General features: G+C 39.4%; 48 protein-coding genes and 1 pseudogene (1 of these 49 only partly in view). 40 read left to right on the top strand and 9 right to left on the bottom strand.

All coding sequences use genetic code 11. The features are described from left to right. Positions 1 to 91 precede the first annotated feature (91 nt). From IGJ49_RS02255 to IGJ49_RS02270, 4 genes are all read right to left on the bottom strand, one after another. The gene (locus tag IGJ49_RS02255; RefSeq protein ID WP_438722254.1) at positions 92 to 562 is read right to left on the bottom strand and encodes a glutathione peroxidase; all 471 of its coding nucleotides are present in this window, start codon (positions 560 to 562) and stop codon (positions 92 to 94) included. A 297-nt stretch (positions 563 to 859) separates the two neighbouring features. Further along, positions 860 to 1,318, bottom strand: a complete 459-nt coding sequence (locus IGJ49_RS02260) for an S-ribosylhomocysteine lyase (protein ID WP_019724149.1) — start codon at positions 1,316 to 1,318, stop codon at positions 860 to 862. A 152-nt stretch (positions 1,319 to 1,470) separates the two neighbouring features. Next, a complete protein-coding gene (locus IGJ49_RS02265) occupies positions 1,471 to 2,619 on the bottom strand; it encodes a cystathionine gamma-synthase (RefSeq protein WP_019724150.1) in 1,149 nt (382 codons plus the stop codon). 48 nt (positions 2,620 to 2,667) lie between these two features. Continuing rightward, on the bottom strand, positions 2,668 to 3,585 hold the full coding sequence (locus IGJ49_RS02270; RefSeq protein ID WP_224434507.1) for a PLP-dependent cysteine synthase family protein: 918 nt from the start codon (positions 3,583 to 3,585) through the stop codon (positions 2,668 to 2,670). A 373-nt stretch (positions 3,586 to 3,958) separates the two neighbouring features. Between IGJ49_RS02270 and efp the strand changes: the two genes are divergently transcribed. Further along, positions 3,959 to 4,519, top strand: coding sequence for an elongation factor P (gene efp / locus IGJ49_RS02275; RefSeq protein ID WP_349521561.1), 561 nt, complete (start codon positions 3,959 to 3,961; stop codon positions 4,517 to 4,519). Positions 4,520 to 4,580: 61 nt separating this feature from the next. Here efp and IGJ49_RS02280 read toward each other — a convergent pair whose 3' ends face one another. Next, positions 4,581 to 6,077 carry a helix-turn-helix domain-containing protein gene (locus IGJ49_RS02280; RefSeq protein ID WP_224434508.1) on the bottom strand — a complete coding sequence of 499 codons (1,497 nt, stop codon included), beginning with the start codon at positions 6,075 to 6,077 and terminating at the stop codon, positions 4,581 to 4,583. A gap of 354 nt (positions 6,078 to 6,431) precedes the next feature. On the opposite strand from IGJ49_RS02280, the gene IGJ49_RS02285 reads away from it, so the two are divergent. The 5 genes from IGJ49_RS02285 to trhA all read left to right on the top strand — a co-directional run bounded on the left by IGJ49_RS02285 (position 6,432) and on the right by trhA (position 14,710). Next, positions 6,432 to 9,878: a SpaA isopeptide-forming pilin-related protein gene (locus IGJ49_RS02285; protein ID WP_438722255.1), complete on the top strand. Its 3,447-nt coding sequence runs from the start codon at positions 6,432 to 6,434 to the stop codon at positions 9,876 to 9,878. After that, positions 9,875 to 11,227, top strand: a complete 1,353-nt coding sequence (locus IGJ49_RS02290) for an isopeptide-forming domain-containing fimbrial protein (RefSeq protein ID WP_438722256.1) — start codon at positions 9,875 to 9,877, stop codon at positions 11,225 to 11,227. Before IGJ49_RS02285 ends, IGJ49_RS02290 begins: the two co-directional genes overlap by 4 nt. Next, a complete protein-coding gene (locus IGJ49_RS02295) occupies positions 11,224 to 13,092 on the top strand; it encodes a SpaH/EbpB family LPXTG-anchored major pilin (RefSeq protein WP_438722257.1) in 1,869 nt (622 codons plus the stop codon). The genes IGJ49_RS02290 and IGJ49_RS02295 overlap by 4 nt, the downstream gene beginning before the upstream one ends. 39 nt (positions 13,093 to 13,131) lie before the next feature. Beyond that, positions 13,132 to 13,977, top strand: coding sequence for a class C sortase (locus tag IGJ49_RS02300; protein ID WP_065096265.1), 846 nt, complete (start codon positions 13,132 to 13,134; stop codon positions 13,975 to 13,977). 91 nt (positions 13,978 to 14,068) lie between these two features. Continuing rightward, on the top strand, positions 14,069 to 14,710 hold the full coding sequence (gene trhA / locus IGJ49_RS02305) for a PAQR family membrane homeostasis protein TrhA (protein WP_010736330.1): 642 nt from the start codon (positions 14,069 to 14,071) through the stop codon (positions 14,708 to 14,710). Positions 14,711 to 14,756: 46 nt separating this feature from the next. Here trhA and IGJ49_RS02310 read toward each other — a convergent pair. After that, a pseudogene (locus tag IGJ49_RS02310) lies at positions 14,757 to 16,183 on the bottom strand (IS1182 family transposase). A 341-nt stretch (positions 16,184 to 16,524) separates the two neighbouring features. Here IGJ49_RS02310 and lysA point away from each other — a divergent pair. From lysA to IGJ49_RS02370, 12 genes are all read left to right on the top strand, one after another. Further along, a complete protein-coding gene (gene lysA, locus IGJ49_RS02315) occupies positions 16,525 to 17,781 on the top strand; it encodes a diaminopimelate decarboxylase (protein WP_019723557.1) in 1,257 nt (418 codons plus the stop codon). After that, positions 17,768 to 18,574 carry a diaminopimelate epimerase gene (gene dapF / locus IGJ49_RS02320; protein ID WP_438722258.1) on the top strand — a complete coding sequence of 269 codons (807 nt, stop codon included), beginning with the start codon at positions 17,768 to 17,770 and terminating at the stop codon, positions 18,572 to 18,574. The genes lysA and dapF overlap by 14 nt, the downstream gene beginning before the upstream one ends. Beyond that, positions 18,571 to 19,452, top strand: a complete 882-nt coding sequence (gene dapA / locus IGJ49_RS02325) for a 4-hydroxy-tetrahydrodipicolinate synthase (RefSeq protein ID WP_019723555.1) — start codon at positions 18,571 to 18,573, stop codon at positions 19,450 to 19,452. The genes dapF and dapA overlap by 4 nt, the downstream gene beginning before the upstream one ends. Beyond that, positions 19,449 to 20,168 carry a 4-hydroxy-tetrahydrodipicolinate reductase gene (gene dapB / locus IGJ49_RS02330; RefSeq protein ID WP_023519098.1) on the top strand — a complete coding sequence of 240 codons (720 nt, stop codon included), beginning with the start codon at positions 19,449 to 19,451 and terminating at the stop codon, positions 20,166 to 20,168. Before dapA ends, dapB begins: the two co-directional genes overlap by 4 nt. Before the next feature lies 1 nt (position 20,169). Beyond that, positions 20,170 to 20,865, top strand: coding sequence for a 2,3,4,5-tetrahydropyridine-2,6-dicarboxylate N-acetyltransferase (gene dapD / locus IGJ49_RS02335; protein ID WP_019723553.1), 696 nt, complete (start codon positions 20,170 to 20,172; stop codon positions 20,863 to 20,865). Between the two features lie 20 nt (positions 20,866 to 20,885). Then, positions 20,886 to 21,881: an aspartate-semialdehyde dehydrogenase gene (locus IGJ49_RS02340; RefSeq protein ID WP_023519099.1), complete on the top strand. Its 996-nt coding sequence runs from the start codon at positions 20,886 to 20,888 to the stop codon at positions 21,879 to 21,881. After that, on the top strand, positions 21,878 to 23,227 hold the full coding sequence (locus tag IGJ49_RS02345) for an aspartate kinase (protein WP_023519100.1): 1,350 nt from the start codon (positions 21,878 to 21,880) through the stop codon (positions 23,225 to 23,227). The genes IGJ49_RS02340 and IGJ49_RS02345 overlap by 4 nt, the downstream gene beginning before the upstream one ends. Continuing rightward, positions 23,187 to 24,281, top strand: a complete 1,095-nt coding sequence (locus IGJ49_RS02350) for an amidohydrolase (RefSeq protein WP_023519101.1) — start codon at positions 23,187 to 23,189, stop codon at positions 24,279 to 24,281. Before IGJ49_RS02345 ends, IGJ49_RS02350 begins: the two co-directional genes overlap by 41 nt. 35 nt (positions 24,282 to 24,316) lie before the next feature. Beyond that, positions 24,317 to 25,489, top strand: coding sequence for a pyridoxal phosphate-dependent aminotransferase (locus IGJ49_RS02355; RefSeq protein ID WP_023519102.1), 1,173 nt, complete (start codon positions 24,317 to 24,319; stop codon positions 25,487 to 25,489). A gap of 120 nt (positions 25,490 to 25,609) precedes the next feature. Beyond that, positions 25,610 to 26,989 (top strand): FAD-dependent oxidoreductase, encoded by a 1,380-nt coding sequence (locus IGJ49_RS02360; protein WP_010736320.1) that lies wholly within the window; start codon positions 25,610 to 25,612, stop codon positions 26,987 to 26,989. Between the two features lie 290 nt (positions 26,990 to 27,279). Beyond that, entirely contained in the window at positions 27,280 to 27,561 is a 282-nt protein-coding gene (locus IGJ49_RS02365; RefSeq protein WP_010736319.1) for a hypothetical protein, read from the top strand. 383 nt (positions 27,562 to 27,944) lie between these two features. Then, positions 27,945 to 28,211 (top strand): hypothetical protein, encoded by a 267-nt coding sequence (locus IGJ49_RS02370; RefSeq protein WP_438722263.1) that lies wholly within the window; start codon positions 27,945 to 27,947, stop codon positions 28,209 to 28,211. A gap of 129 nt (positions 28,212 to 28,340) precedes the next feature. Here the strand turns inward: IGJ49_RS02370 and IGJ49_RS02375 are convergent, their stop codons facing one another. Continuing rightward, positions 28,341 to 29,093, bottom strand: a complete 753-nt coding sequence (locus IGJ49_RS02375) for a MurR/RpiR family transcriptional regulator (protein ID WP_010736317.1) — start codon at positions 29,091 to 29,093, stop codon at positions 28,341 to 28,343. A 155-nt stretch (positions 29,094 to 29,248) separates the two neighbouring features. Here IGJ49_RS02375 and pfkB point away from each other — a divergent pair, with 155 nt between their 5' ends. The 15 genes from pfkB (at position 29,249) to IGJ49_RS02450 (ending at position 42,956) form a co-directional block, all read left to right on the top strand. Continuing rightward, positions 29,249 to 30,181 (top strand): 1-phosphofructokinase, encoded by a 933-nt coding sequence (pfkB, locus tag IGJ49_RS02380; protein ID WP_023519103.1) that lies wholly within the window; start codon positions 29,249 to 29,251, stop codon positions 30,179 to 30,181. After that, the gene (locus IGJ49_RS02385; RefSeq protein ID WP_077152070.1) at positions 30,181 to 31,572 is read left to right on the top strand and encodes a PTS fructose transporter subunit IIC; all 1,392 of its coding nucleotides are present in this window, start codon (positions 30,181 to 30,183) and stop codon (positions 31,570 to 31,572) included. Before pfkB ends, IGJ49_RS02385 begins: the two co-directional genes overlap by 1 nt. Before the next feature lie 19 nt (positions 31,573 to 31,591). Continuing rightward, positions 31,592 to 32,047, top strand: coding sequence for a fructose PTS transporter subunit IIA (locus IGJ49_RS02390; RefSeq protein ID WP_062805688.1), 456 nt, complete (start codon positions 31,592 to 31,594; stop codon positions 32,045 to 32,047). Next, on the top strand, positions 32,044 to 33,027 hold the full coding sequence (gene lacD / locus IGJ49_RS02395) for a tagatose-bisphosphate aldolase (RefSeq protein WP_438722267.1): 984 nt from the start codon (positions 32,044 to 32,046) through the stop codon (positions 33,025 to 33,027). The genes IGJ49_RS02390 and lacD (IGJ49_RS02395) overlap by 4 nt, the downstream gene beginning before the upstream one ends. 375 nt (positions 33,028 to 33,402) lie before the next feature. Next, complete coding sequence (locus tag IGJ49_RS02400) at positions 33,403 to 34,146, top strand: GntR family transcriptional regulator (RefSeq protein WP_023519107.1); 744 nt, start codon at positions 33,403 to 33,405, stop codon at positions 34,144 to 34,146. Position 34,147: 1 nt separating this feature from the next. Further along, on the top strand, positions 34,148 to 35,326 hold the full coding sequence (locus IGJ49_RS02405; protein WP_010736311.1) for an SIS domain-containing protein: 1,179 nt from the start codon (positions 34,148 to 34,150) through the stop codon (positions 35,324 to 35,326). Between the two features lie 20 nt (positions 35,327 to 35,346). Beyond that, the gene (lacD, locus tag IGJ49_RS02410; RefSeq protein ID WP_010736310.1) at positions 35,347 to 36,324 is read left to right on the top strand and encodes a tagatose-bisphosphate aldolase; all 978 of its coding nucleotides are present in this window, start codon (positions 35,347 to 35,349) and stop codon (positions 36,322 to 36,324) included. Positions 36,325 to 36,381: 57 nt separating this feature from the next. Continuing rightward, the gene (locus IGJ49_RS02415) at positions 36,382 to 36,861 is read left to right on the top strand and encodes a PTS system mannose/fructose/N-acetylgalactosamine-transporter subunit IIB (RefSeq protein WP_224434517.1); all 480 of its coding nucleotides are present in this window, start codon (positions 36,382 to 36,384) and stop codon (positions 36,859 to 36,861) included. A gap of 13 nt (positions 36,862 to 36,874) precedes the next feature. Further along, entirely contained in the window at positions 36,875 to 37,765 is an 891-nt protein-coding gene (locus tag IGJ49_RS02420; protein WP_438722270.1) for a PTS mannose/fructose/sorbose/N-acetylgalactosamine transporter subunit IIC, read from the top strand. After that, the gene (locus tag IGJ49_RS02425; protein WP_010736307.1) at positions 37,752 to 38,561 is read left to right on the top strand and encodes a PTS system mannose/fructose/sorbose family transporter subunit IID; all 810 of its coding nucleotides are present in this window, start codon (positions 37,752 to 37,754) and stop codon (positions 38,559 to 38,561) included. Before IGJ49_RS02420 ends, IGJ49_RS02425 begins: the two co-directional genes overlap by 14 nt. A 13-nt stretch (positions 38,562 to 38,574) precedes the next feature. Further along, positions 38,575 to 38,976, top strand: coding sequence for a PTS sugar transporter subunit IIA (locus tag IGJ49_RS02430; RefSeq protein WP_023519111.1), 402 nt, complete (start codon positions 38,575 to 38,577; stop codon positions 38,974 to 38,976). A 175-nt stretch (positions 38,977 to 39,151) separates the two neighbouring features. Continuing rightward, positions 39,152 to 40,582, top strand: coding sequence for a glycoside hydrolase family 1 protein (locus IGJ49_RS02435; RefSeq protein ID WP_023519112.1), 1,431 nt, complete (start codon positions 39,152 to 39,154; stop codon positions 40,580 to 40,582). Positions 40,583 to 40,863: 281 nt separating this feature from the next. Continuing rightward, a complete protein-coding gene (locus IGJ49_RS02440) occupies positions 40,864 to 41,148 on the top strand; it encodes a hypothetical protein (RefSeq protein ID WP_023519113.1) in 285 nt (94 codons plus the stop codon). Positions 41,149 to 41,180: 32 nt separating this feature from the next. Continuing rightward, positions 41,181 to 42,149 (top strand): dimethylarginine dimethylaminohydrolase family protein, encoded by a 969-nt coding sequence (locus IGJ49_RS02445; protein WP_349520864.1) that lies wholly within the window; start codon positions 41,181 to 41,183, stop codon positions 42,147 to 42,149. A gap of 45 nt (positions 42,150 to 42,194) precedes the next feature. Continuing rightward, entirely contained in the window at positions 42,195 to 42,956 is a 762-nt protein-coding gene (locus IGJ49_RS02450; RefSeq protein ID WP_071866699.1) for a tyrosine-protein phosphatase, read from the top strand. Between the two features lie 335 nt (positions 42,957 to 43,291). Here IGJ49_RS02450 and IGJ49_RS02455 read toward each other — a convergent pair whose 3' ends face one another. Next, positions 43,292 to 44,662 (bottom strand): aldehyde dehydrogenase family protein, encoded by a 1,371-nt coding sequence (locus IGJ49_RS02455; RefSeq protein ID WP_438722274.1) that lies wholly within the window; start codon positions 44,660 to 44,662, stop codon positions 43,292 to 43,294. A gap of 76 nt (positions 44,663 to 44,738) precedes the next feature. Beyond that, positions 44,739 to 45,035, bottom strand: coding sequence for an ArsR/SmtB family transcription factor (locus IGJ49_RS02460; RefSeq protein ID WP_349520860.1), 297 nt, complete (start codon positions 45,033 to 45,035; stop codon positions 44,739 to 44,741). A 202-nt stretch (positions 45,036 to 45,237) separates the two neighbouring features. On the opposite strand from IGJ49_RS02460, the gene IGJ49_RS02465 reads away from it, so the two are divergent. The 7 genes from IGJ49_RS02465 to IGJ49_RS02495 all read left to right on the top strand — a co-directional run. Next, a complete protein-coding gene (locus IGJ49_RS02465) occupies positions 45,238 to 46,722 on the top strand; it encodes a helix-turn-helix domain-containing protein (protein ID WP_349520858.1) in 1,485 nt (494 codons plus the stop codon). Between the two features lie 259 nt (positions 46,723 to 46,981). Next, a complete protein-coding gene (locus tag IGJ49_RS02470) occupies positions 46,982 to 47,344 on the top strand; it encodes an LPXTG cell wall anchor domain-containing protein (RefSeq protein WP_349520856.1) in 363 nt (120 codons plus the stop codon). Between the two features lie 4 nt (positions 47,345 to 47,348). Beyond that, complete coding sequence (locus IGJ49_RS02475) at positions 47,349 to 48,215, top strand: WxL domain-containing protein (RefSeq protein ID WP_349520855.1); 867 nt, start codon at positions 47,349 to 47,351, stop codon at positions 48,213 to 48,215. Between the two features lie 106 nt (positions 48,216 to 48,321). Next, on the top strand, positions 48,322 to 49,392 hold the full coding sequence (locus IGJ49_RS02480; protein WP_349520853.1) for a DUF916 and DUF3324 domain-containing protein: 1,071 nt from the start codon (positions 48,322 to 48,324) through the stop codon (positions 49,390 to 49,392). Next, positions 49,379 to 54,928, top strand: coding sequence for a WxL domain-containing protein (locus IGJ49_RS02485; RefSeq protein ID WP_438722278.1), 5,550 nt, complete (start codon positions 49,379 to 49,381; stop codon positions 54,926 to 54,928). The genes IGJ49_RS02480 and IGJ49_RS02485 overlap by 14 nt, the downstream gene beginning before the upstream one ends. A gap of 362 nt (positions 54,929 to 55,290) precedes the next feature. Beyond that, a complete protein-coding gene (gene cls, locus IGJ49_RS02490) occupies positions 55,291 to 56,820 on the top strand; it encodes a cardiolipin synthase (protein ID WP_010736291.1) in 1,530 nt (509 codons plus the stop codon). 260 nt (positions 56,821 to 57,080) lie between these two features. Continuing rightward, a protein-coding gene (locus IGJ49_RS02495) for a phytoene desaturase family protein (protein WP_438722281.1) crosses the window boundary here: on the top strand, positions 57,081 to 57,671 show its start. The gene runs 906 nt beyond the window's last position; the window shows 591 of its 1,497 coding nt (coding positions 1-591); it begins with the start codon at positions 57,081 to 57,083; the stop codon falls past the right edge of the window.

The following is a 57,671-nucleotide window of genomic DNA, read 5'->3' on the forward strand; positions in this document are numbered from 1 at the left end:
TTTAAGTCGATCTAAGCTTCTTCTCTAAATAGAAATGAGTTTCATTTGACCAATAATCTAAAATGTTGATTGTCCAATTATTGCATCTTGACTAAAGAATGGCTTCGATTGCTTCTTTCATTTTTAATGGTGAAGTTTTTGGCGCAAAACGTTCAATTACTTGACCGTCTTTATCAATAAGGAATTTTGTAAAATTCCATTTGATTGCAGGTGTAAAAGTACCTGGTACTTGTTCTTTTAAATAATCAAATAGGGGATCAGCATCCCCGCCATTGATTACCGTTAGTTGATGCATGGGAAATGTAACACCATACGTTGTTCGGCAGGCTTCCGCAGCCTCATTTGCAGAAGCTACTTCTTGCTTGAATTGATTCGATGGGAAACCTAACACTACTAACCCTTTTTCCTGATACATCTGGTAAAGCTCTTCCAACTGTTCAAATTGCGGCGCCAAACCACATTTTGTTGCAGTATTAACGATGATCATAGGGTGGCCCTTGTATTTGTCCAATGAGTAAGTTCTCCCATTTTCTAATGTGACGTTAAAATCATAGATATCCATTCGTTTTTTCCTCCTATTTGTTGATGTATAATAAAGGGTTTGCTGACGTAGTCCCCTAAACTGAAAACATAATGAGCGAAAGTCAATGCCTTCGATCATTAGCCAACATGGAAGACTAAGAGATATTATTTGAGTTTTCTCTTAAAGTTCACGCCAAATTGTCTTTCTCATAACTTACCAAAACAAGCCGTAAAAGACAAAGATTTGGCATGTTCTTTTGTCTTTTACGGCTTATGACTATGAGATAGAGGTCACTTTCCTCAATCTCTATTATGATTAAATAAATGTATGGTCTGTTTATACTCCGACGTCTGACCATTCATCTCGTTTTGCTAAAAATTCACGCGCTAAAGCTTGTGCGCCTTCTAACGTATGGTTTGCAGCCCAGCCACATTGGATTTCGTTACTTGCTGGAACTTCTGTTGCTTGTAGCACATCTTTCATCGTTTTTTCTAAAACATCTAAAATATCGTCATAATTTTCATGATTGATGACAGTAAGATAGAAGCCTGTTTGGCATCCCATTGGTGACCAGTCTACAATATAATCTGCATGATTACGGATGTTTTCGGCAGTTAAATGTTCTAAAGAATGCAAACCTGCCATATCCATGTGTTCTTTGTTTGGCTGTTTGAAACGGACATCATATTTGATGATCAAATCGCCATGCTCGCCTTTTTTACGATCAGCTACACGAACATAAGGGGCTTTTACTTTACGGTGGTCTAAATTAAAACTTTCGACATTCATTTTCATATTGAATTACTCCTAACTATCTGATGATTCTTTTTAGGGAAATGAAAATCCTCTAAAAAGATTGGGTCGATTTATCTAAATTCTAACACTTATTGCAGGTCAGGTGTAGAAAACTGATTGATTTTTTTTCAATTCTTTAAAGATAAAATGGATCAGTGATTTTTCAATTGGGTAAAGGCTTGGTTCAAATCATCTAAAAGATCTTGGGCGTACTCGATTCCTACGGATAAACGAATCAATCCGTCTTTGATTCCAGCTTTTTCGCGTTTTTCTTTAGGTACAGAGGCATGAGTCATCACAGAAGGAATTTCCACTAAACTTTCGACACCACCTAAGCTTTCAGCGAGGATAAATAGTTGCAAAGCTTCTACAAAAGGAATTGCATCTGCGTCGTTTTTCAAGGTAAAGGAAACCATTCCGCTATAGCCGGACATCTGTTGTTTCGCAATTTCATGATTATTATGGGTTGTTAGACCAGGGTAATAGACTGCTTCAACTTCAGGATGGTTCGCTAATAATTCTGCTACAGCATAGGCATTTTTTTGATGTTCTTCCATACGCACACTAAGAGTTTTGATCCCGCGTTGCATCAACCAACTATCTTGTGGACCTAATACGCTACCGATGGCATTTTGATAGTAACCAATTTGTTCCGCCAACTCTTGGTTGTTTGTCGTAACTAATCCAGCAACGACATCACTATGCCCGCCTAGATATTTTGTGCCACTGTGTAAAACAATATCAGCGCCTAATTCTAAAGGTTTTTGAAAGTATGGTGTAGCAAATGTGTTATCCACGATTGTTAACAGGTCACGATTTTTTGCAATGGCAGCCCCTGCTTTCAAATCGGTGATTTTAAGTAGAGGATTACTTGGTGTTTCTAGGTACAAAGCTTTTGTATTGTCTTGAATTGCTTCTTCAATCTGTGCAAGATTACTTGTATCGACGATCGTATACTCTAACCCATTTTTTGTAAGAACATTATCAAATAAACGGAAAGTTCCACCATAGACATCATCGCCTAAGAGAATGTGATCTCCAGATTGGAATAAGGAAAAGACTGCATGGATTCCTGCTAGACCTGAGGCAAAGGCAAAGCCACGAACGCCACCTTCTAAGTCTGCGATCAATTCTTCTAAAGCAAAACGTGTTGGATTACCTGAACGTGAATATTCGTATTCTTTCGGTTGTCCAACTGCATTTTGGCGGTAAGTCGATGTTTGATAGATCGGTACGCTAACTGCACCGGTTGTCGGATCTTCACTAATACCACCATGGATCAATTTTGTTTGAATATGCATAATTATTTCCTCCAATTTCTTCATTGAGTTTATTGTGTCGTTTGTTGCTTACAGATAAATATTTTTTGATAAGTAACGATCGGACGTGTCTGGAAATATGGTCAGGATAGACTGTCCGTTCGGTAGACGTTGTGCTTCTTTTAAGGCTGCGGCAAAAGCGGCTCCGCTCGAGCTGCCTACTAATAATCCGTGTTCTTTTGCTAGTTGACGTGTGTAAGCAAATCCTTCAGCATCAGAAATCGTTTCAAATTGATCAATTGTCAACTCACTAAGAAAAGGGGGGACAAATTCAACGCCGATGCCTTCAATTTCGTGCCCATGTGAAGGACCACCATTCAAAATCGATCCTTCTGGCTCAACACCAATCAGGCGAAGTTCAGGTAAACGATCTTTTAGAAATTTTGCGGTTCCAGCAAACGTACCACCACTTCCAATACCGGCAACAAAACTATTGATTGACCCTTCCAATTCTTGAAACAATTCAGGCCCCAATGTTTGGTAATAAGTGGCTGGATTGTCTGGGTTTTCAAACTGCAAGGGAACATAACTATTTGGGATCTCAGAAGCTAATTGTTTACTTTTTTCGATCGCACCAACGATTCCTTCTTCTGTAGGAGTGTGTACGATTTTTGCGCCTAGTGCCTGCATGATTTTTTGTTTTTCTATACTAAATTTTTCTGGTACGACAAAAATTGTTTTTAAATTGAATTTCAAAGCTGCCAGACCTAAACCAATCCCTGTGTTACCAGCAGTTGGCTCAATGATCGTTGTTTCTTGATCGATTTTTCCGCTCTCAAGACCGGAAGTCAATAAATACAAACCTAAACGGTCTTTGATACTACCTCCTGGATTCAAGTATTCCAGTTTTGCATAGATCACGGAATCTTTTGGCATAGGAAAATCTTGCGCAGTAAATTTATAGACGGGTGTATGCCCGATTGCTTCAGTAATTGATGAAATGATCACGAATCCAAACCTCCAAAAAAGTAAAATAAAAAGGAGCTGACTATTTAATCAGCTCCTCGTAAGATCATAAATTGAAAAGACCAAGAAAGAAAACACTTTCACTACAGAAAGAGATCTTTCATTCAACTATGAAGGGCAATTAATAGACATGGCAAACAGTATGCTGTTTTTATACACCATACAACAACACTTCAATTGTTTTAAGTAATTGATTGCCATGTTTATCCCTCCAATAATGATTTAATTAAAAATAGCATGAAAAAATAAGAAAGTCAAAGACTATCATTTGAAAAGCAATAATTTCCTAGTTTTATAGACGTTTGTCTGATACAATAAGGGTGATTATGATTAAGAAAAAAAGGAGCAAAAAATAATGATCTCAGCAAGCGATTTAAAATCCGGAATGACATTTGTCCAAGACGGAAAATTGATCAAAGTAATTGATGCAAGCCATCACAAACCTGGTAAAGGAAATACTGTGATGCGTATGAAGCTAAAAGATGTTCGTACTGGTGCTACTTATGATACGACACTAAGACCAGACGAAAAATTTGAAAAAGCACACATTGATACAAAACCAGTTCAATACTTATACACAATGGATGATACAGCATTCTTTATGGATCTAGAAACATACGAACAATATGAGATCCCTGTAGAAACTGTAGCTGAAGAAATGAAATTTATCTTAGAAAACATGGAAGTTAAAATCCAATTCTTCGGTAGCGAAGTGATTGGTGTCCAATTACCAACAACAGTTGTCTTACGTGTCGTTGAAACACAACCATCGATCAAAGGTGCGACAGTGACTGGTTCTGGTAAACCTGCAACGATGGAAACAGGCTTAGTAGTCAATGTTCCTGATTTCATTGAAGCGGATGAATTACTAGAAATCAATACAGCAGAAGGTTCATACGTAAAACGTGCAAAATAACCGAGTGTAGTAAAAAAGCTTTTAAGCAGGATGCTTAAAAGCTTTTTTTTATATTAATCAGTTAATCAGCAAACAATGTTTGTAGTTTTAAATGATGGACTTCTAACAGTCGTTGATACAGATTTGTCTCAAAGTCTCTATAATGACAAAAATCAAGGACTGTATACTTAGAAGAATCAAGACCATTAGGAATCAGCAGGGGGGAACCAAAGATGAAAAAGTCATATTCTTCAGTGATGGGAAGCGTGAGTCGCTCGATATCTACAAAGGGGATCTTCTTGCCTAAATTCAAGATTTCTGCGGAGATCAGATGCTCAGAGACGTTGACAAACCCAACTTTCAATTTATAGTTTTCATCGATTTCTGAATAATATGGATAAAGTAAACTGGCTTGTAGAAAGGCTAATTCACTTACGCAAGATTTCAACCAGGTATAGTTTTTTCGTTGTGCGATTTTTTTCCAAAACCCTTCGATTTTGATTGTCAAGATACGTAAAAGTGGGTATTTATCTTGAATATAAGAAGAGATAAATAATGTGGTCAAAGGAATTTTTTGCTTGAACATGCTAAAGTTACCGATGGATAGATAGAGATTCAAAAGCAAAGCGGGCTCTTTTTCAAAATGGAATGTACCAATAAATGTCTGACAGTGCTCTTGAAATTCCTCTAAAATAGCTTTGATCTCATTACTCGGTTGTTGATAGGAATGTTGCACGATCGGCACACGAATATCTTGATTAGAGGTAAGAAACGGCCAATAATAGAACAAATAAAACAAAGAGTTTACCTCTAAGATATCTAAACGAAGATTCGCAATTTTGAAGAAGTCGTAAAAAAAGTCAATGTTTGTTTCACTTGGAATAAAGGAATCTCTCGATAATCGATAGATATCCGTAAAATGATTATTTTCGATCCTCAGCAAACAAATCAGACAATGGAGACTAGCTTGTTTTTTTCCTAAATCAAACTTATTCTTGTGTTGCGATCCTTCGTGCTTATAAATCAATGCGCGAACTTCTTGGCTGTAAGGAATACTATCCAGACTTTCTCCTAATGAAACAAACCAAAAGAAGTTGAAAAAAATGATACGAATCAGCATTTCAGAACCAGATAAGGTAAGATTCGATAAATTCAAATTGATATTGTACTCCTTCAAATATTCAGCCAATTTTTTTGTTTGTCGAAAACATGTTGAGCGGCTGATAAAATGGCGATTGCAAAAAGCTGCAAGATCTTCATCTTGTTCAGTCAGAAGACTGATCAATAATTTATAAGGAACACTTTCTGTTGATAGGAAATGTTGGTATTGGGTATATTGAACAAGTTGTTCAGGAATGGATAACTTGTTTTTAGTATGTAACAGTTTAATATCAGTAAATTGTTCTAAATCATCTTCTATAGCACATAGGATTTTTTTGAAACGGGTCGGACTGAAATAGAAATCTAAGTTTTCTCGTACATGATCTAAACTATATTCCCCCGACCATAAGGTCATTATCTTTCCATACACATTTAATTTCATTCTTGCATGGTCATCTAATAAAATTTTTTCAATCAATTCTTCACCTTCTTTTTATATTTTTATTATTAATACCGTATTTATTTTTCCTTGTAAATACTTGTCTCAATTTTCTAAAAAAACTCTACCGGATTTAGAAATATTTTTTTAAAATTTGTCTCAAAATTATTGCTCAATGAGTATATTTTGTGAGAGAAAAGAATAATAAATCGGTTTTAAATAACTAATCATTCAATGTATTCGTTTTACTATATCAAATTTAAAGCTACTTAAAATAACTGTAATTTAATAGTTAGAGACAAAAGAGAAGAGAACTAGAAAGATTAGTGAATTTTTTCTTTTTTTTATATTATCTAATTGAATTTTAAAGTTTTTCTAAGGAGGTATCCATAAATGAAGAAGCGAAATTATTTCATCGTTTTCTGTCTATTTTCTCTATTTTTCGTCACCTATTTCTATTTCCAAAAAGGAAAGACTGTGGCAGCTAATGAAGAGGCAACCATTGAAGTCTTAAATAATGAATATGGCAAAGTAAGTATTAGGAAAATAGATCGTCAGCTAACGGTCGTGTATCGATTAAATGAGCAAACACAAGAAAACAGATTTTTATTCCAGTTACATCCAAAAGATGCACCTGAAACGAATCTGCTTTCCTCTTATGTTTCTCAGGAATATCAAGAATACACAGATGAGCAACAACGAAAATGGCTAGCAAGTGATTTTTCTCAAGCCATTGAAGAAAAAGAATTGACCATTGAATTGCCGAGTACGAGCAAAGAATTTCAACTCAATATTCAGATAGAAGAAAAAACGGGTCAGTTACTTTTATCTGAACCAGCTTCCTTTTCATTTTCTATAGATAACGAGAATCAGGAAACTGCACAAACGAGTGAACCAACGTCTGAAACCACGACTTCTTCTGAAAACAGTGAGGTGTCGGATGATTCATCGATAGCTAAAAACGAATATCGTCCGTTTGAACAACCACAATTATTCAATGAACAGTTGAAACCTAAAGGGTTAGCGACGATTGAACCGGAATATACCACAGATGAGCAAGGAACCTATCCGCAAGCGATGTGGCAACCGGAAAATGACGAGAATGTACGAAATCATCAAGGGAATCGTCATGGTCAATCACAATGGGATGGATTGACGAATTGGGATGGTGACCCAACCAATCAAAACAATTCTTATATTGAATATGGTGGGGAAAAAGAAGAAGCCGATTACGCAATCCGTAAATTTGCCAAAGAGACAGCGACTCCTGGATTGTTTGACTTGTATCTGAATGTTCGAGGAAATACCCAAAAAAATATCCCTCCTTTAGATGTCGTTCTGGTTGTTGACTGGTCTGGCAGTATGAATGAGGACAATCGTATTATTGAAGTGAAGAATGGGATTGATCGATTTGTCGATACCTTATCAGAAAGTGGTGTAACGGAAAAAATCAATTTAGGTTATGTTGGTTTTTCTAGTGAAGGCTACGACAATCGAACGATACCGATTGCAGGATTTGATTCTGTAAAGGAAGAAATCCAAGCAGCCACACCTGATTCAACAAGTGGTGGTACGTTTACTCAAAATGGTTTACGTCAGGCAGGCGAGATGTTGTCTGAACAAAATGGTCACAAAAAGGTGATCGTTCTTTTGACTGATGGTGTTCCGACATGCTCCTATCACGTATCAAGTGTGGTGACTGAAGAGGACGTTAGTTATTATGGCGCGACTTTTAGCAATCAAGTCGATCATCCCGAATATACTTCAAAAATTTCCCCGCCTTATCTTGTACCTGTTAGAGACCAATATTCACAATGGCGTTGGATCAATTCAACGTTTACAGCAACGATTGGTGAAGCAATGGCATTGAAACAACGAGGAATCGAGATCCATGGCTTGGGTATACAGTTGCAAGGAGATGAAACTGAAGGCATCACGAAAGAGGAAGTAGAACGTCGAATGCGTAAGATGGTTTCCACTGGTGAAGACGGCACGGCATATTATGAATCTGCCAATGAGTCTACAGATATTGCTGATTATCTAGCCAAAAAAGCTGTGCAGCTTTCTGGAACAGTCGTTGATGGAAAAATCACTGATCCAATCATTGATCCATTTGTTTATCAACCAGACAGCGCTTCTGTTACAAGTGTAGGGACAACCCCTCTATCGATTGAGCCACTTCTCTCTATTGATGGGCAAACGATCAACGTCGATAAAATCTATTTAGAAAAAGGGCAAGAAATCCAACTACATTATCAAGTGAGACTCCAAACAGAAAGCAAAATGTTCGAGACTGATACTTGGTATCAAATGAATGGGCAAACAATCTTCCAACCAACGAGCAACCCAGATGTTCTTGCTAAATTCGGTGTGCCGTCAGCCAAAGCACCAGGTGTATCTCTTGATTTTTTCAAAGAATGGGAAGAATTTGATCAAGATACGACGACTCGACCAGAGAAAGTGATTTACGAAATCAAGCGAACAGGAATCACCGAAACATCTAGTTGGGAAAGTGGCTATGTACAATTAAGTAAACCGGAAGAGGAGAACACCAATGTTTGGGAGCGAACCAATATCACCAAACTTCTAGCGTCCAGTGAAGCGTCTCGTGAAACCCTCAGCTTGCCAAAACACAACAATCAAGGGCAAGAATTTCACTATGAAGCGGTGAATGAGTTAGATGTACCAGGATATCAATCAGAAAAAGTCAACGCAACGACTTGGAAAAATAAAAAACAATTTGTTCCTTTAGATTTAAAAATAACCAAGAAAACTTCGTCAGCTGACCATCTCCTAAAAGGAGCAGTGTTTCAACTAACGATTGAAGGTCAGGAGATTCAGCTGATCGACCATGAGGATGGTACCTATTCATTGCCAGAAGGCACACGCCTTGAAAAAGTAAAATCTTATACATTGACAGAAATCAGTGCACCTGCTGGACATGAAAAATCGGAAAAGCAGGCGTGGGAAATTGCTATTTCTGACAATGGGGAAGTAACAGTGGACAAACAACAAGCTACAGTCACTGATCAAGTGATCCAATTGACGATTGAGAATCCATTTGCAGACCTTCCGATAGCCATAAGAAAATATACCGAAAAGGACAAACAAAAAATCAATCTGGCAGGAGCAACTTTTGCTTTACAAATAAAAGGAGAAACAGGAACCTATCATACACTGAAAGAGGAAGTTACCGCGTCATCAGGATTGGCAGAATTCGTGATACAAAAAGCGGGTGAATATCGCTTAGTAGAAACAGCAGGACCGCTTGGTTACGATACGATTCCAGGAAACTATGAATTTAAAGTTGACCCTTACGGTACGATTCTCTATGACGGAGAAAATGTAGAGGAAGATACCGTTTGGACATTGACGCATATGAATCAAATCAAACCTTTTGATTTAACAGTCCTAAAGCAAACGGATACAGGACAGGTGTTAAAAGGGGCAGTCTTCCGACTATCCGGTTCAGATGGACAGGTTGAATTACCAAACGACGATAAAGCAACTGATACATTTGTTTTTGAGAACCTAAAACCGGGTGAGTACACGTTGGAGGAAATCAAAACACCAGAAGGTTATCTGGGGTTAGAGCAACCCGTACAGATCGTTATCCAAACGGATGGAAAAGTAACTGTAGATGGTGAACCATCAGAAATCCAGTTACAAACTGATCATACGAACAACCAAATCCATTTGGTCATCACCAATCAGGCATTGATCCCACTGCCTGAAACCGGAGGATCTGGCCGACTTGGCTTCCTATTATTAGGTATCCTTGCGATTGTTTCATTTGTCGTTTATTTAAGGGGGATGAGACGAGGAGGCATTTCAAGTTGACCAAGTATTATTGGTTCTTGCTGTTGTTGCCTTTTCTGTTAGTTGGTGGTGCCAAAACGTGTATCGCCCAAACACAAGAGATGGTCCAGTTGATTGTCCATACTACGCAACCCTCATCAGATAAACAAACGGAATCTCATAAAGCGAGTTTTGCGGTTTACGATGTGACAAAATCATTTTATCAATTACGTAAAAAAGGATTTACTGTCGAAGAAACACAACAAATCATTGCGCGACAAGGTACTTCAGCAGGTTCTTTTCTAATGGAAAAACTGGTGAAGTCGAACAATGATGGAGAAGATGTAGCAATCTTTGATCTACGTGAGTCAACGAATCAAATAGGTAACGTTTATTTAGTGAACGAAACCACTCACATAGCAGATGCGTTTGTAGGATCACAAAATGTAGTCGTGGTTTTGCCTCTTTATGATTCATATGATCATCCACAAAAGGCAATCCATCTCTATCCTAAAATGAACCAAGAGCCATCTGCGATCGTCTTTGAAAAAAAGCTTGTAGAGGAAAAAAATACTTATTCGATTGGTGAAAAGATCTACTATCAATTGGATATCCAGTTTCCAAATGGAATAGCAACTGAAGAAACATGTGTAGTCACTGACAGTGCGACGAAAGGGTTGGAGTTGCTAACTGAATCGCTCAAAGTCCACAGTGAAGAAAAACGCTTGGAAAATCTGACGTTTCATAGCCATAGTCAAGGATTCAGTATTGCGTTTAACGGTCAAGACTTGCAAGATCTGGCAGGTAAAACAGTGAGGATCAACTATCAGATGCGTTTACGACAAGATGCAATCGCTGATCAATCGATCATCAATCAAGCGACATTAGATATCGGAACAGCATCATTGTCACGAAGTACACGTATTCGAACAGGAGGGAAGTGGTTTCAAAAAGTTACAAAAGATAAGGAACAACAGGTGCTAGAAGATGCAATGTTTATGATCAAAAACCAACAGGAAGAATACCTGCATTTGAAAGATGGAAAATATTGCTGGAAAAAACGAGCAAGAGATGCAATAACGCTGACTTCTGATCGAAATGGCTTATTTTCCATCAATGGCTTAGCAGACGGAGAATATTTACTTGAAGAAATCAAAGCACCAAAAGGGTATAAAAGAAATCCTTATGCTGTCTCGTTTGTCGTAAAAAGTATGTCATATGCCATCAATGGACAACCTAGTGAACCTTTGAAAATCACTAATCAGAAACAAGAAACGAGTTTTCTTTTTCCAAAAACAACTGACGAAAAAATAAGTGTTGGTATGATTGGTGGCATATCGATCATAGGTAGTTTCATTATTTATCAAAAGAACAGGAGTAAAGAAGAATGAAGAATAGAAAAAATTTCAAAAAAGTATTACTATGTCTTATTTCATCACTACTTACACTGGTGGCATTACTTCCTAATCCACAAGTGTTTGCTGAAGGAATGGATGCACAATTGGTGATCCACAAAAAGAAAATGTTAGATTTCCCACAACAAGAGATCCAAAATACAGGGAAAGAAATGACTGAATTCAACAACTATCAAGGGTTGGCAGATGTGACGTTCCATGTGTATGATGTCACCGAATCATTTGCTGAAGCAAGAAAAAATGGCGCGACGATTGAAGAAGCAAAAGCGATCGTCCAATCACAGACTTCTGGCACAGCTCTTCTTTCTGGTACCACAGACGCTCAGGGGGATCTTTCTTTAGCATTGCCAAAAAAACAAGCTGGAAAAGATGCAGTTTATGTGATTGAAGAAGAAGCAAAATCAGGAGTAACAGCTACTGCAAATATGGTTGTGGCATTTCCAGTATATGAACTGATCAAACAATCCGAAGGTTCATATCAATATGGGACAGAAGAATTAGACGTAGTTCATTTATATCCTAAAAATGTCGTGGAAAATGAAGGAACGCTGAAGGTCAAAAAAGTAGGTTCAGCAGAAGGCGAAGCACTAAACGGTGCGGAATTTGTCATTGTGAAAGAAGATGCAGGTGTTGCCAAATATTTGCATAGTGTGGCACAAGGAATGTATACATGGACAACTGACAAATCTAAAGCAAAACACTTTGTGACTGGCAAAAGCTATGAAATCGGTGAAGAGGACGTTGCTGAAAATGAAGCAGAGAAAGGTCAAATACTCATTACTGGATTAGAAGTTGGCGAATATGTGTTAGAAGAAGTAAAAGCACCTGAAAATGCAGCGATGATTACTGAGCAAACGAAGACACCATTCACAATTGTTGCTGGTAGCCAAACGCCAGTTGAACTTACAGTGAAAAATGATACGACGAAAGTAGAAAAAGAAACGCCGCAATTAGATGGGCAAGACGTAGCAATCGGAGAACCGATCAATTATGAGATCAGCGTCAATATTCCTCTTGGGATCGCGGATAAAGAAGGATCAAACAATAAATATACCACCTTCAAATTGATTGATACACATGATCCAGCTTTAACATTCATGAACCAATCAACGGGAGAAACAGGTTATGCACTTTACGATGGTGAAACGATCATTGATTCAACAAATTACCACGTAACTGAACAAACAAACGGCTTCACAGTAACGATTGAACCAACTTATATTCCTTCATTGACTCCAGGTGGTACGTTGAGTTTTGTTTATTACATGCATTTGAATCAGTTAGCAGAACCAACCCAAGGCTATAACAACGAAGCAAATGTTGATACTGGACATACGACAGATCAAACACCACCAACTGTGGAAGTACTGACAGGTGGGAAACGATTCATTAAAGTAGATGGAGCAGTAGCTGATATCAAACCATTAGCAGACGCTTCGTTTGTGGTACGTGATCAAGATGAAGCAACAGCGAAATATTTGATCATTGATCCAGTAACAAAAGCAGTAGCGTGGACGACTTCACAGGAAGAAGCAACGATTTTCACGACAACAAGTGATGGATTAGTGGATATCACAGGCTTGTCTTATGGTACGTATTATTTAGAAGAAACAAAAGCACCAAACAATTATGTGAAACTAACTGAACGAATTTCGTTTAAGGTCGATCAGCAATCTTATGCTGTTGCAGGTGAATTGGTTGCACCAGAGAAAGTACCAAACAAACACAAAGGGACATTACCAGCAACTGGTGGCAAAGGCATTTCATTGTACATTTTCTTAGGTGTGGTTTTACTGACAATCGTGGGTGCATACTGGCTAAAACGACCAAAAGTTAAATAGTATCAAATGAAGAACAAGTGACTCGCTGAGGAGAATAAAATGAAACAAAAAAAATGGCGTCTGTTAGATCTAATCATGTTCTCGGTATTTTTTATCGGTGTCCTCAGCTTGGCGTATCCTTTTGTCAGTGATACGTTGAATAATTATCTCGACCAGCAGATCATCAAAAATTATCAAAAAAAGGCAAAGTCTGAACATGCGACAGAACTTGCTGAATTACAAAAGCGGATGATCAAAAAAAATGAACAACTGGCATCAAACGTAGCGATGCCAGAAGCAGACCCATTTTCCAAGAAAAAAAAGAATGATCAAAAATCTCAGAAATCGTATATCGAATCACATACCGTTGGTGTTTTGACGATCCCCAAAATCAATGTCAGCTTACCGATTTTTGATCAAACAACGACGAAACTATTGGAAAAAGGCGCTTGTCTGCTCGAGGGCACCTCATACCCGATCGGAGGTAAATCGACACATGCGGTACTTTCCAGCCACCGAGGCTTGCCGCAAGCAAAATTGTTTACAGATTTACCTCAATTAAAAATAGAAGATCACTTTTATATTGAAATCAATGGACAGTATCTTGCGTATCAAGTCGATCAGATTAAAACCGTAGCACCGACAGAAACAGAAGCGCTACAAATCCAAGAAAATCAAGATTTAGTCACACTGGTTACTTGTACTCCGTATATGGTCAACAGTCACCGTTTATTAGTACGCGGACACAGGGTCGCTGTTGAACCAGAAGAAATAAAAGAATCGTTAGAAAAAGTGAAACGGGCGAAGCGTACTGCATTTTTACTCGTAAATGGCTTGATCAGTGTGTTTTTGTTGCTATTTCTTATCATGATGATAAAATATTTTACAAAAGTTATTAAAAAATAATATAGTTTCGGAAACTAGATGATAAAGTTTTTGTAAACAGAACATCTTTCATGTATAATGAAATTGAACAAACGAAATGGAGTGGATCAAGATGGAGATAGAATTTAGCCGAAAGTACCAGATCGTCAATGAAGTATTAAATGCGGTGACCCATGGGATTGCAGCTTTGTTAAGTCTGCTTTGCTTCAATTTGCTGATGGATCGCGCCCATACGACCTTAGATTATGTCGCTTTTGCGATTTATGGTAGTTCTCTTTTTCTGCTATTCTTTTCTTCTACGTTATTTCATAGTTTGATTTTTACGAAAGCAAAAAAAGTATTTCAGGTATTTGATCATTGTTCGATCTACCTTTTGATTGCTGGAACCTACACGCCATTTTGTCTGCTAGTCGTGCAAGGAACGACAGGACTAGTTTTGCTAAGTGTTATTTGGGCGACAGCAGTGATTGGCATCATCTATAAATGTTTGACTTTAACAAAGACAAACAAGGTATCAAAAGTTTCAACGATCATTTACAATGTGATGGGGTGGGCAATCATCGTTGTGCTACCTAAGCTCTATCAGAATATCGATTTGACTGGCTTGCTACTGCTAGTTGGCGGAGGAATCGCCTATTCTGTGGGATCACTATTTTATAGCATGAAAAGCAGACGATTCACCCATGTGATTTGGCATCTATTTGTCATGTTAGGTGCAGCGTTGATGTTTTTAGCAATCTATGTAAGTAATTGATTTAAGGAAAATATGATTCAAAAAACTGACCAATTTATTGGTCAGTTCAGACTGTAGACAAAAAGGAGTGGCTTAATTGCCAACTCCTTTTTATTAGTCTTTGTAGAAATTTGAAATAAAAAGCCATAGGCTTTTTTGCTTTCCATAGCCATGAGGCTAGTTTTTTTAAATTCATGGCAGCAAACGTAAGCATCGTGTGCGTGGCGACTTTTTCGAGACCTCGATATTTTGTCCAACGCATACCATGCTTTTCTTTTGCATCTGCAACTATTCGTTCAATAGTTTGTTTTCTCTTTTTATAAATTTCTCTATTCAACGCCGTATGGCGTTGGTGTTCAAGTTCATCCATAAGATCCGCCCAAACATGTCGAGTTACTATTTTTTGATGTTTTGTACTCAAAGTACAGTTTTTAAGTAATGGACAACTCCTACAGAATTTTGGATTTGATTTATAGGTTCGATAACCATCACGAGTGATAGTTGAAAATAACAACGGTTGATTATTGGGACATAAATAGCAGTCAAAATAGGCATCATAAACAAAGTCTTTTTTACGAAACATTCCTTTTACTCCATGAGGTACAGTATATGGAAGAATCGGGTAGAGTTTCAAGTGTGACAGAAAATGAACAAATTTAGGCGTCTTATATCCTGCATCAGCGACAACACGCTTTATATTTGGAAAAGCTCTTTTCGACTGTTTGACCAGATCGATTGCGACTTGGCTGTCATGTACATTTCCTGGTGTGATTAATGTAGATAAGATAAAACCATTATCTTCACAGGAAGTATGCGCGGAATAAGCAAATTGTTTTTCTCGTTCACCTTTAACATAGTAACCACTTTCTGGATCTGAATGACTTATTTTTTGAAGACTCAACTCACTTTCTATGTCCACGTAAAAGGACGTTTTCCTACAGCAATACGTTCTTTATTTATTTCATCTTCTAATTCATCTTGATAAGCTTTAGCTTGACCGTAGGTCATTTCTTTTGTGAACTTATGTTTATTGGCATTTGCCTTAATATGAGTAGAATCAATATAAAGGTTGTCTTCCGTAACGAAGCCAGCTTTTACAGCTTGTTCTAGAATATGAGAGAAAATGTCTTCAAATAAAGTTGTTTCTCTAAATCTTCGAACATAGTTTTTACCAAAAGTAGAGAAATGCGGGATAGGATCCTCGAATGAATAACCTAAAAACCAACGATAAGCAACATTTGTTTCAACGTCTTTAATGGTCTGTCTCATCGAACGGATACCAAATAAATATTGGATAAATACTAATTTAATTAAGACCACTGGATCAATACTGGGACGACCATGGGTCGAATACGTAGATTCTACAATGGGATAAATGAAATCAAACTGAATCGCAGCATCAATCTTTCGAACTAAGTGATCTTTAGGTACAAGATCATCAATTGTTAACATAGCAAATTGATTTCTACCTTCAATCGATTGTTTTCTCATCATTAGAATCACTCCCAGAATAGTTTATACAATGAGTATAAAACAAAAAAACTGCAAACAACACTCCAAATTTAGGAGTTTGTCTACAGTCTGAACTGACCAATTTATTGGTCAGTTTTTTTGTCTATTTCTAAGAGAATTATGTGAAAATAAATAGTGGTTTTTTATTTTTTGTTTTCTGTATGCAATAAAATTGAAAAATTAAACATTTTTGCTGAAAATAGCGATTTAAACTAGACAATTCAAACAATTTTGTTTAATATTATTCAAATAAAATTCAAATTATAATCTAAGGATATTTCAATTTGATGAGAAAATAATTTTTTGAAAAGAGGGAAAAGAGAATGACAGAATTAACGATCGGCGAAATTCCAGTGAGTCAATTAGCAAATGAATATCAAACACCCCTATATGTGTATGATGAAAAAAAGATGGAAGAAACGATAAAGTCGTTTAAGCTGAACTTTGATTCTGATTCTTTTCAAACAAAGATCTTGTATGCGTCTAAAGCCTTTCAAACGGTAGAATTACTCCATCTAATTGCTGAACAAGGGTTAGGTCTAGATGTCGTAAGTGGTGGGGAGATTTATACCGCGTTACAAGCTGGATTTCCTTTAGAAGATATTTATTTCCATGGCAACAACAAAACGATTGATGAATTAAGATATGCCATTGAAAATGATATACGCCATTTTGTTGCAGATAATGGGATGGAAGTCGAAGTCTTGGAAGAGTTAAGCCGAGAATATCAGAAAAAGCTACAGATCATGTTGCGATTGAACGTAGGGATCGAAGCACATACCCATGAATACATCGTCACCGCACATATCGATTCAAAATTCGGCATGCTTTACGATAGCGATGTTTGCCAACAAGCGATTGCACGTATCCAACAAAGTGAATTTCTTAGATTGGAAGGCTTTCATGCCCACATCGGCTCACAAATCTTTGATATGACTGCTTGGCTGGCTGAGATCGACCAGCTGGTTACCTACCTTGAAGATTTTCAACAACCGCTTTCTTTAAATCTGGGAGGGGGCTTTGGTATCCGTTATACCGAAGCGGACACACCTTTACCAATTGCAGAATCAGTCAAACATCTGGTTACACACACAGAGCAGACGCTAGCTGACAGAAACTTAACGATCGATCGCTTATTGATTGAACCTGGGAGAAGTATCGTTGGTGAAGCCGGAACAACACTTTATACAGTCGGCTATATCAAAGAAACACCTCACAAGAAATATTATTTTGTGGATGGTGGGATGACAGATAATATTCGACCGGCACTTTATCAAGCAGAATATACCTGTGATTTGGCAAATAAACTAGACATTGAAAAAACAGAAAAAGTGACGGTTGCCGGAAAAATGTGTGAATCAGGAGACGTGGTGATCCAAGAAACACAGTTGCCTCCTGCAGAGCCAGGTGATCTTCTGGCAGTGTATGCCACAGGAGCCTACGGATATTCGATGAGTAGCAATTACAATCGTGCACTGCGACCAGCAGTTGTTTTTGTCAAAGATGGCGTGTCGAGAGAAGTCGTGCGTCGGCAAACTTATGCGGATCTATTGAGAGGAGAAGTCTATGCAGATTTATAAATATAATGGTTGTGGCAATGACTTTATTCTCTTAGATTACGATGAAACGATCGACTATAGTCATTTGGCTCAAAGCTTATGTGCACCTACGGCTTACGATACGGATGGATTGATTGCTGTTAAAACCGAACCTTTAGAAATGATCTACTACAATAAAGACGGTAGCCGTGCGCCGATGTGTGGCAATGGTATCCGTTGTTTTGCCAATTATGTCAGCGATCAACAATTACTTGAAGCGCTACAATTTGCGGTCAAAACGCTTGCTGGGATGATCCATACGACAATCCATTCACGAAAGCCTTTTTATTGCACAGTCGACATGGGTTCGCCGGACTACCGACCAGAGAAAGTAGGCGTAGCGCAATCAACACCTATCATCAAACAAACGCTGACGATTGATGAGCGAAAGGTAGAGCTGACTAGTTTATTCATGGGGACGATCCATACAGTTGTTTTTGTTGAAGATGCGTTGGCTGAATTAACCAAAGAGACTGGAGAAAAACTCTGCCATCATCCCTTATTCAAAGAAAAAACAAACGTCAATTTTGTCCAATCTGTCAATGAAGAAGAATTGATCGTCCGCACGTATGAACGTGGGGTCGGTTGGACACTAGCTTGTGGTACAGGTTGTTGTGCAGCGTATGTCGTCGCAAGAGATCAAGGCTACCTTTCCGGCTTACAAGCGACGATTCATTTAGAGCAAGGCGATTTACTGATTTCTGGCGATAAAACGATCACGATGGCGGGACCAGCCACATATGAATGGCATAAAAATTTGGAGGTAGAGGCATGATCAAAGGTTCGATTGTCGCGTTAGTGACACCAATGACGGAAACAGGTGCAGTGGATTATCTAGGCTTGGAGCAGCTGATTGCGTTTCATCTGAAAGAACAAACAGACGGCTTACTGGTCCTTGGAACAACTGGGGAATCACCCACACTATCTGAGGAGGAAGAGGAAGAGATCGTACGATTCACCGTTGAAAAAGTCAATGGACGTATCCCAGTGATTGCTGGTGCAGGATCAAATGCAACGGCGAAAACGGTCAAGAAAGTCCAACGCTTTGCTGAACTTGGGGCAGACCAATTATTAGTGATCACCCCTTACTATAATAAAACGAGTGATGTAGGGTTACTGGCTCATTTTAAAGCGATCGCAGACGCTTCCTCGCTACCAATCATCTTATATAACGTACCGTCACGAACAGGGATGACGATTTCGTTACCTGTATTAACAGAACTAGCGAAGCATCCACGAATCATCGGCATCAAGGAAGCCTCTGGTGATATGTCCTATACAATGGAAGTGGCGCAACTGATTGATGAATCATTTGCACTATACAGTGGCAATGATGATTTGATTTTACCTATTCTAAGTATTGGTGGTATCGGTGTGATCAGTGTTTGGGCAAATATCCAGCCAAAAGTAGTCCATGAAGTAGTTCATGATTACTTAAACGGAAACAGTCCTTCAGCAAAAGAAAAACAATTGACTCATTTAGCGTTGATCAATGCCTTATTCAGTGAAACCAATCCAATTCCAGTGAAAGCAGCAATGAATCATTTAGGCTTACCTGCTGGACCATTAAGACTACCACTGATTGAATTAGGCGAGGAGAAAAAGCAACAACTTATCGCACTGTTAACAGAAAACGGAGGGGCAAGCACATGAATATAGGGATCATCGGAAGTGGAAAAATGGGTAAGCGAATTGCAGAAGTTACCGAAGAATATCAACATCAGCCATTGAGTTTGACCGAATCCTTACAAGCAACGGAGGAATTATCGTTTGCTCAGACACCAGCAGTCATGATCGATTTTTCTCATCCAGCTGGTTTGGATAAAATCTTGCGATACAGCAAAGCTCACCAAGTCCCACTGGTGATTGGCACAACAGGCTATACCGAAGAGCAATTTGCTGAAATCGCCCAAGCAGCTCAAACGATCCCTGTACTCTACAGTGCTAATTTTTCATTAGGGATCATGGTGATGAATCGCTTGATCAAACAAGCAGCTAAAGACTTAGCCAGCTGGCAGATCGAATTAATCGAAAAACACCACAGCCAAAAAAAAGACGCACCTTCTGGCACAGCCAAGCGCTTAGTAGAAACACTACAATCTGTTCGAGAGCTGACGCCTGTCTATCAATGGGCGGACAAATCACGAGAAGACCAACAAATCGGTGTCCATAGCCTACGTGCAGGCTCTTTTCCAGGAGAACATGAAGTCCTTTTTGCAACCAAAGATGAAGTTCTTTCAGTGAAGCACGAAGCCTTTTCAAATCGAATTTTTGCAGAAGGGGCAGTTCAAGCAAGTATCTGGTTGGCCGAGCAGTCAGCCGGTTCATATCAATTAGAAGATTTATTTGAACCTAGAGGAGGAGCCTAAGTTGAACGCACAAGAAATCATTCGTTTTATTCAAACAGCAGAAAAAAAGACCCCAGTCAAAGTTTATTTAAATGTATCAGAACCTGTCGAGTTTCCGAATGCGAAAGTATTTGGTGAAGTGCATAGTCCAATCGTTTTTGGAGATTACAAAGACATCGCGCCGGTACTAGAAAAAGAAGCGGAAAAAATCTTAGCGATCGAACTAGAACAAACTGCTAGAAACAGTGCAGTTCCTTTACTGGATGTCAAAGACATCAACGCTCGCATCGAACCAGGCGCTGTCATTCGTGATCAAGTGACCATCGGCGATCAAGCAGTGATCATGATGGGCGCTGTGATCAACATCGGTGCTGAGATCGGGGATCATAGCATGATCGATATGGGAGCAATCCTAGGCGGACGTGCGACTGTCGGTAAGAATTGTCATATCGGTGCTGGAGCTGTGTTAGCTGGAGTCATCGAGCCAGCTTCCGCTCAACCAGTAGTGATCGAAGATGGTGTATTAGTTGGTGCGAATGCAGTGATCGTCGAAGGCGTTCGTGTTGGAAAGAATGCAGTCGTCGCAGCAGGTGCAGTCGTTTTAGAAGACGTTGCCCCTGAGACGGTCGTTGGTGGTACACCGGCACGTGTATTAAAAATAAAAGATGATCAAACCAAAGAAAATACCGCATTGATTGCAGCACTAAGAGAATTGTAGACAAAGAAAGGATGAAAAACATGCGCGAAATAGATACCTGTATTGTCGGAGCGACGGGATTAGTCGGTCAAACTATGTTAAGAGTATTAGAGGAGTACGATTTTCCAGTAGGAAAACTCAAGCTTTTAGCATCCAAACGCTCTGCGGGGAGTCTGTCTGTGTTTAAGGGAAAAGAGTATGTTGTCGAAGAACTGACTGAGACTTCTTTTTCTGGGTATGATTTGGCGCTTTTTTCAGCTGGAGCATCCGTGTCTCAAACATTTGGCCCAATTGCACGTCAAGCCGGCTTAGTAGTCATCGATAATTCTTCAGCGTGGCGAGAAGATCCTACGATCCCGTTGATCGTCCCTGAAGTAAATCTAGAGGATCATACGTTAGATCCATTGATTGCCAACCCAAATTGTTCGACGATCCAGTCCGTGTTACCACTGAAAGCACTACAGAATACCTTTGGTGTGACACGTGTCAATTACACGACGTATCAAGCTGTTTCAGGTTCAGGGCAACAAGGGATCGCTGATCTACAGGCGACAAAAAATGGTGAACCAGCAACTTTTTATCCCCATGACATCAGTCAAACGGTCATTCCAGAAATCGATCGCCCAATGGAAAATGGGTATACCAAAGAAGAACAAAAAATGATCAATGAAACGAAAAAAATCTTGCATCAACCAGATTTGCCTGTATCTGCGACTTGTGTCCGTGTACCGATTGAAAATGGCCATGGTGTCTCGATTGCTGTTGAGTTAGAAAAGGAATTTTCATTGGAACAAATCCGTGCTTGCTTCAGTCAGTTTCCAGGGATTTTGGTTGTCGATAACTTAGCAGAACACCAATATCCCACAAGTACATTAGCAAGAGGCACAGACCAAGTATACGTTGGGCGTATTCGTCGCGACCTCTCTGTTGAAAATGGCTTACTCTTTTACACCGTGGCTGACAATATTCGCAAAGGCGCTGCGGCTAACGCGGTGCAAATTGCTTTGGCGCTTCTACAAGAGGAGGTCCTTTCATGAAAGTCGCAAAATTTGGTGGAAGCTCGATGTCTCATGAAGAACAGTTCCGTAAAGTCCGTGAGATCGTGTTAGCTGATCCTAATCGAGAAGTCGTTGTCGTTTCCGCTTTAGGAAAAAGAACCGATGAAGACGATAAAGTGACCGATTTACTCTATTTGATCCATGCGTATCTTCAACATAAGGTTGATTGGACGCCACTATGGGAACGGATCACACAACGTTTTATTCAAGTTAGGGATCTTCTGTCACTCGACTTTCCGATTGAAAAAGAATTAACCACGATCGAAACACATCTAAAACAGGAAAAAGTGACGATCGATTATTTAGTCAGTCGTGGGGAGTATCTGACTGCGCAATTGATGGCGGAATATTTAGGGTATACCTTTGCAGACGCAAGTGAGCTGATCTACTTTGATTATGAAGGAGGCATCGACTTTCCGCGTACAGAGCAAGCAGTACGCGAGATGTACCAGAAACACCAAAAGTTGATCGTCCCAGGATTTTATGGTGCCAACCCAGCAGGAAAAGAAAAATTACTTGGTCGTGGGGGCAGTGATATTACCGGCTCCGTTTTAGCAAGTGCCTTACAGGCAGATCTTTATGAAAATTGGACGGATGTTTCAGGCATCATGATGGCAGACCCAAGAATCATTGACTCACCGAAAGTCATTGAAGAGATCTCTTTCCGTGAATTACGAGAAATGGCTTATATGGGTGCCAATGTCTTGCATGAATCCGCGATTTTTCCTGTACAAGAAGCTGATATCCCGATCCAAATCAAAAATACGAATCGACCGAATGATCATGGAACAAAAATCTCAAATCATGAAGTCGAAAAAGAAAATGGATTGACGGGAATTGCAGGAAGAAAAGACTTTCTTTCAATCACCTTGTTCAAACGACATATGTCAGACGAGATCGGTTTTATTTGGAAAGCCATGAGTATTTTTGCAAAACATGGCATCTCGATCGAGCATATCCCCTCTGGCATCGATAATATCGGTGTCGTCGTTTCGGCGGAATTGATCATGGATAAATTGTTTTTGATCACGAAAGAATTACGTGAGGAATTAGGCGTAGAGGAAATCGAAATCATCGAAGACTTGGCTTTGATTTCTGTTGTAGGTGGCCCACATAAGGAACCAATTGGACTTTCTGGAAAAGTATTATCGATTTTGAATGAGTTAGAAATCAGGACCTCGATTTTATCGCAAGGTGCGCAAGAGTTGAATTTGATCATCGGCGTACCCAATACACAATATGAAACCGTGGTAAAAGGAATCTATGAAGGGATGGTGAGGCGACATGTTGGCAACACACCGAATGGCGTTACATCAAATTCCTGAACTTGGCTTTCATGAATTTAAAACGAAAGAATACCTTTACGAACAAATCAAAAACTGTGGTGGCGTGATCCATGAAATCGATGAGACAGGCTTGTTGGTTTATTTTGATCAGCAACAAGACACAACGATTGCTTTTCGGACAGATATCGACGCGTTGCCCATCACTGAAGCCACAGGGTTACCTTTTGCGTCTACACACCCAGGATTCATGCACGCCTGCGGACATGATGGTCATATGGCAATGCTCTTAGGATTGACCGATTATATTGCCACGCACCGTCAAGAGATGCGGCACAATATCGTCTTGATTTTTCAACCCTCAGAAGAAATTGCTGGCGGGGCAGATAGTGTGATCCGTTCTGGGTGGTTGGAACATTACAAGGTACAGGCAATCTTTGGTTTTCATTTATGGCCAGGCTTGCCAGAAGGAAAAGTATTTTCACGACCAGGTGCGTTGATGGCGCAAAGTAGTGAAACAGATATCATCGTCCAAGGCAGATCTGCGCATATCGCCTCAAGCAGTCAAGGCATCGACAGTCTAGAAGCAGCTGTGCGTTTTATGAAACAAGTCTATGACTTTGATGAATCTCTGCCAGAAAACCTTGAACATCTCTTGAAATTTGGTCAGATTACAGGTGGGACGATCCGCAATGTCTTAGCCAATGAAGTCGTGATCTCAGGCAGCATTCGTTCATACAGTCGTAAGACCCAAACGGACTTAAAGATGCAACTAGCACGACTAGCAAAAGAATTCCAACAAACTTCCCCAGCGAAAATCTCATTTCGTTATAACGATGGGTATCCTGCTGTACGTAACGATGAACAGTTGTATGCAGCACTTGCCCACTCAGAGTTATTACATGAGTTGGCTGAGCCTGTCTTACAAGCAGAAGATTTTGGTGTTTATACGGAACACTATCCTTGTGTCTTTTTCTTCTTAGGTGTAGGTGATACACCAGCCCTGCATGATGCCACCTTTGATTTCGACATGGCTGTTTTAGAAAAAGGATTGGAATGGTACCAAACAATCCTTTACACCGAGGAACTTTTCTGAAAAAATAAGGATAGTAACCAAAAGGGGAGAAGTCTATGAATCTACACCATCGTTTTAATCCAAGGCTGGCTAAAATCGAAGTCTCGCAGATCCGTATGTTCGATCAGCAAATCTCAAGCATTCCGGGCATCATCAAATTGACATTAGGTGAGCCAGATTTTTCAACACCTGAAGCAGTCAAAGAAACAGGGATCACAGCCATCAAAGAAAACTATTCTCATTATACCGGGATGAGAGGTTTACCAGAATTATGTGAAGCAGCTTGTTTCTTCCAAAAAGAACGTTACGGTCTTTCTTATGATCCGCAAACGGAAGTACTAACAACGATCGGTGCCACAGAAGCGATCGCGACAGCTTTATTAGCGGTCTTAGAAGAAGGGGATAAAGTATTGATCCCAGCACCTGCATATCCCGGCTATCAACCAATTGTTGATCTAGCAGGCGCCGAATTGATCACGATCGATACATCAGACACTGGCTTTATTTGTCAGCCAGAACAACTAGAAGAGGCGTTTGCCAAATACGGAGACGAAATCAAAGCTGTGATTTTGAATTACCCAAGTAATCCAACGGGAACATTGTTATCTGCGGAGCAAATGAGCAAACTTGCAGAAGTTTTAAGCCAGCACCCAGTCTTTGTCATCAGTGACGAAGTTTACTCGGAGTTGAACTACGTGGGAGATCATGTCTCGATGGCTACGTACTTGCCTGAACAAACGATCGTCGTGAATGGACTCTCTAAATCTCATGCCATGACTGGTTGGCGCATTGGGTTTCTCTTTGCTCAAAAACCAGTGATCGATGAATTGATCAAGGTCCACCAATATTTAGTTACTTCTGCCACAACGATTTCTCAAAAAGCTGCGGTCGAAGCCTTGACAACGAGTATGGACGAAGGGGAAAAAATGAAGGCCCGCTATGTCGAACGCCGAGATTATCTATTGCCGCAACTTACGGAATTAGGTTTTCAAATCTCTCAACCTGATGGTGCGTTTTATTTGTTCTGTCGCTTACCAGAAACAATCCAGATGAATTCGTGGGATTTTTGTTTAGCACTCGCAGAACAAGGTAAGGTTGCCTGTATCCCTGGCTCAGCTTTTGGACCGGAAGGTGAAGGATTTATCCGAATCTCTTATGCAAGTGGGATGGATGACCTACAAGAAGCGTGTAAACGTATCGGCACATTTTTAGCACAATTAAAAAAATAATATTAAAATAACTAATAAAATTTTTAGGCAAGCCTTTTCATTTGCATTATTATTCTTAGAATGATATCGTAAAATTGTTTAGAATGATTCTAAACAATTGTTATGAGGAGGGTTTTGTCAATGGAAAAAACGAAAGTAATTATTGTCGGTGCATCACATGGAGGGCATCAATCCATTTTAGAATTACTATCTAGATACGGAGAAAATGTGGATATCACCTTGTTTGAAGCAGGCGACTATGTTTCATTTATGTCATGCGGCATGGAATTATATTTAGAGGATCAAGTCACTAGTGTGAATGATGTCCGTAATTTCAGACCGGAAAACTTTCCACAACCAAATGTGGCGATATTAAATAACCACGAAGTAAACACAATCAATGCAGATAAAAAAACAGTTACAGTTACACGTAAAGAAGATGGACATACAGAAGAGTATGCTTACGATAAATTGATTTTGAGTTCAGGTGTTAAACCAAACTCATTACCTGTTCCAGGAACAGACTTAGAAAATGTATATTTGATGCGTGGCTATAATTGGGCAACGAAAATCAAAGAACGCATGACAGACCCAGCAGTGAAAAAAGTAGCTGTGATCGGTTCAGGTTACATCGGGATCGAAGCAGCAGAAGTTTTCTTGAATGCAGGGAAAGAAGTAACGTTATTAGATATGATCGATCGTCCTTTAGGTACTTACTTAGATAAGGAAATGACAGATATCTTAGAAGCGCACTTAAAAGAAAAAGGCATGAACATCAAAACTGGCGTGAATATCAAAGCCTTCACAGGTGACGGTAAAGTCGCAGCCATCGAAACAGACAGTGGCACGATCGAAACAGATTTGATCATCCAAGCTGCTGGTGTCAAACCGAATACCGAATGGTTGAAAGGCATCGTTGATTTAGATGAACGTGGCTGGATCATCACAGATGAATACCTACAAACAAACTTACCTGATGTTTATGCAGTAGGAGATGCAACACTTGCTTATTCGATCCCAGCAGGCAAAAAAGTGCCGATCGCATTAGCAACAGTTGCACGTCGAGAAGCACGCTATGTCGTTCAACACTTATTTGAACAAACACCAAGCAAACCATTTGGTGGCTTAGTCGGCTCATCTGCGTTACGTGTGTTTGACTATCATTTTGCTGCAAGTGGCTTGAACAGCTTCACAGCTGATCGCGCTGGCGTAGCCATCAAAACAGCCTTCTATGAAGATACGATCCGTCCAAAATTCGTACCAGAAGAATTTGGGAACGGAAAAGCAGCTGTACAATTAGCCTATGATCCATTTACGCACCAATTGCTAGGTGGCGCTGTTTTATCAACGAAGGACATCACTGCACAAGGCAATGTCTTAGCACTAGCAATCCAACAAAAATTAACGATCGAAGACTTGGCAGAAGCAGATTTCTTCTTCCAACCAGGACACGACCGTCAATGGAGCTTACTAAACTTAGCGGCACAACAAGCACTAGGTGAAGAGCCATTTGTGGAGTAAAAACTAAATTTAAGTAATAGTAAATACGGAATAACAGGTGGATGGAAACATTCAGCCTGTTGTTCCGTTTTTTTATTTATTCGTAAGAGTTGTTTGGGTTGAAGGGAAATGTTGACGATTATGCTGTTAAAACAGCTTTTTAGGAATGTAATAATTTTTTTTTGATATTTTTTGATATGATTAAGATGGAAGTTATTTTAATTTGTTAAAGTAATATTTTAGTGCTTTACGTATATATATTTGTAGAGAGGGATCGGTTACTATTTATACATAGAATGGAGAGATGAAAGATGACCTACATTCGAATATTCAAAATAATCCAACTGGTTTTATTGGCGCTAAGCATCTATTTTGCTGCAATGAAAAATACGATCTATACCATACTGATTATGCTATCACTATTTATTGAATATACCCAATCCGAGCAACCTAAAACTCCTTACAAATCGGGAAAAAATTCAATCTATCTACCGAATCAAACATCTAGAACGGAAGTGGTGTTTGCGCTGATTCCCACGATTTTAGTTCTTATGATTTGCTCCATTTTGGAATTAGAATTGTATCATTTTTAGTAACAGGAATAATTTGAACCACATCTATTTAGTTAGTAATAAAAATGAATACATAAAAGTATCGATCGTATGAGAATTTTAGAGAAGGTGAACCGAGTGAGTCAAATAATTGTTCTCACCTCCTATCTAGTGATTGGGAACAAAAATAAAATTCATTTTTGTTTCTAACCTTAAACTTAATAAACGATGTTCCAGAAGTAACTCCTTCAGAAATAAGCCGAGAAATCCAAAAATTTGAAGAACAATTTTCGTTTTTCTCGGCTTATTTCTCGGAGCTAGACACTTCTGTCACAACCTCATGGAGGTATAAAAATAATAGAAAATAGTTAGAAAACAGGACAGAAAATCTACAAATAAAAGAAGAATAGAATGGAGAGATAACAATGACCTACGCTAGAATACTCAAAGGGACTAGTTTAATTTTATTAGCTTCAAGTATTTATTTTGCGGCCCAGCAAAATACTATTTACTTCACACTGATTTTATTATCAATACTTATTGAGTCTGCTCAACCCAACCGCCCTAAAATTCCTTATCAATTGGAACGAAAAGCCATCTATCTACCGAATCAAACATATGGAACGGAAGTGAAGGTTGAATTTGTTTTGACAGTTGTAGTTTCGATTATTTGTTTTGTTTTGGCATTATGACAAGACATGAATGTAGATGAACGTCATGAATCAAACGTAAATAAAATTGAATGAACTCTTTCGTAAAGAAGCACCAATCACCGAAAAAACTTCACATTTTCGGTGATTGATGCTTCTTATACTTGTTCCTCAATCCCCCTTCTTCACCCGTATCGCATACGAATCCAGCAAGATCCGCGCAATCACAGAAAGTGGCAGGCGAGAGCGGACTTCATATTCAGGGAAAAAAGAGATTTCGGATTTGAAGCCGATCAAAGATAATTCTGCTAATCGGTTCAAGCGACTTTCCCGTGAGGCGGTGATCAGGATCGAACTGATTTCCTCGCGGTAGCAATTCTCCGCTGCTGCTACGAGTTCTTCTGTTTCACCGTTTAAGGAAATAAAAAGAACGACATCTTTTTTGTGCAATTTGCGACTAACGGTTTTGATGATATTTGGATCGGTATGAAGGACACAATACTTATCGAGTAGTTGGAATTTTGTTTGTATTTCTTCTCCAATCATTTCTGAAAATCCTCTGGCAAAGATAATGATTCTTTGTGAACTCCAGATTTTTTGAATCGCATCTTCGATTACCCCTGTATCCAATAGATTGATGGTACGCACGACTTCCTGTTCGTTTTTTAGAATAGAGGTTTTTATTTCTTCATCTACTTTATCGACCGTAGCAAAATTGATGGTGGTATTCTTCTTTTCCTTTAAATGATGCTTAAAAGAAGTATAGCCTTCGTACCCTTTTTTCTTCATGGTACGAACGATGGTCGTGGTGGATACGTTGGCTCGTTCGCTTAGTTTGATAATTGATAGATTTGGGATTTCTTGGATGTGATTCATCATATACTCCCATAAAAAATGTTCTGCCTCGCTTAATTTAGTTTCCATTTAGTCCTCCCCCTTTTCTTTTTATTCTACCATTGATGTAAACCCTTACTTAGATGAGTTTTATTTTGTAAACATTTACCTAAAATTTTGCTTATTTAGAAAACATGTACATCCAAAAACAGACCATACTGTAGATAAAGTGAGGAGGGATACAGGTGGCTAACGTATATACATGTACGATGAATCTGGCGATTGATCTGTTTATTGAAGTGGCACAACTCAAACCGAATGTCGTGAACCGCTCAATCGATGATGATATCCAAGCAAATGGGAAAGGTGTCAATGTTTCATTGATTTTAAAAAAACTCGGGATACCAAATACTGCGTTGGGCTTTAGCGGAGGATTTACTGGGGCTTATATTGAGGAATGCTTGACGAAGGAAGGAATCGACGCTCATTTTGTTTCTATACCCGGAATGACTCGCATCAACGTATTTACACAAGTGAATGAGGAATCAAGTGAATATAAATTGGTCAATCGTGGACCAGAAATCGACCAGTTAGCGATGGAAGAATTGCTTGAGACAATCAGTCATTTGTCAGCTGGAGATTATCTTTGTGTTTCTGGGAGTCTGCCAAGAGGTGTACCAGAAGAAATCTTAGTAATGATCAGTAAAATCTGTCATGAGAATCAAGTGCGCTTGATCTTAGATACGAGTGCTAAAATCGTTAAACGATGTCTAAAGTATCAACCATTTTTACTGAAACCGAATGAGCAGGAATTGGCAGAATGGTTTGATGAAGAAATAGCAGAAACGGAATATGTAAACTATTGCAAGAAACTATTAGCCGCAGGTGCACAAAATGTATTGCTGTCATTAGGTGGAGCGGGTGGGATCTATGTGAACGAAAACTATTGTTTGACAGGAAACGCCCCGCAAGGAAAAGTCGTTAATACCGCTTGCGCCGGGGATACACTCCTAGCCACTTTTCTGGCAGGATTGATCAAAGAAGAAAATAGTGCGGATTGTTTCAAGGACAGTTTAGCTGCGGGTAGCTCGACTGCGTTTCAAAAAGGATTGACTGATTTTACCGATGTCGCAGAGTTGAAAAAACAAATCACCATTCATAAGGAGGAATTCAGATAATGGCTAAATATCGATTAATTGCTGCAACTGGTTGTCCCACAGGTATCGCCCACACGTATATGGCACAAGAAGCACTGGAACAGGCAGCAAAGAAAAAAGGCATTACGATCAAGGTGGAGACCCATGGGCAAGTAGGGGTAGAAAATCGTTTGACAGATCAAGAAATCATTGAAGCGGAAGCAGTGATTATTGCGGCGGATAAAGATGTTCAGCCTGAAAGATTTGCCGGGAAACGGATCATTGATGTTTCTGTTTCGAAAGGGATCAAAGAAGCCGATCAATTGATTGCTGCGGCTTTAAACGGTGAAGGAGTGATTTCTGAAAAAATCGAAATGGCAGAAGGAGATAAGGAAAAACAACATGCACAACAGAGTGTTGGTCACAGCATCTATAAGAACTTGATGAATGGTGTTTCCCACATGTTGCCTTTTGTTGTCAGTGGGGGAGTCTTGATCGCCATTTCTTTTTTATGGGGGATTTATTCTGCCGATCCTGCCAATGCGCAATACAATGAATTTGCTGCGAGTTTGAATCGAATCGGTGGTTTTGCAATGAGTATGATGGTGCCGGTCCTTTCCGCGTTTATTGCTGAAGGAATTGCAAAACGTCCTGGATTGGTTGTGGGGTTTGTCGGCGGATTGATTGCCTCAGACGGTGGTACAGGTTTTTTAGGTGGAATTATCTCAGGTTTCTTGGCAGGATATGTGGTATTGGGATTAATAAAAGCGTTACAACCTTTGCCTAAAACACTAGATGGTTTAAAGGCAATTTTCTTATATCCCGTACTAGGGGTATTGATTACTGGATTGATCATGACAGTCATTTCAGGACCGATGGCTAGTATCAATGAAGGAATGATGGATTTTCTAGCAGGGTTTGAAAACTCAAGTCCTTTAGTATTAGGGGTGATCGTCGGTTGTATGTGCGCATTCGATATGGGGGGGCCGATCAATAAAGCAGCCTACGTTACTGGAACTGCCCTGTTAGCACAAGGAAATACTAGCTTTATGGCGGGAGTTTCTGCAGCCTGTATTGCTCCGCCGTTGATTACTGGCTTTGCGGTCTTGCTTTTTGGGAAATACTTCGAGCCAAACGAAAAGAATGCTGGTCTAGTAAATTTTATTCTAGGCTCAACACATATTACGGAAGGTGCGATTCCTTTTGCAGCAAAAGATCCGCTTCGTGTCTTGCCAATCATGATGCTTGGTTCGTCGATCGCCGCTGTATTGACCTATTTCTTTCGCGTGCAAGTACCGGCACCCCATGGCGGATTTCTCGTTTTACCAGTAGTGACGCATGGCTTACTTTGGATTCTTGCGATTCTTGCTGGTTCTATTGTAGGGGGAGTATTACTAGGCTTGGTTCAAAAAAGAAAGTCACTGAGTGTGTGAAAGGGAGAGGATTCATTTGATGGAAAATTTATTTGTTTATACCAATGTGGCGGCGAATACTCGTGAAGCGGTGTTTGCGTTTCTTTCAACAAAAATCGTTGAGGTAGGTAAAGCGACCAATGAACAGGCGGTCGAAATCGGCTTGAAACAACGCGAAGCAGAAGGTACGACTGGTATGATGGATGGCTTTGCGATCCCTCATGCGAAAAGTGAAAGTATAGAAGAACCAACGATCATTATTTTGAAATTAACGAATGCAGTCGCCTGGGATAGTTTAGACGGTCAACCGATCAAGTATGTGATTGCGTTGTTTATTCCAGCTGCAGAAGCAGGAACCAGTCATTTGGCGCTTCTTTCACAAATGGCACGAATGTTGATGGATGAAGGCTTTAAACAAGCATTTATCACTGCTTCCACTCAAGAAGAAATTGTTGGCTTGATTGATTCTAAGTTAGAGGGGATGTTGAAAAAATGAGGAAAGTATCAGAGGGGAAATACCAAGCATTGGTAAACATGAGTAATCCAGACGGGATCATCGGGGCTTTAGCGATTGACCAAAGAGGCGTATTGAAAAAAATGATGGCGAGACACCAAGAGGAGGTCAAAGTGGATGATTTGATCCATTTCAAAGAACTCGTGTCCGAAGAATTGACACCTTTTGCTTCTTCGATTCTTTTAGATCCAGAATATGGGTTGCCCGCTGCTGAAAAACGCGCTAAGACAGCTGGACTATTGTTGGCTTATGAGAAAACAGGATATGATACAACGATACCTGGACGTTTGCCAGATAACTTAGCTTTTTGGTCAGCCAAAAGACTAAAGGAAGCTGGAGCAGATGGCTGCAAATTCTTGCTTTACTATGATGTAGACGAAAGCGAAGAAGTCAATGAACGGAAACAGGCATATGTAGAAAGAATCGGTTCAGAATGTCTGGCGGAAGATCTTCCTTTCTTTTTAGAATTGCTATCTTATGATGCAACGATCCCAGATACGACCTCCAAAGAATATGCCAAGATCAAACCGAAAAAAGTCATTGAAATGATGAAGATTTTCTCAGAGCCGAGGTTCAACGTAGATGTCTTGAAGGTAGAAGTACCTGTCAATATGACTTATGTTGAAGGTTTTGGAAAAGAAATCATTTATTCCAAGCAAGAAGCATCCGCTTTGTTTATCGAGCAAAGCCAAGCCACTGACTTACCGTTTATTTTTCTGAGTGCAGGTGTCAGTGCCGAAGGATTCCAAGAAACGTTGCATTTTGCCAAAAACGCTGGCTCTTCGTTCAATGGCGTTTTATGTGGGCGAGCTACATGGGCAGATGGTGTGGCACCTTTTGTGGATCAAGGGAGACAGGCAGCAATAAAATGGCTAGCTGAACAAGGGAGAAACAACATTGAGGAATTAAATGGAGTATTGAGGAAGACAGCTTCTTCTTGGCAAAATAAGATTAGTCGCTAGTTGATTAGTCATCTTGAAATAGCAAAAGAGAAACACTTTGAGCGCCTAGACGTGGGAAATGAAGTGTTTCTTTTTTTTTGTTATTTTTCATTGGAATTTAGCGGAATGCAAGAAAAAGAACCGTTGGATTTGTTCATTATTTTATAAATTTTCTAGGATAAACAAGCTTTTTAAGGCTAAGCCTTATGCTTCTTTTTATGAAGTTTATGCTGTTTTTTTATTTTAAGTGGTATTTTCGAGGTATTTAAATTTTTTTATATATAGTTGGTTAAAACGTTGTTATATAGCGGTTTTTAAGCGATTTTTATGTTGACAGGTAGTTATTATTACTTTACGATTGTCTTGTGGTTATAACCAGTTGGAAGGGGTAAAGAAATGGAAAATTCTCGTAAAGGGAAACCGTTATATTATCAACTAGTTGATGTACTAAAGAAACGAATTGAAGCAGAAATGATCCCGCATGATAAATTGCTGTCTGAGAGGGAGTTATGTCTGTACTATGGTGTGAGTCGGACGACGGTTCGATTAGCATTGCAGGAATTAGAAACACTTGGCTATATTTATAAAAAACATGGAAAAGGAACGTTTGTCAGTGACTTATCGCATCAAGCAGCGAGTTTAGCAGGTGCTTACAGCTTCACAGAAGAAATGTTGGCATTGGGGCGTACACCGAAAACGATTATTTTAGCTTTTGAAAAACAAGCAGCGACAAAGCAGTTGGCTGAACGATTGAATCTCAATCTAGGAGAAGCAATCTTCAAAATCAAGCGGCTACGTTTAGCGGATGATGTCCCTTTGATGGTTGAACGGTCTTATTTACCAGCAAAACTGTTTCTTGGCCTTGATTTGCCGATTTTGGAAAGCAAGCCTTTGTATGATGTTTTTCTGGAAGATTTTGATCAACATGTCCAAGTGGCAGAAGAAGAATTCTATGCCAGTATTGTTTACGCAAATGATGCCGAATTACTGCATATATGCGATGGGGCACCAATTTTACATTTGAAACGGACGACCTTCAATAGCAAAAACGAGATCATCGAATACACAGATAGTGTCGCCAGAGCAGACCAATTCCATTATAAGATCCGTCATGTTCGGAGTAATCTAGGAGGAAAATAACATGTTTGAACTGTCAAAGGATGAATTAGAAAAAATAGGTGCAAGGATCACTACAGAAGAAATCAAACAACAACCAGATCTGTGGGAAGAGGTTGTGGAAATCTTAGAAGAGAAGAAAAATGAATTAGCCCTTTTCTTTGATGCACTTGAAAAACAGGCAAACAAGCAACAAATCCAAGTCATCTTTACCGGTGCAGGCTCTTCTCAATATGTAGGCGATACGCTTGTTCCTTACTTGAATGAGCATGGAGACACCAAACGGTTTGCTTTTCATAGTTTTGGTACGACCGATATTGTTGCTTCTCCAAGAGAGTATTTGTTTCCTGATCAACCCACGTTATTGATTTCGTTTGCTAGAAGTGGCAATAGTCCGGAAAGTCTGGCAGCAGTCAAAATTGCCGATCAAGTTGTGGATACGTTGTTCCATTTAGTGATTACGTGTGCAGAAGAAGGAAAATTAGCACAAGTCGCACGTAAACAATCGCAACATTTCTTGTTGTTGATGCCAAAAAAAGCAAATGACGCTGGCTTTGCCATGACAGGTAGCTTTACATGTATGTTATTGAGTGCCCTTTGGCTGTTTGATCAAACGAACCAAGAAACAAAACAAAAGTATGTCACATCCTTGAGCCATATCGGCAAAGATGTTCTGAAAAGAGAGCAAGAACTGATCCAAGTGTTAGCAGTACCATTCAATCGGGTTGCATATCTTGGCTCAGGTAGCTTGGCTGGTGCCACAAGGGAAGCACAGCTGAAAATCTTAGAGTTGACGGCTGGGAAAATCGCGACGATCTTTGATTCTTCGATGGGTTTCCGTCATGGACCAAAATCCTTTGTCAATGAGCAAACTTTAGTGATCGGGTTTGTGACGAACCAAGCGTACACACGCAACTATGATTTAGATATTTTGGAAGAAATCAATGGCAATGCTATTGCTGCAAAGGTGTTAGCCATTGCTCAATCGACGCAAAGAGACTTTTCTGGAGCAAACTTTTTCCTAGAACCAGCCGCGCTAGAATTACCCGATGCCTATCTATCTGTAGTGATGATTTTGACCGCACAAATCATTGCTCTTCAGATGTCGATCAAAGTTGGTAATACGCCTGACACACCTTCACCGACAGGAACGGTGAATCGAGTAGTCAAAGGTGTGACGATCCATGAGTACCAAAATGAATAACAAGGAGGTCAATAAAAACGATGACACCAAATAAGAAAAAAGCGATGGAACAATTAGCAACAAAAGACGGCATCATCAGTGCATTAGCAATCGATCAGCGGGGAGCATTGAAGAAAATGCTGTCGGCTTTAGGAGAAACACCCACAGATGAACAATTGATTGAGTTCAAAGCGTTGGTTTCTAGTGAGTTGACGCCCTATGCTTCAGCTATTTTATTAGATCCTGAATATGGTTTGCCCGCTGCCAAAGTACGTGATCAATCCGCTGGTTTGCTCTTGGCGTATGAAAAAACGGGATATGATGTATCGACTCCTGGACGGTTACCGGATCTATTAGGAGACTGGTCTTCCTTGAGATTAAAAGAAGAACAAGCAGATGCAGTGAAATTTTTACTTTATTATGACGTTGATGAAGATCCAAAAATCAATCATTTGAAACACGTCTTTATTGAACGTCTAGGAAGTGAATGCGCAGGAGAGGATCGACCGTTTTATTTAGAACTGCTATCTTATGATGCGAAAATAAATGATAGCGCTTCACGTGAGTATGCAAAGGTCAAACCGCATAAAGTGATTGAAATGATGAGAGAATTTTCCAATCCTCGTTACCAAGTAGATGTTTTGAAAGTCGAAGTACCAGTCAATATGAACTTTGTCGAAGGTTTTGGTGACAAGGAAATCGTCTATAGTCAAAAAGAAGCAGCTGACTTTTTCAAGGCGCAAAGCGAGGCGACTCACTTGCCATTCATTTTCTTGAGTGCGGGTGTATCTTCTGAATTATTCCAACAAACGCTAGTCTTTGCTCATGAGTCAGGTTCCACCTTCAATGGTGTCTTGTGCGGAAGAGCGACTTGGAAAGATGGCGTCAAAGCTTATGTAGATGCTGGGAAAGAAGGAGCCGTCAAATGGTTACGGACACAAGGTAGACAGAATATTGAGAACTTGAATCAAGTAATCAATCAGACAGCGACACCTTGGTATCAAAAAACAGGTGAATAATGTAAGCGTTACCTTTAGTTTGAGAATGAACAATTTATTTGTAAAGGAGAATGAACAATGGCAATTATTGGTGTAAGAATCGATGGACGTTTGATCCATGGGCAAGTCGCGAATCTTTGGGTAACGAAGTTGTCGATTACTCGGATATTAGTTGTAGATGATGAGGTCGCAATGAATACAGTAGAAAAAAGTGGCTTGAAATTAGCCACACCAGCAGGAGTAAAGTTAAGTGTCTTACCGATTGAAAAAGCCGCAGAGAATATTCTCGCTGGGAAATATGACTCCCAACGCTTACTGATCGTCGCAAAAAAACCTGATCGATTATTGAAACTTGTTGAACGAGGCGTGCTGATCAAGGAAGTCAATGTAGGGAATATGTCTCAGACAAATGAAACCAGATCAATCACCAAATCGATTAATGTGGTGGAAAAGGATATTGAGGATTTCAAACAGTTAAATGCGCGTGGGGTCCATTTGACCGCACAAATGGTACCAAGTGATAAGTCAGAAGATTTTATGAGTCTTTTGAATAAATAAGGGGGTTAAGTAGATGTCCATTCAATGGTGGCAAATCTTATTATTATCTTTATATGCAGGTTATCAGATTTTAGATGAACTACAAATTTATTCCTCAATGAGTGCCCCCGTTTTTGCCGGTTTGTTCACCGGATTAGTCATGGGGGATTTACAAGCTGGATTGATCATCGGTGGTAGTATGCAATTGACCGTTCTAGGTGTTGGGACATTTGGCGGTGCTTCAAGGATCGATGCAAACTCCGGAACGATACTAGCGACTGCTTTTTCCATCTCATTAGGGATGAATCCAGAACAGGCAATTGCAGCTATTGCAGTTCCTGTCGCTAGTTTAATGATCCAATTGGATATTTTAGCTCGATTTGCGAATACGTACTTCGCTCATCGTATCGACCAACATGTCGAAACAATGAATTATAAAGCAATTGAACGCAATTATTTATTAGGTGCTCTTCCTTGGTCCTTGTCACGTTTGATCCCCGTCTTTTTAGCCTTAGCATTTGGTGGCGGACTAGTCGAAAACGTCGTCGCTGTGCTAAATGGCGATTTGAAATGGTTAGGAGATGGCTTATCTGTCGCAGGAGCCGTTTTACCAGCAGTCGGTTTTGCTATTTTACTACGTTATTTACCAGTCAAGAAACATTTTCTTTATCTGATTTTAGGTTTTACGATCACTGCTTTATTAGCAACGTTGTTCTCAAATGTCCAGTTGCTTGGCACGAGTGTCGCAAGTGTCGTCAAAGATTTGCCAGCAACCTTCAATTCATTACCGATGTTGGCAGTAGCAATGATTGGTTTCTCTTTAGCAGCGATCAGCTATAAAAACAATCAACGAACAGAAAACCAGCAAGTAGCAAGTCCCCATACAACCTCTGAGGAAGGAGAAATCGAAGATGACGAAATCTAATTACAAGTTAACGAAAGAAGACTTTACACAAATCAACCGCCGAAGCTTGTTGACCTTCCAATTAGGCTGGAATTATGAGCGGATGCAAGGTTCAGGCTATCTCTATACGATCCTGCCACAATTGCGAAAAATCTACGGAGATGATACGCCGGAATTAAAAGAAATAATGAAGACTCATACACAATTTTTTAATACCTCTAACTTTTTCAACACGATCATTACCGGGATCGATTTAGCAATTGAAGAAAAAGAGGGCATTGCTGCAAAAGAAACTGTCTCTGGGATGAAAGCTGGATTGATGGGACCTTTCGCCGCAATTGGCGATTCCATTTTCGCCGCATTGATCCCGACCATTTTTGGGGCATTAGCCGCAAATATGGCGATCAATGGGAACCCCGCGGGTATTTTTATCTGGATAGTAGCACAAATCGCAGTCATGGTCTTTCGTTGGAAACAATTGCAATTTGCTTACAAAGAAGGGATTTCTTTAGTGACCACGATGCAATCACGATTAACAGCGCTCACAGATGCCGCAACCTTGTTAGGGGTGTTTATGGTAGGTGCATTAGTTGCTACAATGGTGAATGTGAAAGTTTCCTGGGCGCCGAGCATTGGTGATGTGACGATGAACATGCAAAATAATATTGATATGATCCTTCCTAAACTATTACCAGCAGCGATCGTTGGCGGTGTCTATTGGTTATTAGGCAAAAAGAATATGACATCAACAAGAGCAATTTTTATCGTCTTGATTATCTGTGTCGTTTTATCCGCTTTAGGTGTGATCTCAAAATAGGAGGGTGTTGAAAATGAGCAAACAGTTAGTTCTTGTCAGTCACGGACAACTTTGTGAAGGACTAAAGGCAAGTACCGAAATGATCATGGGGCCGCAAGCTCATATTCATACAGTGCCTTTATTGCCGGAAGAAGGAACAGAGGATTTCAAAGAAAAATTTCTTGCGGTGGTTTCTTCGTTGGAAGACTATGTTGTCTTTTGTGATTTGATGGGCGGGACGCCAGCCAATAGTATTGTCCAATTGATCATGGAAGGCGAAGCGATCGAATTATATGCGGGCATGAATATGCCAATGGTCATCGAGTTTATCAATAGTCAAATGGTTGGATCGGCGCCGGAATATGTTCGCTCTGGTGCAGAGAATATTTTGAATGTGAACCAAGTGATTGTTGCATTGGCTGAAGATGACGAATAAATCAATGTTTGACAACGTTTACAAAAAATAGTATCTTTTTAGATAGGATAGTGATTATTCAGTTAAGCTAGACCTGATCAACGGCCTTTTTAGGTGGTTGATTAGGTCTTTTTTTATACTCAATAATAAAATAACAGTAAGGCTATCATATCAAACTGAAAAGGGGCAATGACTGATGAGTTTTCCGAAGAATTTTTTATGGGGTGGCGCAACAGCGGCAAATCAATGTGAAGGAGCATGGGCTGTCAATGGTAAAGGAGATTCGATCAGCGATCACAATCGTGCAGGCAATCGTGAGATGGGGAAACGACGTACCTTTGATTTGGTGATCGATGAAACCAAGTATTACTATCCGAGCCATACAGCGATTGATTTTTATCATCGCTACAAAGAAGATATCGCATTATTTGCGGAAATGGGCTTTAAAGCCTATCGTTTATCGATTGCGTGGACACGGATTTTTCCTAATGGTGACGAAGAGCAGCCAAATGAAGAAGGGTTGAAATTTTATGATGCAGTGTTTGATGAGCTACATAAATATGGGATCGAACCGATCGTGACGATCTCACATTTTGAGTTACCGTTTCATTTGGGAAAAACGTATGACGGATTTTTAGACAAACGAACGATCGAGTATTACGAACGTTACGCAACGACACTTTTTGAACGCTACAAAAGCAAAGTGAAATACTGGTTGACCTTCAATGAAATCAATTTTGGTGTCTTAGAACATGGCAAACAAATCAATGGATTATTTAATCGAACTTATACGGAAACAGAAAAATATCAAGCCTTACACAATGTCTTCCTTGCTTCTGCTCGAGCGGTGATTGCTGGACATAAAATCAATCCTGATTTTCAGATCGGCTGTATGTTGGCGTATATCACGATGTATCCTAAAACCTGTCATCCATTAGATGTACTGAAGACGCAACAAATGAATGACCGGTTAAATTATTTCTGTGGCGATGTCCAAGTCAAAGGAGCCTATCCTTATTACATGAAACGCTACTTTGAAAAAGAAAAAATCGAAGTGGATATCACAGAAGAGGATTTGGCATTCTTGAAGGAAGGCGTTGTCGATTATTATACGTTCAGTTATTACATGAGTACGTGTATTGCAGATGATTTAAATACTCGGTCAGATAAAAGTGGCGGCAATTTATTTGGCGGGGTGGCTAATGAGTATCTTGAAACAAGCGAATGGGGCTGGCAAGTTGATGCGGTCGGGTTGCGATATACCTTGAATCAAATCTATTCTCGCTATGAAATCCCAGTGATGGTCGTAGAAAATGGACTCGGGGCTGTCGATAAAATTGAACCAGATGGCTCGATCCACGATGACTACCGGATCGATTATCTCGCCCAACATATCCAAGAAATGGGGAAAGCAATTGATGATGGCGTGGACTTGATTGGTTATACTTCTTGGGGCTGTATTGATTTGATCAGTGCAGGAACTGGTGAAATGAGTAAACGATACGGCTTTATCTATGTCGATCGAGATGACGAGGGCAAAGGAACGCTGGCCCGCTCGCCTAAAAAATCATTTTACTGGTATCAAAAAGTGATTGCGACTAATGGTGAAAGCGTAGAAATGAAATAATTCGGTAGAAAATAGCTCACCTTCAATCGACTGGATGTGGGCTATTTAGTGAGAGATTTTGTAGGTTATGAGTCCAAAACCAACGATTATGATCGGTTTGATCTAGACGAAGTCAACTCATGTTATAGTAAAAAAAGTTGCTTCTGGCAGATAGTGGAGGTTGGGGAGCAGAGGTAACAGAATAGAACGCTCTTTTAACCAAATAATTAAAAAATATCCTAAGAAAAAGAGAAAGGGTGTTATTGTTAGCCGATAACCGCTAGGATAGAAGGAGAGAAATAGTGAGAAAAATCAAAAATATCCAAATCATTCGATTGATCAAAATCATCCAGTTCGGTCTTTATTTTATGTCATTGTTTTTGTTTGCAAAATCCAGATATAAAGTGGCACTCTTGCCTTTATCAGGTGGGATGATATTAGAAGTACAACTCCCTAGAGAGTTTGGTTGGGGATTTGTAAAAAATAAGAAAAATGTCTTTCTTTCTTCGAAAAAAACATGGGTCGAACCAATGATTGCTTTGATTGTTTTAATATTTTTGGTTGGTTTCGCATGTTATTTCCTGTAAAGATTCGAACAAATCGAGGAGGAGCAGAAACGATGGATCATATTTTTGTGAAAAGCGAGTTTGCACCGCTAAAACGGGTCGTTTTAGCACAGTCTGAATTTGGCTTTCCTACGAAAAAATTAACCGGTGTCGATTTCTTGACAGAAGAAAACCATGAATTATTTAGTGGGCCTGAAGTGATAGGCAAAGACTTTAGTGAAGCTTTCCCAGAACAACAAAAAGCTTGGGAAGTCGAACGGAAGAATTTACAAAAAGTACTAGAAAAACATGAGGTAGAAGTCCTTTTACCAAGAAAGTTGACCTCTTTTGAAAAAAAACTAGGGCTAGAGTATGGCTACAGTAACTTTTTCACTCGAGATCCCTTTTTTACGATCGGGGATCTATTGATTGAAGGCTCATTGAAGCTCTCACACCGCAGAAATGAGATTCTACCGATTCGTGAGCTACTCATGAATGAATCGAATGAGAATGACTGCTTGTATTTTTCTATTCCTAAGCCGGATATTTCGCAAGGTATCGATTCAGATCAAGGGCCTTTCTTAGAAGGTGGAGATGTTTTAGTATTAGGAAAAACGATTTTTGCAGGTAACTCAGGGTTAGCATCTAATACTCGTGGTATTGAATGGTTAAGAAATCTAGTCAAACGATTCGGCTACAAAGTGATCGAAGTGCCACTTCATCCGACGATCCTGCATTTAGACTGCGCATTAAGCCTTGTCAAAGATGGATTGATGATCGTGTGTGAAGAAGCGTTCCTAAATGGTATCCCAGAACAGTTAAGCCATTGGGATCGGGTAGAGGTGTCTTTAGCACAAGCCTCTCGATTGGCGACGAACGGACTGCCGATCAACGAGACAACGTATATCACAGATCCAGAATTTACTTTTATTGGTGAAGAATTAGAGAAACGAGGAATCACAGTCGAGTATATTGACTATCAACTGACAAGGATCTTTGGTGGTTCTTTCAGATGCAGTACGCAACCGCTTCTGAGGAACTAAGTGGAAACGATCCTAAAATATAGGAAAAGGAAGGTCATTGCAGAAATGGTAAAAATCACAAATTTTCGCGATATCGGTGGCATCAAAAATAGAAATGGCAAAGAAGTTTTAACAAATGTTTTCTTGCGTTCAGGTGAACTATCTAGTTTGACAGAAGAAGATGCTAGACATTTAGAAACCACCTATCGTTTAAGTAAAATCGTTGATTTACGCGGCGAAGATGAAATTCAGGCTCGACCAGATAAAACGGTTCCACAGACGAAATATATCCATATCGACATCATGAAAGATGTGGCAGACGAAGGCGCTGGGCTGGAAGATTTTGTGAAAATCGGCTCACCTGAAAAAGCTACGAACTATATGACAAAAATATATGAAGATATCGCATTGAATCCGACTTCGCAGAAAGGGTATGCTCGTTTCTTCCAAGAAGTACTTACTTTGGATCAAGAGGAAAGTCTTTTATTCCATTGTTTTGCTGGGAAAGATCGAACGGGGATCGCAGCCTTACTAATATTAGAGTCATTAGACGTTCCTCGCAAGGCAATCTATGTCGATTATTTACGTACGAATGAACTACGTAAAAAAGAAAATGCGTTGATTTTGGCGCAAGCAAAAAAAGTCCACTTGACTGAGGGGAATCTAGCTGCTTTAGATGTTGCGTTGAATGTGGACAGTAGTTACTTGGACCGTTTTTATCAAGTAGTAGAAAAGGAATACGGGTCGATCCAAACTTATTTGAAACAAGCACTGGCTATCGACCAATTAAGTTTACAGGCAATGAATAATCAATTTCTTAAAGGTTGAGTTTTACTCGTTCTCATTCCTATAAAAGTGAAGATATTGCTTTTTCTATGAAAATTTGTAAGTGGCCATTCATATTTAATCAAATCTATAGAGATATTTACTGATCTAAGAAATTAGGTCAGTTTTTTTTTTTAACCAAATCATAATGCTTGAAAATGAGGTTGAGACAGGAATGCTTAGTCTTGAGAAATAAGGCGACCACCACAAAAATTGGCAGAGCAATTTTCATGGTGGTCACCTTATTTTCAATGAATGTACTTCTGTTTTTGTTGTTAATTCAGTTTTAGGAGATACGAGAGAGGCATCTTTCTATTTATTCTAAAATGACTGGATATCTATTTCAATATTTGCTTCAGTAATTTTAAAGTTCGCTCATTATATGGCGGAAATAAGCCGGGAACATTGAATTTCGCTCGATTTTCATATACTCCTTTTTGATGAGAGAAAGTCAAAAAACTATACTTGCCATGATAACCGCCAATGCCAGATTCGCCAACACCACCAAAAGGCAAATGATGGTTCGCAACGTGTTTGAGAACATCATTAACAGTGACATTCCCTGATGAAATAGCAGTCATGATTTTCTCTTTATTCACTGTAGATGTGGTGAAAAGATACAATGCCAATGGCTTTTCATACCGTTTGATTTGGTAAATCGCATCATCAAGGGTGTGGAATGTTAAGATTGGCAAAATCGGACCAAAAATCTCTTCTTGCATACTGGCCGCTTCATGGGAAGGAAGATCTAGTAAAGTCGGTTCAATGAACAAGTCTGCCCGATTGGTTTCACCACCAGCGGCGATGAATGATTGATCTGCTTTCAACAAATTGTGTAGTCGCATAAAATGCCGATCATTGATGATCCTGCCGTAATCTGTATTTTTTCTGACATCAGAACCATAAAATTCTTTCATGGCAATAATCATTTCTTTGATTAATGCCTCTTTTCGTTTACGAGACACTAAAACATAATCTGGTGCAATACATGTTTGTCCGTTGTTCTGCAATTTTCCCCAAATGATGCGCTTGGCTGCTAATTTTAGATTCGCAGTATCATCGACGACCACGGGACTTTTGCCACCTAATTCTAAAGTGACGGGTGTCAAATTCTTTGCGGCAGCTTGCATTACGATTTTTCCGACAGGTACGCTACCAGTAAAGAAGATATAATCGAATCTTTGTGCGAGTAATTCAGTCGTTACATCCACACCACCTTCGACCGAGGCAATGTACTCTTTGGGAAAAATTGAACGGATCAGCTTTGCCAGAACGTTGGATACATTGGGTGCTAATTCACTTGGTTTCAAAATTACCGTATTCCCCGCAGCAATCGCCCCAATCAGTGGTTCGATAGCTAAATGAAAAGGATAATTGAAAGGTGCGATGATCAAGATTTGTCCATAAGGTTCATAATCAAGATAACTTTTTCCCCACATATAGATCGGTGTATGAACGGTTTGACGTTTCGCGTATTTTTTTAATTTTTTGATCATCATAGAAATGCTTTGATAGACGACCCCGATTTCAGTCACGTATGCTTCATGTGCTGGTTTTCGCAAATCTTTGAACAAGGCTTGTGTCAATTCAATCTCGATCTCTTTCATTCCTTGTTTCAGTTTTGCTAATTGTGCCAAGCGAAAATCAATTGATTTTGTTTGTCCTGTTTCAAAAAATTGTTGTTGCTCTTGTAAAAGTTGGTTGATCATCCGTTTTCTCCTTTTAATCGATTTATATGTTCGAACTTATGAATCTGTTTATTTAAAAAGAAAAGCCGTAGTCTGGTTATATTTTTTCCAATAGTTGCATAAATCCTTTCAAGTTACGTTGGATGTAGGCAACATCCAAAGAATAGATCCACTCTTTGCCACGTTTTTCGACAGACACAATCCCTGCTTGTAAATGTAACTTTAAATGATGAGAAATAGCGGGGCGAGAAATCGACATTTCTTCTGTGATTTCTGTCACGCTTAAGCCGCCTTTTTCTACTAGTAAACTGACGATTTCTTGACGATTTTCTTCTTGTAATGTTGCAAACAGCGACGTGGAATCTCGTAATAACGCTAAAAATGTTTCTCGCATAATGACCTCAATTGTTAAAGTGAGAGTAACATCATAAGTTGAAACCTGTCAACCGGTGTTTCTGTCATAAAAAGGTACCATAAGTGTGTTATTTTTAGTTTATTTACTTATTTATTATTAGTATTTTTTCACTTTTTTTGTTATACATGTTTACAATCTATTTTTTTAAAGAATAGATATAAAAAACAAATGAGGTGCTTAGATGCGAGAATTACAATTAAAGTTTATCACGAACACGATTACGGAAAGGTGGATGCGTATCCTAAATGTCATCGAACAACAAAATATGTTTACAATTGTTGGTCTTTCGCAGCAACTTGTGATATCTAAACGGACGATCCTAAAAGACGTTAGCGAATTGAAAAAATACTTTGAAGATACTGCAATTTTTGAGTCAAATACATCTGGTTATTTTTTTAAAGAAACAAATCGCCAACTGTATCACGAAAAGAAAGAAGCTTTATTAGAATCTGAAATTTGGTTTGAGATCGTTAGCGATATATTTTTCGGAGAACTAGTATCGATTGAAGAATTAGCAGATCGTTATAGCTATTCAGAAAGTACAATGCTACGTGCAGTATCTCAAATCAATGAGGCGTTAGAAGAATATCAACTTTCACTTAGTTTGAAACCAGTAGATCTTGTTGGAGAAGAAGGAAATATCCGCAAGTTCTTTTTTGATTTCTTTTACGAAGGGGAGCCTACTCCTTATACGGTCTATCCTCCAGAAAGTATCCACCAGATGTTTTTAGATAATCTAGGTGAACGTCTTGGTAAGTATGAATTGGGGACAGGGATCATGGTCAATGCTTTTTATTATTGTGTATACATTTCAATGGTCAGAAATCAGCAAGGACACATCATTACACTTCCACAAAGCATCAAGGGTATAAAAATTTCAGATACAGAAGATTTTGTCTTGCTTTCTGAAATTGTTCCTCTTATCGAAAAAAACTACGAAATTACTCTACACCCTGACGAATTGATCTGGCTTTTCTTTGTTACCGTAAGTAAACGAACCATTGATAGCGTGTCACATGAGATAAATTTTTTCGAGCAGTATAATCAATGGCCTGAAATTACTGAAGTTGTCGAATCCTATTTTGAAGTATTTCATATCGATGTGGCGAATGACTCTGTCTTACCAATTTTCCTAACAGCGTTTTTTCTAGGTAGAAAAATCAATAATGAAATCTGTCCTATTTTGAATAAGCTACTAAGTGAGGAAAATAGAACCATCCAAGAACTCTACGCCATACCCTATGAAAAAAACAAACAATTTATTCTTAGAAATCAAAAATCACTGGCTTTTTCAGAAGACTATTTGGACGACATCGTAGCGAGTTTAACAATGTACACAGAGATTCTATTTTCTTATTATGGACCGAAAAAAACAGTATTGTTTCTTTTAGAAGGGAATCACTTGATGGTTCAACTGATCAAAGTCCAAGCAATCCAACTTCTTTCAAAGCAACACAACGTTCTATTTATTCGGTTACAAGAACTCACAGAGGAACGTTTGAATGTTGAACATGTTGACTTGATCGTGACCAATTATCGACCATACTTATTAGACTATCAATTAAAAAAAGATTACCTGTTGATTAATCGTGTACCGGATAAAAATGATTGGCTCAATATTTTAACAAGCATGAACCCTTTAATTGATAAAATGCTTTTAGCATAACATAGAGAATAAATAGCACTCAATTGAGGAAGGACTTAAGGAAAGCAGTTTCTATTGGTTCTTTCTCGATTGTTTGTTTTGTAATAGGAAAGACAAAGAGAATATAACTACAAGATTGTAATAATTACAATCAGGTTCACTAGTTAGTGCAAATCCTGAATTTCTTCTTTGTTTGTATTACGTTAACCTTGTATGTACAGGAAGAGAAAACAACAAAATATTCTCTTACTGGTCAGAAAAAAAGTGTAGGGGGAGGGATATGAAATTCAAAAAAAGATACATACTAAGTGTAAGTATGTTACTTATTCAAATGTATACACCATTAGTTGTTCATGGGACAGAAGTACGTTCGGTGGAAACTGAAGGGACGATTAGTTTTACTGGCGTTTATGAAACACCGGGAACGCCAGAGCCAGCACCCGAAGTTGAAGTAAAACCAACCTTTCCCAAAGAAATCGCTCAAGCACCATCAGAAGTGACAAAGAGCGAGCATAAAAGATTACCGCAAACGAATGAGAGTCAGATGAATATTTGGAAAATATTGGGTATTCTGATCATCGTCGTTACTCTTAGTTTTTGGAAACACAAAATGAAAAAAACAAATCAAGAAAGTAGGATTTAAATATATGAAATTCGTTAGATTAGCTACCATTGCAGCGTTAAGCTCCACCATTTTTGCAGGAGGACTGACAGCTTTCGCAGATGAAACACCTGAAACTCCCGAAGAAACATCAAAAGCAGTAACTAAGGTAGAGACAGATGGAATAATTGAATTTACACCAAATGAAGAGGAAGAGCTAGTGGTTATTCCACCAGAAGGTGGACCAGATGTAGACATCGAGCCTGAAGTGCCAGGAACAACAGGCCCGTTATCGATCATGAAAGCTGTCACGATGAACTTTGGCTCAAAAGTGATCTCGAATCAAGATCAAACCTACAATATGATCGCAGAAAAGCAACAAAAAGCGGGTACAACAGGTGAGGAAAACAAAGTTCCTTATGTCAGTTTTGCACAAGTACAAGATGTTCGTGGAACGAATGCTGGTTGGGATCTGCAAGTTCGCATGACCGACTTTAAAGCAACGAGTACAACGGTGAATGATACACTGATCGGTGCAGAGATTTCATTGTTGGATCCAAGAATCCAATATGAAGGAAGTACACCTGGAAATGCGCCAGCATTCAACGCACCATTTACGAATACAGACGAAGTCAATTATTTGAAACTGTTGCCAAATGCTTCTGCTGTGTCAGTGATGAAAGCTGAAAAAGATAAAGGGGCAGGTGTTTCTTCAGTCGTTTGGGGAAATCAAGCAGATTTAGATAAACAAGAAGCAGATGATACGACTGAAGTGGTAACAAACAATGCAATCCAATTGTTTGTTCCTGGTTCTACAGCGAAAGATGCGACACAATACAAATCAACACTAACTTGGGAATTATCCAATACCCCTGGTAGTAGTGGTGTAGACGAAGAAAATGACGAAGCATAATCTATATTCGACATCGTTGGAAGGCAAGCTATTTTAGATCATAGAAACAAATGACGTAGCGTTACAATTTTGTAGCGCTACTCTCTTTAAAGGAAGGGGTAAACGAATGAAACAAGCAAATACATATCGAAAAAAGAAAATCCATCAAGTAGGAATGATACTGGTTCTATTATTGGTTAGTTTGCTGGCACCGATGCGCGTGGGGGCAGAAGAAGGAACGTTGAATTTCTATGTAACGCCGGAGTTCTCAGAAAATCAAAAGTCAGGAAATGATCGTTATTTTCAATTAAACCTTGCACCGGATACGACAGAAACATTGACATTGAAACTACAAAACGCCAATGCCGAAGCAAAGAAAATCAAAATTACGCCACATACTGCGTATACGAACGTGATGGGGGTCGTCGAATACGGACAAGATGCAGAAGAAGCAGATCCAACACTCCAGCATTCACTAGGTGAGTTGATCGAGCAACCCGAAATCATCGAGCTCGCTGGTAACGAAACGAAGACCGTGACGCTTGATCTGAAGATGCCAAAAGAAGCATTCGAAGGTTTCTTAGCTGGTGGCTTACGGATTGAAGAAGTCAAAGAAGACACAACAGAAGAGACAAGTAATGAAGAAGGGGTCGCTATCCAGAATGAGTTTGCGTATATCATCGGGGTGGTTGTCAGCAACAATCAAGATGCCGTAAAACCTGATTTAGAGTTGTTGGATGTTTTTGCCGATCAACTCAACTACCGTAATGTCATCAGTGCCAACTTACAAAATTTTACTCCGACATTTGTGAATCGTTTAGAAGTCGAAGCAACGGTACAAAAAGTGGGTGATGAAGAAATTTTATACCAAGCCAGTCAAGAACAGATGCAAATGGCGCCAAACTCCAATTTCAATTTTCCGATTTCTTTAGAAGGCGATCGTTTTCGCAGTGGTGAATATTTATTGAAAATGACGGCACGCTCTGGAGAAGATGAATGGCAATGGGAACGGAAGTTTACCATTGATGCGGATGAAGCGAGAGCATTGAATCGTGCAGATGTCACGATTGATACAGGTATTAATTGGTGGATCGTTGCAGCGATTAGTCTGATTATCCTATTGTTGTTGATCATTGTTTGGTTATTGTTGAAAAAGAAAAAAAATGAGAGGGATGATTCGGTTAATGACAACGAGTAGATATCATAAATTAGTTGTTTTATGTACAAGTATTTTTTGTGTCCAAACCGTTGCACTCCCTACATCTGTGCTATTTTCAACTTCTGTAGAAGCAGTAGATGTGCAAGAAGTTACAACAGACAGCAGTATACTTGCGAATGACTACTTAGATGGGTTGAGGGAAGTGACGGAGGTCCCTTTACGTTTTTCTCCCAGCAATCTGCGAGTTACAGGTGAGGTAACAGAACCTGTATCCGTATCTTTTTATGCGAATAAACCAACACAAGAAGCCAAGATTCGTTTACCTAAAGAGGCAGTTGTGGATAAAGATAGATTACCCGCTGGATTGACTATTACAGAAACAGCGGAAGAGAATCATTGGCTACTCCACTCAGAAGCTCCAAGGGAAACATTTACCTTACCACTTATTTTTCAAGAGACAGGAACTTATGAAGCGTCTATTGAAGAGGCGAAAACGACCATTGCTATCGATTCACCGACTACTTCTCTTGAACAAACAGAAGAAGAGCAAAAAAGTGTTGAACAAGAAGTTGACAAGACAACAGATGACGTGACAGATGATGCTACAGAAGAGAGCCAACATGAACTATCAGAACCAGAAAATAATGATCCGATTGTGGCGGAAACTGATGAACACGCAGATGATGAAGCTGAGTCGTCAATAGAAAAGAAAGAAGCAACAGCAAACGAGTTTTCCGGTCAGATAGCGGAAGTTTCGACAATGGTAGAATTTCGCGAAGCCATTGCTGATCCGGATGTTTTAACGATTTCTGTTCAAGCGAATTTGACTGAAAGTACAGCCAATATCATGACGATCGACCGACCAATCAAAATACAAGGAAACGGTCATACACTGACTTTTGGTAACAATGGTTTTTATTTTCAATTCGCAGAAGTGAGTGAACCTACGACCTTTCGGATAGAGGGCGCAATCGTGACAAAAACCGGTGCTACTCCTTTAGTCAACGCAACAACAGAAGTTAGTCGCAATTGGACATTAGAAATAGAAGATGTGGCAGAAGTCAATGCCAATACGATGCGACTAGCATCAATTCCAGAAGGAACGGTTCAATTTACAGGTGGGACGAGTAACTTCACACGTACAAGTTCTGCACAAACTTTCATTGAAGCAAAAGAAGTCAAGGCGATCAATCAAGCGCAGGTGACGATTAGTCGTGGAAACGCCACGATTTTTCTAGCAGCTGCGACGGTTTCCGAATCTAAATTAACAATCGAAACCGGCGCAACTGTAACAATTACTACGACTTCGGGTGTAGCCAACGCGATTGATTTCAGAGGAGAAAATGCGGAAATCACACTCCAATCTGCTGGAAATTTAACGATCAATACAGTAGGAACGACTGCTGCTCCTACTAACATAAGCAATAATACGATTGCTATGACTGGAGCAGGACCGAAAGTCACCGTTCGTGAAAAAAGTAATTTGACGACGACAAGTACTGCAGCCAAAAGAGGGTTACATCTATCCGGAAATAATCCCCAGGTAGTTGTGAATGATTCGAAATTATCTGTGACCTCAGCCACCCAGTCAGCCATGAATCTATCAGGGACTAATCCTCAAGTGATCGTGGATAGCTCAGAACTATCAGTTACCTCTACTACCCAGTCAGCAGTAAATCTATCAGGGGAGGAGCCAACATTTTCTGTAACGAATAGTCATACTGATATTCGTTCTGAAACAGGAGCCACACTTGCCTTGACAGGTGTATCACCTAAAGTCAACTATGTGGGATCTACAGGGAGTTTAACAAGTACCACCGGACAACGATTGAATTTGATCGGCGATAATCCCCAGTTATCATTGGATCAGACCCAATTATCAATGGGAGCTACTAGTGGTCGAGGGATTTATTTACAAGGAACGACGCCACAAGTGTTACTAAAACAAAGTACGATTGAAATAACAGATAGCCAACCTTCACAAGGAATGATTTTACAAGGAGCAGACGCACTGTTGGATTTAACAGAACACAGCGAACTGACAATTAATGGTGCCGGAACGGGAACATTAGAAAACATTCAAATTGGCGCCAATAACCCTCGTCCAGAACTCTCACTGACCGGTGCGTCTAAAGTGACGGTTGCTACTACGAGTGGTACAGGTGGGGCTTCGGATACGGCGAATAATGCGTTACATTTACGTGGTGAGCAACCAAAAATGACGCTATCAGAAGAATCAGAACTGAATGTTTCAGTTATTTCCAATGCGCGCCGAGGGGTCTATTTAAATGGTGCAGAGGCTGATCTGACAATCAAAGATAGCCAACTGAATATAAATACAGTAACAGGACAAGGTCTGACCGTTAATGGACGCGAGTCATCCTTACAGGCTACGAATACAGATATGCTGCTTCGATCCACTTCAGGGCAACGGTTGAATCTTATTGGTATTTTGCCTAAACTAGCGTTGGATAACAGCCACCTAACTATGGAGACGACGACTGGTCGAGGGATTTATTTGCAAGGAGCAACGCCACAAGTATTGCTAAATGAGAGTACGATTGAAATGACAGATACAGGTGCTTCTCAAGGAATGATTTTGGAAGGGACCGATGCTTTACTTTCTTTGAAAAAGAATAGTACCTTCACAGTTTCTGGTGGTGGAACAGGTACTACCGAAAATATTCAAGTTGGGAATAATAATGCAAGACCTAAGATAGACTTAGAAGGTGGTTCAAAATTAGGTGTAACCACTACCAGTGGAACAGGTGCAGGATCTGCCACAGCCAATAATGCCGTTCATCTCAGAGGAAATGAATCAGAACTAAATATAACAGGTGGAGCGAGTATTTCAATTGATATTACTTCTGGTAATCGACGTGGAATAGTATTAACTGGAAATAATTCAACGACACTTGTTGATTCTAGTGATGTAAATTTGAAGCTAGAGGGTAGTGGCGTCGGTTATGCTGCAACAGGAACTACCAATAAATTAGCCATCTCAAAGAGCCAGTGGGAGGCGAACGGAGCCGCCGGACACAATATTCATATGGTCGGCGACAATAGTACAGTCTTACTTGATCACTCTGATGCTGTTTTTGCAGCAGCCAGCTCTGGTGGAAATATTTGGTTAGCAGGAGCAGATTCAGTACTTGCTATAGAAAATGGTGCCCGAGTAAATGCAACATCAGATAATGCGAACAGTATAGCCATACATGGCGCACGTGCATTATTACAAATGAGTGGGTCTGAATCAAAGATGGAGATTATTAGTAATGTTGCAGCAGCCGAATTAAACGCAGCCGTTTTTTTAGGTGCTCCGAGTACGGGTGGGGGTGCTACAAACTCTAATGCTGAAGTTAGATTGACAGAAGGCGCAAAATTGAACATCCATGCAAATCGTGCCTCGGCATTAAGTTTGCTCAGTGCCAATGGTCAATTTAACTTATTAGAGAAGTCAGAATTAAATTTAACAGCAGGCAATACTGATTCATCAGCTAATGGTGCAGTTGCTGTACTGCGATTTATACGTGTTGGAGGATATCAGTTTACGATAGATAATGCAAAAATGAATATAAGTAAATCTGGAGGCAGAACACCAGGTATTCGAATGAATGGTGGAAATAACCATATTGAAATCAAGAATAAAGGTCAATTTTTTATTTATAATCCTGGGAATGGTACACCTATAAATCAAGATACTTCATCTGGGTTAGCCAATCAAGGGGTACATTATCCTAATGGTGGAAATAATTCTTTTGTAGTCGATGGTTTAGGCTCAAATGTACAAATTATTGCCGATAACGGTGCAGCGATCGATATGGAAAGTCAGGTAGGAGCAATTGAAGCGCGTGATGGAGCCACTTTCATTGCTCAAGGAAGAACAGCTACAGACGCGGCAGGAATATTCAATGCTGGAAATTTAACTGTTGATTTTGATAATCCATTATTTATGGACTTTAGAAATACTCGCGTTGGTGGGGGGAACATATTTAACGTTAGTAGTGCATCGACACTAACTGCAACAAATAGTGATTTATCTGTTTGGCGAAAAGGCGCTGATTTGAATGGTGACCCCAATTTAGACTTCCGAAGTATGGATTATTCGTTTACTGGAACAAATTTTAATACGTTAAGAGAGACAAGCGACCCCACACAGCTAAATACGGAAGTGTTTGGAACTCTAGGTTTAACAGCGTACAGTCGATTGAGTAGTAATAATGGTCGTTGGGCGATAGCAGATGAACTCAGAGTCCCAACCAATGCCGATACGAAAATTCATGGGCGAGTGAGCCTTCCAGTGGGATTAGATGATAGTCGACCAGCTTGGGATGATGAAGCCGTGGTTACCATAGAAGTAGAATCACCTGCAAGAGAGAAAAAAGAGTATAAGGCAAAAACGGTAGGACACTCAGATGAATCACCAGGGATTAGTATCTACAATGAAGAACCTCGTGGTGGACTGTTTGAAGTACAGCTGGATGAACCATTAGAAGCAGGTTCAAAAGTTCGAATCAGCAAGGTTGAGTTGAGTAGTGGGGAATTGACGACTGGATTTGACCATCAAATCTTGACAGAAACAGTAGAAGTCTTTCCGATTGTTCCACCGAAACCGGCAACATTTGCTTCTTCGATCATTACAAGAAATAGTCAAAAGATTGAAGGATTTTCCGAGAATCCTGATGTATCAGTAACAGCTACTCATAATGGGCAAGCAATCAATACTGAACATGTTGAGGTGGATGAGGACGGGAAATTCACGATTGATCTTAGTGAACTTCAGTTAACAGAAGAAGATGAGATCCAAGTCTTTTTAAGAGACAAGAATGGTTCCGCACAAGCAGCTGGAATTGTAAATCCGCCACTGACAAATGATGAACAAGGGAATATCAATCCAGCACAACCATTAGATTTCCATGATGTGACTTTTGCTGAGGCAACTATTTTAACTGTTGGAAATTTTGATCCTGTTTCGCCAGTCGATCCATTAGACCCTGAAAATGAAGTTCTTCCGGAAAATCAACCAGAACTTCCAGAAGAACAAGGAGCATTAAGTATCGATTTTATTTCTCGCTTCAATTTTGGTAAACAGAATATCTCAGTGAAGGATAAAACCTACTATGCCCAACCCCAACATTTACTGAACGAAGATGGCACGGTCAATGAAATACAAGAACGACCAAACTTTATCCAAATCAGTGATCGTCGACCGGACAATGAGCGAAGTGGTTGGCAATTATCGGTTACCCAGAATGGACAATTCAGTAATCAAAATGGTCATGAATTGATTGGTTCTGAGATCCAGTTACTCAATCAAGAACTAGTGACAGCTCAAGGCGGAACAGCGCCTGCGCTAAAAGAAGAAACTGGCCAAAAAATCATACCAAATACTAAAAGAATCTTATTACAAGCAGATGAAAAATCTGGAACAGGAACCTGGATCTATCGTTTTGGTAATGCAGAGACAGCTGATAAAAGTGTTGGTTTGTATGTACCGAAAGGAACGAATCCAGAAGCCAAAGAATATTCAACGACACTTACTTGGGAATTGAGTAGTGTTCCAGAAAATCAATAAAAAAAAGAGTTGTGATAGCCAGATACAGCTCCAAAAAATAAGTCAGAAACCGCTAAGATTTTCGGGATTTCTGGCTTATTTTTGCTAACATCCTTTTTTTAATTACATTTACTCAGTTTTAGGGAGTATGAGATGATGAATATTATCTCACTTCTTTCATTTTCTTAAAACTGAGGGAAAAAAGTATTTTTCTATTAGTTGAAAACTTTCTGTAAAAAAGTGCGAAGAAAACGAGAGATTTCTTTACACTAGAGTAACTATAACGTATATAATCTATATAAGGTGTGTTGTCACCATTAACGTTGAGTGGCACAGAAAAAAGAAGCAACAAAAAAACGAAGCGAGCGAATATGGAGATAGATATGATAAAGAATAAATTGCAACAATACAAAATATTATTGATATTATTGATTCTTGTAGCTGTTTCGCTGATTATTTTTTTGAATCAAATCATTTATGCGTGGCTGATCGTGGAAATTTTTGCCTTTCTTCTTTGTGGCTATTTAGTGATTTTTGATCAAAGAGAAGCAACCTCTAAAATTGCTTGGATCTTAGCGTTATTATTTTTACCGGTCGTCGGGATCATGCTGTACTATCTGATTGGTCGTGAGCCACGATTACGCAAGTTATCGAAACAGCAACTAGACAATGAACGAAACATACAAGAGACGGTGTCCAAGATTCTTCAGGAACATTCAGAAATCATTCATGCCAAGCACGATCTTTCCAAAGAAATTTTCCATCTTTCCGCAAAGTATCCCACAAAAGACAATCAATTGACATTGTTAAAAGAAGGGACGGATGCTTTTGCTTCATTGTTGCAAGATATCAAACAGGCAACACATCATGTCCATGTTTTCTTCTATATTATAAAAGGGGATGAAACTGGCGAAGAACTAGTTGCTGCTTTGATCGAAAAAGCTCGACAGGGAATCAAAGTACGTTTTATGTATGACAGTGTCGGATCAATTGCTTTCCCGAATCAATTATTAGATACGATGCGAGAAAATGGTGTAGAGGTAAGAACCTATGATCTATTGAATTCACCGTGGCTGAGTAACAAAGCCAATTGGCGCAATCATCGGAAAATCGTTGTGATCGATGGGGAAATTGCACACACTGGTGGTATGAATATCGGGAATGAGTATAGTGGACGCGGGAAAAAGTTTTCTTATTGGCGGGATACGAATGTTCGAATCGAAGGGCCTTCTGTACTCGAGTTGCAGGAATGTTTCGTTTATGATTGGTTATTTCTCGATGAAGGAACGGAAACGATCACTTATTTCATCAATCAGCAAGAGCTGTATTTTCCATTACAAACGGAACAACCAAAAGGTTCGGAAATCGTACAGGTCGTTTACGGAGGGCCGTATGATCAGGAGAGGATCATCAAAGACTCTTTCAATGACTTGATTGGTAAAGCAGTTGATTCGATCAAGATTGCTATGCCTTACTTTATTCCAGATGAAGAAACTCTTGGGGCACTCAGACGAGCAGCTCGCTGTGGGATCAAAGTACAATTGATCATACCGGGAAAAGGCGATCGCGGGATTTCATTTCATGGGACGAACTCGTTTATTGATGAGTTGTTATCGGCAGGAGTTGAAGTGTCGATCTACGATACGACTGCATTTATCCATTGTAAATATATGATCGTTGATGATGTGGTAGCAACGATTGGATCAACTAATTTTGATATTCGCAGTTTTTATCTCAATCATGAACTGTCAATGTTCATTTATGGTCCATCAAAAACGATTGATGAATTGAACGTCCATTTTACAGAAGATTTAGCCCACGCTGAAAAGGTCAAAAAAGACGAATGGCAAGAGCGAAGTGCATGGACGAAAATCAAAGAGAAAATCAGTGGCTTGTTTGTGCCGATACTTTGATAGAAGCAACGGAATCAGCGCATAAGAACGTGCCATTAGCTTAAGACAGAATAGACAAAGCGTTTCATACGTGTTTGTTTCTTCTGTTTTTTCTTTTATCCTTTCTTAGTGTTTTATAACAATACAATGCGCAATAAAATAAGTTTTTTTAGAGATATGCTACTATAGAGATAGATATAAAGTGTTTTTTTACAGTTGGATCTTACGAATTTACATCTGTGAAAATGTGCTTTAAGACTTAGAAAGTAAGAGGTGATTTTGTGAAAAACAAACAGAAATCAGTCATTGTTCTGGGAGGTGGACTTGGTGGTTTGTCTGCAGCAGTTTCCTTAGCCCAAGAAGGATTCGACGTATCGCTATATGAAAAAAACGATCATTTAGGGGGGAAATTGAACCGTTTAGAAGCAAATGGGTTGGGCTTTGATCTAGGTCCATCGATTTTGACGATGCCCCAAATTTTTGAAAAACTGTTTCTCACGAGTGGCAAACAGATGGCAGATTACATTCCGATCGAACGGTTAGATTTGCAGTGGCGTTCTTTTTTTCCTGATCACACAACGATTGATCTATACAGTGATTTAACGAAAATGGCCCAAGAAAATCCTTTGCTGACTGAAAAAGACATGATGGAGTATCAAGATTTCTTAGACTATGCGAAGGAAATCTATGCGGCCACAGAAGTCGGTTATTTTGACAAAGGGCTTGATTCGACAATGGAGATTTTAAAAGAACATGGTGTGATCAAAGCGTTGAAAGGGTTTGATTATTTTTCTTCGATGCATGATGGAATCGCTAAACGTGTGAGTCATCCAAAAATGCAAGATATCTTAGGGTATTTCAGCAAATATGTC

This window comes from Enterococcus sp. AZ171, from assembly GCF_051714005.1.
GTDB lineage: Bacteria > Bacillota > Bacilli > Lactobacillales > Enterococcaceae > Enterococcus_B > Enterococcus_B pernyi.

What these genes read in the sequence shown, in the direction of transcription:
- IGJ49_RS02255 (WP_438722254.1), bottom strand. Translation starts at nt 562, where the DNA reads ATGGATATCTATGATTTTAACGTCACATTAGAAAATGGGAGAACTTAC.
- IGJ49_RS02260 (WP_019724149.1), bottom strand. Translation starts at nt 1,318, where the DNA reads ATGAAAATGAATGTCGAAAGTTTTAATTTAGACCACCGTAAAGTAAAA.
- IGJ49_RS02265 (WP_019724150.1), bottom strand. Translation starts at nt 2,619, where the DNA reads ATGCATATTCAAACAAAATTGATCCATGGTGGTATTAGTGAAGATCCG.
- efp (WP_349521561.1), top strand. Translation starts at nt 3,959, where the DNA reads ATGATCTCAGCAAGCGATTTAAAATCCGGAATGACATTTGTCCAAGAC.
- IGJ49_RS02285 (WP_438722255.1), top strand. Translation starts at nt 6,432, where the DNA reads ATGAAGAAGCGAAATTATTTCATCGTTTTCTGTCTATTTTCTCTATTT.
- IGJ49_RS02295 (WP_438722257.1), top strand. Translation starts at nt 11,224, where the DNA reads ATGAAGAATAGAAAAAATTTCAAAAAAGTATTACTATGTCTTATTTCA.
- IGJ49_RS02300 (WP_065096265.1), top strand. Translation starts at nt 13,132, where the DNA reads ATGAAACAAAAAAAATGGCGTCTGTTAGATCTAATCATGTTCTCGGTA.
- trhA (WP_010736330.1), top strand. Translation starts at nt 14,069, where the DNA reads ATGGAGATAGAATTTAGCCGAAAGTACCAGATCGTCAATGAAGTATTA.
- lysA (WP_019723557.1), top strand. Translation starts at nt 16,525, where the DNA reads ATGACAGAATTAACGATCGGCGAAATTCCAGTGAGTCAATTAGCAAAT.
- dapF (WP_438722258.1), top strand. Translation starts at nt 17,768, where the DNA reads ATGCAGATTTATAAATATAATGGTTGTGGCAATGACTTTATTCTCTTA.
- dapA (WP_019723555.1), top strand. Translation starts at nt 18,571, where the DNA reads ATGATCAAAGGTTCGATTGTCGCGTTAGTGACACCAATGACGGAAACA.
- dapB (WP_023519098.1), top strand. Translation starts at nt 19,449, where the DNA reads ATGAATATAGGGATCATCGGAAGTGGAAAAATGGGTAAGCGAATTGCA.
- IGJ49_RS02340 (WP_023519099.1), top strand. Translation starts at nt 20,886, where the DNA reads ATGCGCGAAATAGATACCTGTATTGTCGGAGCGACGGGATTAGTCGGT.
- IGJ49_RS02345 (WP_023519100.1), top strand. Translation starts at nt 21,878, where the DNA reads ATGAAAGTCGCAAAATTTGGTGGAAGCTCGATGTCTCATGAAGAACAG.
- IGJ49_RS02350 (WP_023519101.1), top strand. Translation starts at nt 23,187, where the DNA reads ATGTTGGCAACACACCGAATGGCGTTACATCAAATTCCTGAACTTGGC.
- IGJ49_RS02355 (WP_023519102.1), top strand. Translation starts at nt 24,317, where the DNA reads ATGAATCTACACCATCGTTTTAATCCAAGGCTGGCTAAAATCGAAGTC.
- IGJ49_RS02360 (WP_010736320.1), top strand. Translation starts at nt 25,610, where the DNA reads ATGGAAAAAACGAAAGTAATTATTGTCGGTGCATCACATGGAGGGCAT.
- IGJ49_RS02365 (WP_010736319.1), top strand. Translation starts at nt 27,280, where the DNA reads ATGACCTACATTCGAATATTCAAAATAATCCAACTGGTTTTATTGGCG.
- IGJ49_RS02370 (WP_438722263.1), top strand. Translation starts at nt 27,945, where the DNA reads ATGACCTACGCTAGAATACTCAAAGGGACTAGTTTAATTTTATTAGCT.
- IGJ49_RS02375 (WP_010736317.1), bottom strand. Translation starts at nt 29,093, where the DNA reads ATGGAAACTAAATTAAGCGAGGCAGAACATTTTTTATGGGAGTATATG.
- IGJ49_RS02385 (WP_077152070.1), top strand. Translation starts at nt 30,181, where the DNA reads ATGGCTAAATATCGATTAATTGCTGCAACTGGTTGTCCCACAGGTATC.
- IGJ49_RS02390 (WP_062805688.1), top strand. Translation starts at nt 31,592, where the DNA reads ATGGAAAATTTATTTGTTTATACCAATGTGGCGGCGAATACTCGTGAA.
- lacD (WP_438722267.1), top strand. Translation starts at nt 32,044, where the DNA reads ATGAGGAAAGTATCAGAGGGGAAATACCAAGCATTGGTAAACATGAGT.
- IGJ49_RS02400 (WP_023519107.1), top strand. Translation starts at nt 33,403, where the DNA reads ATGGAAAATTCTCGTAAAGGGAAACCGTTATATTATCAACTAGTTGAT.
- IGJ49_RS02405 (WP_010736311.1), top strand. Translation starts at nt 34,148, where the DNA reads ATGTTTGAACTGTCAAAGGATGAATTAGAAAAAATAGGTGCAAGGATC.
- lacD (WP_010736310.1), top strand. Translation starts at nt 35,347, where the DNA reads ATGACACCAAATAAGAAAAAAGCGATGGAACAATTAGCAACAAAAGAC.
- IGJ49_RS02415 (WP_224434517.1), top strand. Translation starts at nt 36,382, where the DNA reads ATGGCAATTATTGGTGTAAGAATCGATGGACGTTTGATCCATGGGCAA.
- IGJ49_RS02420 (WP_438722270.1), top strand. Translation starts at nt 36,875, where the DNA reads ATGTCCATTCAATGGTGGCAAATCTTATTATTATCTTTATATGCAGGT.
- IGJ49_RS02425 (WP_010736307.1), top strand. Translation starts at nt 37,752, where the DNA reads ATGACGAAATCTAATTACAAGTTAACGAAAGAAGACTTTACACAAATC.
- IGJ49_RS02430 (WP_023519111.1), top strand. Translation starts at nt 38,575, where the DNA reads ATGAGCAAACAGTTAGTTCTTGTCAGTCACGGACAACTTTGTGAAGGA.
- IGJ49_RS02435 (WP_023519112.1), top strand. Translation starts at nt 39,152, where the DNA reads ATGAGTTTTCCGAAGAATTTTTTATGGGGTGGCGCAACAGCGGCAAAT.
- IGJ49_RS02445 (WP_349520864.1), top strand. Translation starts at nt 41,181, where the DNA reads ATGGATCATATTTTTGTGAAAAGCGAGTTTGCACCGCTAAAACGGGTC.
- IGJ49_RS02450 (WP_071866699.1), top strand. Translation starts at nt 42,195, where the DNA reads ATGGTAAAAATCACAAATTTTCGCGATATCGGTGGCATCAAAAATAGA.
- IGJ49_RS02455 (WP_438722274.1), bottom strand. Translation starts at nt 44,662, where the DNA reads ATGATCAACCAACTTTTACAAGAGCAACAACAATTTTTTGAAACAGGA.
- IGJ49_RS02460 (WP_349520860.1), bottom strand. Translation starts at nt 45,035, where the DNA reads ATGCGAGAAACATTTTTAGCGTTATTACGAGATTCCACGTCGCTGTTT.
- IGJ49_RS02465 (WP_349520858.1), top strand. Translation starts at nt 45,238, where the DNA reads ATGCGAGAATTACAATTAAAGTTTATCACGAACACGATTACGGAAAGG.
- IGJ49_RS02470 (WP_349520856.1), top strand. Translation starts at nt 46,982, where the DNA reads ATGAAATTCAAAAAAAGATACATACTAAGTGTAAGTATGTTACTTATT.
- IGJ49_RS02475 (WP_349520855.1), top strand. Translation starts at nt 47,349, where the DNA reads ATGAAATTCGTTAGATTAGCTACCATTGCAGCGTTAAGCTCCACCATT.
- IGJ49_RS02480 (WP_349520853.1), top strand. Translation starts at nt 48,322, where the DNA reads ATGAAACAAGCAAATACATATCGAAAAAAGAAAATCCATCAAGTAGGA.
- IGJ49_RS02485 (WP_438722278.1), top strand. Translation starts at nt 49,379, where the DNA reads ATGACAACGAGTAGATATCATAAATTAGTTGTTTTATGTACAAGTATT.
- cls (WP_010736291.1), top strand. Translation starts at nt 55,291, where the DNA reads ATGATAAAGAATAAATTGCAACAATACAAAATATTATTGATATTATTG.